The sequence below is a fragment of the Streptomyces sp. NPDC048248 genome (genome assembly GCF_043201875.1).
Classification (GTDB): domain Bacteria; phylum Actinomycetota; class Actinomycetes; order Streptomycetales; family Streptomycetaceae; genus Streptomyces.
Genome location: NZ_JBICZL010000003.1, coordinates 342,444 through 398,473, shown reverse-complemented (window position 1 = coordinate 398,473; position 56,030 = coordinate 342,444). Strand labels below are relative to the sequence as shown.

Sequence of the window (56,030 nt, the reverse complement as noted above, 5' to 3'; positions counted from 1 at the left end):
TCATGGTCAGCCGCACGGGAGCCGTGCCCACCTCGTCCGCCGGTGCGGTCACCGGGTCCACGGCCAGGGCCGTGAGGTCGGCCCGGTAGCCGGGGGCGATACGGCCGGCCTCGGCCTCCTCGCCCGCCGCCAGCGCCGCGTGCGAGGTGAGGCCCTCCAGGGCCATCAGGCCGGTGAGGGCCTGCTCCGGGGTGACCGGGGTGATGTCGTGCTCGCCCGCGGGGCGCCGCAGCCGGGCCGTGGCCAGGACCTGGCGCGGGTCGTGGTGCGCGATGGGCCAGTCCGACCCCAGGACGAGCACCGCGCCCGCTTCGCGCAGATCGCGGCAGCGCCAGGCCCGCCCGGCGCGTTCCGCACCGACCCGCAGCGACCAGGCGTCGGTGTGGTCGGCGCGGGTGTAGGCGGTGTGGGTGGGCTGCATCGAGGCCACCACGCCGAGCCGGGCGAACCTCGGCAGCTGCCCGTCCGGCACCGTCTCGATGTGCTCGATGCGGTGCCGGTGCGGGCCGGCCGCCGGTTCCCCGCCGAGCAGCTCGATGGTGTCCAGGACGTGCCGTACAGCGGCGTCGCCGATGGCGTGGGTGGCCGTGCGGATGCCGGCCCGCGCGAGATGGTGCACGGCGTGGGTGTAGGCGGCCGGGTCGGGCCAGAAAGCGGCGGTGCCCTGGCCGTGGCAGTCGGCGTGCTCCAGCCAGGCCGTGCCGCCCTCCACGGTGCCGTCCATGAAGAACTTCACTCCGCCGACCTGCCAGTGCCGGCCGCGCAGCCGCTGCAACTCGACGAGATGGCCGAGCTCCTCCTCGCCGACGCCCGGCATGCACCAGGGGGCGAGCCGCAGCCGCAGGGGGAGTTCGCCGTCCGCCTCGATGGCGGCCAGCAGCTCCGGGGCGTCGGCGTCCTCCAGATCCATGACATGGGCGCCGGTCAGGCCGTTGGCGGCCATCTCGCCCAGCAGCCCGAGCAGCCGGGCCCGGCGGTCGGCCGCCGAGGGGCGCGGTATGACGGGCAACAGCAGGTTCATGGCGGCGTGTTCGACCAGATGCCCGGTGGGACGTCCCGCCGCGTCGCAGACGATGCTGGCCCGTTGGGCGAACTCCCGCGGCCCCGTGACGCCCGCGGCCTCCAGCGCACGGCCGGAGGCCAGCGCCGAATGACCGTCGTAGAGGCGGATGAATCCGGGGGCGCCACCGAGCGATTCCTCGATCAGGTCCCGGTGGACGGGGCGGTCGCCGAAGACGTTGTGGTCCAGGCCCCAGCCGGTCACCCAGCCGCCGGGCGGCAGGGCGCGAGCCGCCGAGGCGAGTGCGGTGCGCAGGCCGTCGAGGTCGCGGCAGCCGGAGAGGTCGAGGCCGGTGGCCATCTCGACGCCCCAGACGGGGTGACTGTGCCCGTCGACCAGCCCGGGGGTCAGGGTGGCCCCGGCCAGGTCGACGATCTCGGTCGCCGCGCCCCGCCAGTCCCGTACGTCCCGCTCGTCGCCCACCGCGACGATCCGGCCGTCCTTGACGGCGACGGCCTCGGCCCGGGGCCGCTCCGGATCGAGGGTGCGTACCCGCGCCCCGGTCAGCACGGTGTCGGCGGCGGTGAGGGCTGTGGAGGCGGACGGCACGAGGGCTCCTTGAGGTGAGGTGGTGCTGGTGGGGCGCGGTGATTCGCGAGTCGGACAGCGACGGGTTGGGCGGCGCGGTGGGTCAGGGAGCGGGCCGCCCGGCGCCCGGACCGGCGGGGGCCTCGCCCACGAGCTCCGGCCGGGACGCCGCGTCCCGTGCTTCGTGCGGTGTGTCCCGCTCCTCCGCCGGTTCCGCGGCGAAGCCCGCGTAGACCTCGGGCCGGGTGCGGCGGACGCGGCGGGCGAGGAGGAGACCGAGGACGAAGGCGGCGGGAACGGTCAGCACCAGCGCGGTGTTGGTGGCGAAGGGTGCCCCCGTCATCAGGTCGATCTTGGCGATGACCAGCCACAGGGCGCCGAGCATCAGCACGGTGGCGGCGATCGGCGCGACCACGGTGCGCAGCGCGCCCTCGCGGTGGGCGAAGCGCATGAAATAGCAGGGCACGGCGACGGCCGTGACCGCCTGGAGCGCCAACAGGCCCAGCATTCCCGGGGTGTTCATCCACAACAGCAGCTGCTGGTAGGGGTCAGCGCCGACCGCCGCGAAGCCGATGACGATGACCAGCGCCACGGCGCTCTGCACCGCTCCGGCCAGGTACGGCGAGCGGTGGCGTGGGTGGATCCGGCCGAGCGCGGCGGGCAGCACGCCTTCCTGGGACAGCGCGAGGCCGTAGCGGTTGATCGCGTTGTGGAAGGCCAGTTGGGAGGCGAGGATGCTGGTGACGATGAAGACGTGCATCAGATCGGCGGCCCAGCTGCCGACGTACTCGGTGGTGGCGGTGAAGAACAGCCCGGCCGGGTCGGAGGTGGCGGCCCGGATGACGCCGTCGGCGCCGAACGCCTGGATGACGATCCAGACGGTGAAGGCGTAGAAGAGGCCGAGGAAGGCGACCGCGATGTAGGTGGCGCGCGGGATGGTGCGCGACGGATCGCGGGCCTCGCGGCGGTAGATGGCGGTGGATTCGAATCCGGTGAAGGCGGCGAAGGCGAAGGCCAGGACCGCGCCGGTGCCCGGCACCAGGACGTTGCCGGGGGTGAAGGAGTCGGGCGCGAGGCCCTCCGCCCCGCCGCGCAACAGCACTCCCCCGGCGAGCAGGACCAGGATGCCGGTCTCGGCGACCAGCAGTACGCCGAGCACCTTGGCCCCGAAGTCGATGCTGCGGTAGCCGAGGAACCAGATGACGAAGACGCCCGCCACGGCGATGGGCGGCCAGGGGACGTGGACACCCCAGAGCGCTTCGAGAGCGTCCTGGGTGCCGGTGGCGAGCAGCCCGTAGACGCCGATCTGCATGCCGTTGTAGGCGAGCAGGGCCACGGTGGCGGCGCCGAAGCCGGCCGGGCGGCCGAGGCCGCGGGTGATGTAGGCGTAGAAACCGCCGCCGTTGCACACGTGCCGCGTCATGGTCGTGAAGCCGACCGCGAAGAGGGCGAGGGTGGCGCCGGCGAGCAGGTAGCCGACGGGGGCGCCGAGACCGCCGATACCGATGGCGAGCGGGGCGACCCCGGCCATCACGGTGAGCGGGGCCGCGGCGGAGATGACGAAGAAGGCGATGTCCGCGACGCCGAGGGTGGCGCGGCGCAGCCCGGCGGGCTGCTGCGGCGTGGCCGGTGCGGTCGGGTCGGAGGGAGCGGGGCGGTCGGCGGGACCGGGTGGGCCGGACGGTCGCGTACGCGACCCGTCGCGGGTCTCGGGCTCTACGGCCATGGCGCTGGTGCCCTTCTGCGGCGGGGAGCGGGGACGCCGGGCGACGGCCGGCCCGGCGCGTGTACGGATGGCACGGCGGGGCGGCGGGGCCACGGCGGGAACCTGAAGCAGAAACCTAAAGCCTTTCGGTTTTTGCAATGTAACCCCCGCCCGTACGATTCGGGAAGACCTCACGGGTGGGAGTGACGACATGGGCAGGCCGCGCAAGCCGCTGCTCGACCGGGCGCGGATCGCCGCGACGGCGCTGCGACTCGTCGACGAGCAGGGCGAGTTCAGCGTCCCGCAGATCGCCAGGGCCCTCGGGGTGCAGACCGCCTCGGTGTACCACCATGTCGAGGGCCGGGCCGGGGTGATCGAGCTGCTGCGGGAGCGGGTGGCCGATGCCATCGACACCTCGTCGCTGGACGCCGCCCGCTGGGACACGGCGCTGGAGTCCTGGGCGCGCTCCTACCGCGCCGCCTTCGCCGCCCACCCGCGCGCCATCCCGCTGCTCACCACCTCACCGGTGCGCGCCCCGAAAGTGATCGCCCAGTACGAGCAGGCGGCCGGGCTGCTGCTGGACGCCGGCTTCGCCCCGTCCGACGTCATTGCGGTGATCGCGGCGCTGGAGAACGTGGTGCTGGGCTCCGCACTGGATCTGGCCGCCCCGGAGACCATGTGGGAGACCGAGGAGGCCGACGCACCCCGGCTGGCGCACGCACTGGCCGCCGCCGGCCCCGACCGCGCGGACCACGCCTTCGAGCTGTCGCTCGCCGGCGTCATGGAACGCGTACGGGCAGAGCTGGGCAAGCAGCGGGAGCCGGCGGACGGCGGGGGCGGCAATCGGGGCGAGGGCGGCCGGGGCGACCCGTCGGCGTGACCTGCGCCCCGGCGCTCACCCCTTGTAGAAGAGTTCCTCCACCACGCCGCGCGCCCGCCGGGTGATCCGGCGGTAGTCGTCGAGCATCTCCCCGACGTGGCCTTCCTCGTAGCCGAGGTAGCGGCCGACCGCCGCCAGCTCGCGGCCGTCCACCGGGAAGGTGTCGCCGGGGCGGCCGCGCACCAGCATCACGGCGTTGCGCACCCGCGCCGCCAGCACCCATGCCTCGTCCAGCGTCGCGGCGTCCTCGGTGCCGATCAGCTCGGCGGCGTGTGCGGCCGCCAGCGCCTCGCGGGTGCGGGTCGTGCGCAGCCCGGGGATCTCCCAGCCGTGCCGCATCTGGAGCAGCTGTACCGTCCATTCGACGTCGCTCAGACCGCCGCGCCCCAGCTTGGCGTGGGTGGTCGGGTCGGCACCGCGCGGCAGCCGCTCGGACTCCATACGGGCCTTGAGCCGGCGGATCTCGCGGACCGCGTCCTCACCGAGGCCCTCGGCCGGATAGCGCAGCGGGTCGATCAGCTCGATGAACCGCTGCCCCAACTCCATGTCCCCGGCGACCGGTTCGGCGCGCAGCAGCGCCTGCGACTCCCAGACCAGCGACCAGCGCCGGTAGTAGGCGCCGTAGGAGGCGAGGGTGCGCACCAGCGGACCCGACCTGCCCTCCGGGCGCAGATCGGCATCGATCGGCAACGGCGGGTCGGAGGAGGGGAGTTCGAGCAGCCGGCGCATCTCGTTGGCGACTGCCTGGGCGGCCTTGGCGGCCTCGTGCTCGTCGGCGCCCTCGCGGGGTTCGTGCACGAACAGCACATCGGCGTCCGAGCCGTAGCTCAGCTCGTGGCCGCCGAAGCGGCCCATGCCGATCACCGCGAAGCGGGTGGGCAGGGTGTCGCCCCACCGGTCGCGGACCGCGGCACGCAGGGCGCCGGCGAGCGTGGCGGCGTTGAGATCGGAGACGGCTGAGCCGACGACGTCGATGGCGTGGCCGTGGTCCTCCTCCGCCGGGGTGCCCTCGGTGCCGTACGCGCCGATGATGTCGGCGGCGGCGGTGCGGAACAGCTCACGCCTGCGCACCCCTCGGGCCACCGCGACGCCCGCCTCCGCGCCCTCCGCGCGGCCCACTGCCGCCAGCACCTCCTGCTCCAGCGCGGCCCTGCTCCGCGGCTGGAGCCCGTCGGACGCACCGAGCAGCGCCACCGCCTCGGGGGCGCGCAGCAGCAGGTCGGGGGCGAGTCGCCCGGCGGACAGTACCCGGGCGAGGTTCTCTGCGGCCGCGCCCTCGTCGCGGAGCAGCCGCAGATACCAGGGAGTCTTGCCCAGGGCGTCGGAGACCTTGCGGAAGTTGAGCAGTCCGGCGTCCGGGTCGGCGGAGTCGGCGAACCAGGACAGCAGTACCGGCAGCAGCGTCCGCTGGATGGCGGCCTTGCGCGTCACCCCGGACGACAGTGCCTCCAGGTGCCGCAGCGCGGCCACCGGGTCGGCGTAGCCGAGTGCTTCCAGCCGCTGTCCCGCGGCCTTCGCGGACAGCCGGGTCTCGCCGGGCTCCAGATGCGCGACGGCGTCCAGCAGCGGCCGGTAGAAGAGCTTCTCGTGCAGCCGGCGCACCTCACGGGCATGCCAGCGCCACTCCCGGCGCAGCGTCTCCACCGGTTCGGTGCGCAGGCCGAGCGAGCGCGCCAGGCGCCGCAGATCGGCCTCGGCCTCCGGCATCAGATGCGTCCGGCGCATCCGGAACAGCTGGATGCGGTGCTCCAGGGTGCGCAGGAAGCGGTAGGCGGCGTCCAGGGCGGCGGCGTCCTGGCGCCCGACGTAGCCGCCCGCCGCGAGCGCGCCCAGGGCGTCGAGCGTCGTCGCGCTGCGGAGCGTGGCATCGCTGCGGCCGTGCACCAACTGGAGCAGCTGGACGGCGAATTCGACATCGCGCAGACCGCCGGGTCCGAGCTTGAGCTCCCGGTCGACCTGGGCGGCGGGGATGTTCGCCACGACCCGGCGGCGCATCTGGCGCACGTCTACGACGAAGTTCTCGCGTTCGGAGACCTGCCACACCATGGGTGCGAGGGCGTCGACGTACTCCTGCCCCAGCTCCATGTCGCCGGCCATCGGGCGGGCCTTGAGCAGCGCCTGGAACTCCCAGGTCTTGGCCCATCGCTGGTAGTAGGCGAGGTGGCTGCTCAGCGTCCGCACCAGCGGGCCGTTGCGGCCCTCGGGACGCAGATTGGCGTCCACCGGCCAGATGGTGCCCTCGGCCGTGACGTCGGAGCACAGGCGCATCATCCGGGCGGCGAGCCGCGTCGCGGCCTGAACCGCCTTGGCCTCCTCGACGCCGTCCTTCGCCTCGGCGACGAAGATGACGTCCACGTCCGAGACGTAGTTCAGCTCGCGGCCACCGCACTTGCCCATGCCGATGACGGAGAGCCGGCAGCAGGCGACGTCCTCCGGCTGCTCCTCGTGGGCGATCTCCAGGGCCGCGCGCACCGTGGCGGTGGCGAGGTCCGCCAGCTCGGCGGCGGCCTCCGCGACATCGGTCGTCCCGCACACGTCGCGGGCGGCGATGCCCAGCAGCGCCCTGCGGTAGGCGACGCGCAGCGCGTCCGCACGCGAGCGGTCCGCGCCCTCGCCCCAGATCCCCTCGGCCAGCGCCTGTTCGAACTCGGGAGTGGTGGGGTGCAGATCGACCGACTCGTAGGTGATCAGCGACTGCCAGTCGTGCGGATGCCGGGCGAGATGGTCGCCGAGGGCCTCGGAGGCACCCAGCACTCCCAGCAGCCGGTCGCGCACCGGCTTCGCCGAAACGATCGTGCTCAGCAGCGCCTGCTGGTCGTCCGGGGCCTGGGCCTCCACCAGCCGGGCCAGGCCGAGCAGCGCGAGATCGGGGTCGGCGGTGGCCCCGAGCGCTTCGAGCAGGACCGAGTCGTCGCGTACCGCGGCGAACTCGGGGGCGTCGAGCAGCTGCCCTGCCGCCGAGGGGTCGGTGAAACCGTGCCTCAGCAGCCGGGTGAAGGCGCTGCTCCGCCGTCCCTGCGGAGCGGGTAGTGCCATGGTGCAGCCTCTCGGTGACGCCCCGCGGAGCGTGCACGCTCCGCGGGGTGCGTCGGACTCTCTACAGCACGGGCAGCATCTTGCGCAGCTCGAAGGCGGTGACCTCGGAGCGGTACTCCTCCCATTCCTGCTTCTTGTTGCGGAGGAAGAAGTCGAAGACGTGCTCGCCGAGGGTCTCGGCGACCAGCTCGCTGCGCTCCATCAGGTCGATGGCCTCGCCCAGGTTCTGCGGCAGCGGCTCGATGCCCATCGCGCGGCGCTCGGAGTCCGACAGTGCCCAGACGTCGTCGTCGGCGCCGGCCGGGAGCTCGTAGCCCTCCTCGATGCCCTTCAGGCCGGCGGCGAGCAGCACCGCGTACGTCAGGTACGGGTTGGCGCCGGAGTCGATCGACCGGACCTCGACCCGGGTGGAGCCCATCTTGCCGGGCTTGTACATCGGGACGCGGATCAGCGCGGAGCGGTTGTTGTGGCCCCAGCAGATGTAGGAGGGGGCCTCACCGCCGGCGCCGGCGGTGCGGTTGGCGCCGCCCCAGATGCGCTTGTAGGAGTTGACCCACTGGTTGGTGACGGCGGAGATCTCACCGGCGTGCCGCAGGAGGCCGGCGATGAAGGAGCGGCCCACCTTGGAGAGCTGGTACTCCGAGCCGGACTCGTGGAAGGCGTTGCGGTCGCCCTCGAAGAGCGAGAGGTGGGTGTGCATGCCGGAGCCGGGGAACTCCGAGAACGGCTTGGGCATGAACGTGGCCTGCACGCCCTGCTCCAGCGCGACCTGCTTCATGACGAGGCGGAAGGTCATGATGTTGTCGGCGGTGGAGAGCGCGTCGGCGTAGCGCAGGTCGATCTCCTGCTGGCCGGGCGCGCCCTCGTGGTGGCTGAACTCCACCGAGATGCCCATCGACTCCAGCATCGTGATGGCCTGCCGGCGGAAGTCCATGCCGACGTTCTGCGGGGTGTGGTCGAAGTAGCCCGAGGAGTCGCCGGGCGTCGGCCGCTGGCCGTCGACGGGCTTGTCCTTGAGCAGGAAGAACTCGATCTCGGGGTGGGTGTAGAAGGTGAACCCGAGGTCGGAGGTCTTGGCCAGGATGCGCTTGAGCACGTAGCGCGGGTCGGCGTACGAGGGGGAGCCGTCCGGCATCAGGATGTCGCAGAACATCCGGGCGGTGCCGGGTGCCTCGGCCCGCCACGGCAGGATCTGGAAGGTTCCGGGGTCCGGCTTCGCGATCATGTCGGACTCGTACACACGGGCGAAACCCTCGATGGCGGAGCCGTCGAAGCCGATGCCTTCGTCGAAGGCCTGCTCCAGCTCCGCCGGGGCGACGGCCACGGACTTGAGGAACCCGAGTACGTCGGTGAACCACAGCCGTACGAAGCGGATATCGCGCTCCTCGAGCGTTCGGAGCACAAACTCCTGCTGCTTGTCCATGGGTCACCAATCCTTGCAGGTCAATCGGCCTGTCCACGCTCGTGGGCAAACGCGGCGTGGCACACCAGTATCACGTGAGGGGGTTACCGTCACATTACGCACCCTTGGCCTGATGCAGAACCGTCGGGCCGTTACCCCCGACCCGATCCTTCCCGCCCGACGCGCGTTCAGCGCGACCGGGGGTGGCAATCGGGGGGCTTGGCGCACTCTTGAGCGATAACCGGCGCCTTGTTGACCCACTGTTGGACACCCCCTTTCCTCGCGCCCCCGGCCTCCGTGCGGCCGGCCCGCAACGCTTGACCCATACCCCACAGGGGTAGACCGCCGACCCCTCCGGCGGGCCGCCACCGGGCCGCCACGACACTCGCCGTTCACGACCAGGACCCCATTGCGTCAGAAAGACGATTAGACTGGCGAGGTGCCTCAACTTCGTCTCGCCCTCCAACAGATCGACTCCTGCGTCGGCGACCTCGCCGGGAACGCCGAGACGATCGTGCACCGGACCCGACAGGCCGCCGACCAGGGCGCGCACCTCGTCGCGTTCCCCGAGATGGCCCTGACCGGCTACCCCGTCGAGGACCTGGCGCTGCGCTCGTCGTTCGTCGAGGCCAGCCGCACCGCGCTGGGCGCGCTGGCCCGCCGGCTGGCCGACGAGGGCCTGGGCGATCTCCCGGTGATCGTCGGCTACCTCGACCGCTGCGCGCAGGACCGGCCGCGCTACGGGCTCCCAGCGGGCTCGCCGCAGAACGCCGCCGCCGTACTGCACCGCGGCGAGGTGGCACTGACCTTCGCCAAGCACCATCTGCCCAACTACGGCGTCTTCGACGAGTTCCGCTACTTCGTCCCAGGCGACACGCTGCCCGTCGTGCGGGTGCACGGCGTCGATGTCGCGCTCGCCATCTGCGAGGACCTGTGGCAGGAGGGCGGCCGGGTGCCGGCGACCCGCAGCGCGGGCGCCGGACTGCTGGTGTCCGTCAACGCCTCGCCCTACGAGCGCGACAAGGACGACACCCGCCTGGAACTGGTGCGCAGGCGGGCCCGGGAGGCGGGCTGCACCACTGCCTATCTGGCGATGACCGGCGGGCAGGACGAGCTGGTCTTCGACGGCGACTCGATCGTCGTCGACAAGGACGGCCGGGTGATCGCGCGGGCCCCGCAGTTCGCCGAGACCTGCGTGCTGGTCGACCTGGAGCTGCCGGCCGCGGCCGACGCGCCGTTGTCGGGTGTGCTGGACGACGGGCTCCGCGTCGAACACGTCGTGCTGTCCGCCGACCCGCTGCCGGACTACCCGCCCGAGGTGCCCGGCGGACCGGCGGAACGGCTGTCGGCGCTGGACGAGATCTACACGGCGCTGGTCGTGGGGCTGCGCGCCTACGTCGCCAAGAACGGCTTCCAGAGCGTGGTCCTGGGGCTGTCCGGAGGGATCGACTCCGCGCTGGTCGCCACGATCGCCTGTGACGCGCTGGGCGCGGAGCATGTGCACGCCGTCGCGATGCCCTCGCGCTACTCCTCGGAGCACTCGCTCACCGACGCGGCCGAACTGGCCCGCCGCACCGGCCTGTCGCTGCGCACCGTGCCCATCGCGCCCATGTTCGACGTCTACATGGACGCGCTGCGGCTGACCGGGCTCGCCGAGGAGAACCTGCAGTCGCGGCTGCGCGGGACGACACTGATGGCGATCTCCAACCAGGAGGGTCACCTGGTGCTCGCGCCGGGCAACAAGTCCGAGCTGGCGTGCGGCTATTCCACGCTCTACGGCGACTCGGTGGGCGCGTACGGACCGATCAAGGACGTCTACAAGACCGTGGTCTACCAGCTGGCCCACCGGCGCAACCAGGCCGCCGCCGAGCGCGGCGAGACGCCGCCGATCCCGGAGAACACCCTCACCAAGCCACCCAGCGCGGAGCTGCGCCCGGGCCAGGTCGACACCGATTCGCTGCCGGACTACGACGTTTTGGACCGCGTGCTGGAGCTGTATGTCGACCGCGACCGGGGCCACGACGAGATCGTGGCGCAGGGCTTCGACGAGGAGCTGGTGACCCGGGTGCTGCGGATGGTCGACCACGCCGAGTACAAGCGCCGGCAGTACCCGCCGGGCACCAAGATCTCCGCCAAGGGGTTCGGCAAGGACCGCCGCCTGCCGATCACCAATCGCTGGCGTGAGGGCTCCTGACGGGACCCCGCCCGGTACCCGGGTGCGGCAAGGGGCGCCGTGACCCCTCGGGCCACGGCGCCCCTGTGGTGTCCCCGCCGGCGCAGCGCCTGGGTTCAGCCGAGGCTCTTCGACGCCGCCGCGGTGTCGGTGTGCGCCCCGGCGTCCGTGGCGGCGTCCGCCTGCGCGCCGCGGGCCACGATCCGGGAGGAGTCCCGGGCGCCGCGGTCCAGGAGGCCGGCCGCGACGGCGACGATCAGGCCGACGGCCGCGAGCAGCGCGCCGACCAGCGTCGGGGAGGTCCAGCCCCAGCCCGCGGCCAGGGCCAGCCCGCCGACCCAGGCCCCGCCCGCGTTGGCGAGGTTGAAGGCGGACTGGTTGGAGGCGGCCGCCAGGGTCGGCGCCTGCTGGGCCTTGTTCATGACCAGCATCTGCAGCGGAGTGGTGGTCATGAAGCCGACGGCGCCGATCAGGACGACGGAGACCAGGGCCGCCCACTTCACCTCGGCGGTGAAGTGGAAGACGGCCAGGACGACGGTGAGCGCCGCCAACGACCCGTACAGGGTGGGCCGCAGCGCCCGGTCGGTCAGCGGGCCCGCGACGAGCGCACCGAGCGTCATCCCGATACCGAAGAGGGCGAGCACGACCGTCACCGAGGTCTCGGAGAAGCCGGTGACCTCGGTCATCATCGACGCGAGATAGCTGTAGACGGCGAAGATCCCGGCGAACCCGAAGACCGTGGTGAGCAGGCCGAGCAGCACCTGGCGGTTGCCCAGTGCGCGCAGCTCGCGGCCCAGGCCGGTGCGCTCGTCGGCCGGCAGCGGCGGGATCAACTTGGCCAGGGCGGCCATCGCGACGAGGCCGATGGCGGCCACGACGAGGAAGGTCGCGCGCCAGCCGAGGTGCTGGCCGAGCAGCGTCGCTGCGGGCACCCCGACGATGTTGGCGACGGTCAGACCGAGGAACATCGTGGCGACCGCGCGGGCCTGCCGGCCCTCGCGCACCAGCCGGGCGGCGACCACCGCACCGACGCCGAAGAACGCGCCGTGCGGGAGTCCGGCCAGCAGCCGGCCGGCGATCAGGGTGCCGAAGCCGGGGGCCAGCGAGGAGGCGAGGTTGCCGACCGTGAAGACCGCCATGAGCAGGACGAGCATCCGCTTGCGCGGGATGCGGGAGCCGAGGGCGGTCAGGAGCGGGGCGCCTATGACGACGCCGAGAGCATAGGCGGAGACGAGGTAGCCGGCGGTGGGCACGGAGGTGCCCAGATCCTCCGCGACGTTGGGCAGCAGGCCCATCATCACGAATTCCGTGGTGCCGATACCGAAGGCCGAGATCGCGAGAGCGAGCAGAGCCAAGGGCATGGAAAACCTTTCCAGGAACGAGGGGAAGCGCGCACGGTCGGGCATGCGGCCGCGAGGACAGTAAGTTCTCTAGCGGAACAAAGTCTCTCAGCCCAAGTATTCCATCCCGGGAACGGGACGTTACGAGCCGAAGTCGTACCGCCCCGCAACCGCTCCCCGGCCCCGCAGCGCACGCCGGATCCGGCCGCGGCACCTGCGGGGCACGCCGCCCCTCCCCCGGGTCAGACCTTGACCGACGCCGCGATCGGAAGGTGATCGCTGCCCGTGGCCGGCATCGTCCACGCCGCCACCGGATCCATCCCCTTCATCATGATCTGGTCGATCCTGGCCATCGCGAACCCGGCGGGCCAGCTGAAGCCGAACCCGTCGCCCGCCGCACCCTGCGCGGAGCGCATCTGCGAGGTGACCGGGGCCAGCGAGCGGTCGTTCATGGTGCCGTTCAGGTCACCGAGCAGCATCACCTTGCGCACCGGGTCGGCGGCGATCGCCTCGCCGAGCGCCCGGGCACTGCCGTCGCGCTGGTTGGCGGTGAAGCCCGCCTCGACCTTGACCCGCACCGACGGCAGATGCGCGACGTAGACGGCGAACTGTTGGCCGTCGGCCGCGGTGACGGTGGCGCGCAGCGCCCGGGTCCAGCCCATCTTGATGTCCACCGGCGCGGCATCGGCCAGCGGGCGCTTGCTCCAGATCCCGACCGTGCCCTCCACCGCGTGGTAGCGGAAGGTCTTGGCCAGCTCCCGCCGGTAGGTGGGCAGCGCGGCGGGAGTCAGCTCCTCCAGGGCCACCACGTCGGCGCCGGACGCCGCGACGTCCCGCGCGGTGGCGGCCGGATCGGAGTTGCCGGCGTCGACGTTGTGCGTGGCGACGGTGAGGTTGCCGCCGGTGGCCGACTTGTCGGTGAGGAGACCGCCGAAGAGATTGACCCAGGCGACGACCGGCAGCAGCAGGGCGACGAGCGCGGTCGCCGAGCGCCGCAGCACCGCGGCGATCAGCAGCAGCGGAACGCCGAGACCCAGCCACGGCAGGAAGGTCTCCAGCAGACTGCCCATGTTCCCCACGGCGTTGGGGATCTTGGCGTGCAGCACCATCAGCAGCCCGAGCAGCACGGCGAGCACCGCGAGCACGATGCCGCGCCGCCACATCCCTTCCGGACGCCACCAGTTCAGCAGGCGCCCGACGCGGGAACCGGTCCGATCGGGCCCCTGGCCCTGCCCCGGCTCCGTCATGTATGCCTGCGCCATTTCCGCTGTCCTCACTGCCTTGCTCCGGTGTGCCTCACCTGTGGTCTTCGACCCTAGGCGATGGTCCGTAACGCTTTTTCTTAGAAGTGAGGACGGTGGGGCGACGGGTAGGGGTTCCGGCCCGCGGGGCCCGGAGGGCGGCTGTGACAGAACGGGCACGGTCCCGTCATCTCCGGCCCGCCCGCGGGCGGCGCCACGCGGCCTTCGGCAGCGGGCGCCGGGTCTGCCCGGGCGTCAACACCGCACGCCCGGGCGGCCGTCAGCCGGCCGGCTCGGGACGTACGCCCTCCAGCACCATGTCGACGATCTCCTCGGCGAGACCGTCGGGAAGCTCCTTCCACTCGTGCAGGATGGCGCGGGCCAGCATCGGGCCGACGAAGAGGTCGGCGACCGTCTCGATGTCGTGGTCGGTGCGGATCTCGCCGTTCGCCATACCCCGCCGGAGCACGGCGAGCAGCGCCTCGTGGCGGGCCCGCACGACCGTCTCGTGGTATTCGGCCCACAGCTCCGGCTGGGCCTGCACATGGCTGACGACGGTGCGCAGCAGCGCGGAGTTGCGCTTGGCCAGGCCGCGCCGGCGCAGGAACTCCAGCAGGAGGATCAGGTCCTCGCGTACGGATAGACCGGCGGGCGGCGGGCTCGGCGTGTCCAGCGACCGCATGACGTCGAGCATCAGGGCGCTCTTGCCCGGCCAGCGGCGGTAGACGGTGGCCTTGCCCACACCGGCCTCGCGGGCGATGCCCTCCATCGACAACTCGCCGATGGAGGCGCCGTTCTCGATCAGGCGGAGCACGGCCTCGATGATGGCGGTGTCGGCCGCGGCGCTGCGCGGTCTGCCGCGGCGCTCGGGGGCCACCGGCCCCGTTCGCGCGTCCGGCGCCGCCGCCTCGGAGTCTCCCGCCGCCCGGCTCATCGTCGTGCGCCCGCCTTTCGCTCTTCCTGCGGCTCCGCCGCACGCGGCGCCGGTGCCATTTTGCCGGGCAGGAACGCCGCCACCACCACGGCGCCCACCAGCGCGGTCCCGGCGGAGCCGAGGGCGGTGACATGCATGGCGTGCACGAAGGCGTCCCGGGCGGCGCCGACCAGTTCCCGCCCGGCGGGGCCCATGCGGTCGGCGAGGCCGAGGGTCGCCTCGATGGACTCGCCGGCCGCGTGCCGGGCGGCGGCGGGGACGCCGGGCAGGTCGTCGAGCGTGCCCTGGATGCCGTTCCGGTAGGTGGTGGACAGCAGCGAGCCGAGGACGGCGACGCCGAGGGTGCCGCCGACCTGCCGGAAGGTGTTGTTCAGGGCGGAGCCGGAGCCGGCCTTCTCCCGGGGCAGGGACTGCATGATCGAGACGGTGACCGGCGGCATGATGTGCGCCATGCCGGTGCCCTGGATGAAGAACAGCACCTCCAGCACCCAAATGGGGGTGTCGGTGTCGAGCAGCAGCATGCCGGTCATGGTGACGGCGACCAGCAGCATGCCGACGGTGCACACGGCGCGGGCGCCGAAGCGGTCCACGACGTGCCGGGCCCGCGGCGAGAAGATCATCTGGGCGGCCGCCAGCGGCAGGATCAGCAGCCCGGCCTGGAGCGGGGTGTAGCCCCGCACGCTCTGGACGTAGAAGACGATGAAGAACGTGACGCCCATCAGCGCGAAGAAGACCAGGGCTATGGCGGCGACGGCCGCCGAGAACGCGGGCTTGCGGAAGTAGCCGATGTCGATGGACGGGTGATCGCTGTGCTTCTGGTGCAGCACGAAGCCGGTCAGCACGGCGAGGCCGCCCAGGGACGCCGCGAGCACCTGCGGGTCGGTGAAGTCGGCGAGCTGGCCGCCCCGGATGATCCCGTAGACCAGCAGCACCAGCCCGACGACGGACAGCAGGACGCCGACCGGGTCCAGTCGGCCCGGGCTCGGGTCCTTGGAGTCGGGCACCAGGAAGACCATCGCGACCAGCGCGATCAGCACGATCGGGACGTTGACGAGGAAGACCGAGCCCCACCAGAAGTGGTCGAGCAGCAGCCCGCCCGCTATCGGGCCGATGGCGATGGCCAGACCCACGCCGCCGGCCCAGATCCCGATCGCCCTGGGCTGCTCGTCCCGCTCGAAGACGTTCATCAAGATGGCGAGGGTGGCGGGCATGACGAAGGCGCCGCCCAGGCCCATCACGGCGCGGAAGGCCACCAGCTCGGCGGGCGAGCCGGCGACCGCGGCGAGGACCGAACCCGCGCCGAAGACCGCCAGGCCGAACAGCAGCACCTTCTTGCGCCCCAGTCGGTCGCCGAGGAGCCCGGCGGTGAAGAGCAGCCCCGCGAAGACGAGCGTGTAGGAGTTGATCGCCCACTCCAGCTCGCTCTGGGTGGCGCCCAGGCCGGTGGGGGCCGGGGTCGCGATCGTCTTCATGGCGACGTTGAGGATGGAGTTGTCCAGCACCACGATCAGCAGGCTGAGCATGAGGACGGAGAGGATCGCCCAGCGGCGACGGTGGACGTGTTCGGGGACGCGGCGTGAGGCGGTTTCGCCCGGCGTGGTGGTGGCCATGACACCACCATACGCCTTTACGATACGGGCCCGTCTCGTATCGGTGAAGACCGGTTCACGGCCCCCTTTCCCTCGCGCGCATCGCGTGCCAGCATGGAAGCGGTCCGGGGACGCCGTCAGGGCGCCTCGAGATGACGAACAGGAGCCGTCACCATGACGCAGCTTTCGCCTGCCCAGAAGCCGGCCGAGGGGTCCCCGTCCGCGCCGAAGCCCCCCACGGACAGCAGCAAGTCGCTGTACGGCGGTACGAGCTCGCGCCGCATCACGGTCCGTGACATCGCCGCGGCCAAGCAGCGCGGCGAGAAGTGGCCGATGCTCACCGCCTATGACGCCATGACCGCATCCGTCTTCGACGAGGCCGGGATCCCCGTCCTCCTCGTCGGTGACTCGATGGGCAACTGCCACCTCGGCTACGAATCCACCGTGCCGGTCACGATGGACGAGATCACCCTGCTTTCGGCCGCCGTCGTACGGGGCACCAAGCGCGCCCTGATCGTCGGCGACCTGCCCTTCGGCTCGTACCAGGAAGGCCCGGTCCAGGCCCTGCGCAACGCCACCCGGCTGGTCAAGGAAGCCGGCGTGGGCGCCGTCAAGCTGGAGGGCGGTGAACGCTCCGCGGAGCAGGTGGAGCTGCTGGTGTCGTCCGGCATCCCGGTGATGGCGCATGTCGGCCTGACCCCGCAGTCCGTCAACGCCTACGGCGGCTACCCGGTGCAGGGTCGCGGCGAGGAGGCCGCCCAGCAGCTGCTGCGGGACGCCAAGGCGGTCCAGGACGCCGGGGCGTTCGCCGTCGTCCTGGAAGCCGTACCGGCCGAGCTGGCCGCCGAGGTGACCCGCTCGCTGTACATCCCGACCGTCGGCATCGGCGCGGGCCTGGACTGCGACGCTCAGGTGCTCGTGTGGACCGACATGGCCGGTATCACCGCGGGCCGCGTGCCGCGCTTCGTCAAGCAGTACCTCCAGCTGCGGGAGCTGCTGGGCGGCGCGGCCAAGGCGTTCGCGGAGGACGTCGTCGGCGGCGCCTTCCCGGCCGAGGAGCACACCTTCCACTAGGCGGGAGCGGAGCCTCCGCCCACTGACGCCTGGGCCCTGTCCCCCCGGGGTCCAGGCCACGAACGGCGGCCGGAACGCAATCGTTCCGGCCGCCGTTCGCGTCGTCCGACCGTTCCGTGGGGGGCGTTCGGGGCGGGCGTCGGGCGCGGCGGCGGAGGCCCTGTCGGCGGCCTGTCGGTGGCTTGTCGGTGCGTTGTCAGTGGCGGCTGACATCTTTGGCGGCATGACGCGAAAGACGACGATAACCACCAAGGGCGGCAACGCCGTGGAGGTGCGCGGCCTGGTCAAGCACTTCGGCGACGTCAAGGCCGTCGACGGGGTGGACCTGGACGTGCGGGAAGGCACCGTACTCGGTGTGCTGGGCCCCAACGGCGCCGGCAAGACGACGCTCGTACGCTGCCTTTCCACCCTGCTCGTCCCGGACGCCGGCAGCGCCTTCGTGGCCGGCTACGACGTGGTGCGCCAGCCCCGCGCGCTGCGCCGCACGATCGGCCTGACCGGGCAGTACGCCTCGGTCGACGAGAAGCTCTCCGGCTGGGAGAACCTCTACATGATCGGGCGGCTGCTCGATCTGTCCCGCAAGGACGCCCGCCGGCGCGCGGACGAGATGCTGGAGCGGTTCTCGCTGACCGAAGCCGCCAAGCGGCCCGCCGCCAAGTACAGCGGTGGCATGCGCCGCCGTCTGGACCTCGCCGCCTCGATGATCGGGCAGCCGTCGGTGCTGTATCTGGACGAGCCCACCACCGGTCTGGACCCCCGCACCCGCAACGAGGTGTGGGAGGAGGTCCAGCGGATGGTCCGCGAGGGCGCGACCGTGCTGCTCACCACCCAGTACATGGAAGAGGCCGAGCAGTTGGCGAACGAGCTGACGGTCATCGACCGCGGCCGGGTGATCGCCGAGGGCAAGGTCGACGAGCTCAAGGCCAAGGTCGGCGGCCGCACCCTGCAGATCCGGCCGACGGACTCCGGCGAGCTGGACCGGATGGTCGGTGCCCTCGCGCAGTCCGGCCTGGACGGCATCGCCGGCGCCACCGCCGACCACGACGGGGGTGTGGTCAACGTACCGATCATCAGCGACGAGCAGCTGACCGCCGTGGTCAACCTGCTCGGGCAACGGGACTTCCGGCTCGCCGGGATCAGCACCCATCTGCCCAGCCTGGACGAGGTGTTCCTGGCCATCACCGGCCAGAAGACCTCCGAGTCCGAGGCCGAGGCCGGCACCGACGCCGGCGACACCCACGACCAGCAGTACGCGGAGGTATCGGCATGAGTGCCGCGACGATGACGGCGCCACGCATCAAGCCGGGCGCCGACGAGGGCCGGATCGGCGTCCGCGCCAACCTGCGGCACATCGGCGCGCTGGTGCGGCGCAACGCCCTGCAGATCAAGCAGGACCCGGAGTCGATGTTCGACGCCCTGCTGATGCCGGTCATCTTCATCCTGCTGTTCGTCTATGTCTTCGGCGGCGCCATCGCGGGCAAGGGCAACCAGCAGGACTACGTGCAGTATCTGGTGCCCGGCATGATGGCGATGATGGGCATGAACATCGCCATGGCGGTGGGCACGGGCGTCAACGAGGACTTCCGCAAGGGCGTCATGGACCGCTTCCGGACCATGCCCATCGCCCGGTCCTCGGTGCTGATAGCCAAGATCGTCGTCGAGGTCGGCCGGATGCTGATCGCCACCGCGATCCTGCTGGGCATGGGCTTCCTGCTGGGCCTGGAGATCAAGGGCGGCATCCTCGAATTCCTGGGCGCGATCGTGCTGTCCACGGCCTTCGGCGCCGCGCTGATGTGGATCTTCATCCTGCTGGGGCTCGCGATGAAGACCCCGCAGGCGGTGCAGGGCGTGGCGATGCTGGTGCTGATGCCGCTCCAGTTCGGCTCGTCGATCTTCGCGCCGACGAAGTCGATGCCCGGCTGGCTGGAGGGGTTCACCCAGGTCAACCCGCTCTCCAACCTGGCCGACGCGGCGCGTGCCCTGATCAACGGACAGGGAGCCGTCGCCCACCCCACCCTGGTCACCCTCGGCTGGGCGGTCGCCATCACGGCGGTGACCATGCCGCTGGCGGTCGCGAAGTTCCGCAACAAGACCTGAGCCCGCCCGCCCAGGCCGTGCCGTTCGGATCAACCCGGACCCCCGGGTGGTCCGAGAGGCGCGGCCCGGGCCCCGGGTGCTGCCGGCACCCGATCGGGCCGACTGCCCGGCGTGCTTCGCGCTCCTCCGCGCCGCCCTGGGCACCGCCCCAGGAGGCACCCGATGACCGCCCGTACGGCTGCCTAGATGAGGGCGGTGGCCTCTTCCAAGGAGAGACCACCGCCTTCGGCGTACGCACGGTCGTACTCCGCGTCGCCCAGCAGCGCCCGCGCGGTGACCTCGGTACGGACCCGGTCCGCGCGCACGCTCCTCGTCTGGGCGTGCGAGCGCCCCCGCAGAGCGTCGTACGCACCCAGCAGCCGGGCCGCGTCAGCCCCTCCGCCCTCCCCCCGGGCCGCCATCAACACGCGTGCCGCGGTGAGGAGTTGGATGACCGGGAGTTCCGGCGCGACGATCTTCGTCAGCATGTCCTGCACCAGGTCCATGGCCGCCCGGAACTCCGGCAGCAGTGCCTCGTCGGTCCGCCCCTCGTCGATGTCCAGCGAGAGCAGCGAGGATTCGATGATCCCGACGAACAGATCGGGGGCCCTCGGCCCCAGCAGATCGCGCACCGCGCGCAGTTCGCCGCGGGCCTCCGCGATACGCCCCGAGACACCCAGCCACATGGCGAGCGCCATCCGCGCGAAGGGGACGGTGTCACGCCCGCTGTGCCGGCCCTCGGCCAGCGCCAGTACGTCGCGCAGCATCCGCTCGCCGGCCTCGTCCTGGCCGTCCTCGATCAGCACGCCGCCCAGCCGGGTGCGCAGCATCAGGGTCTGGCCGTGCGCCCCCAGCTCCTCGGCGTGGACCATCGCGGCGCGGTAGTCCCGCGCGGCGAGCACGTACTCCCCCCGCTTCTCACGGGCCTCGCCACGGCCCGAGAGCGCCTCGGCCGCGCCCCACGCATCGCCGATCCGCAGGAAGATCCGCAGGGCCTCGTCGGCGTCCGCGGTCGCCATCTCCAGCCCGCCGGGGTGGTCGTTGAGAACCTTGGAGCGCAGCTGCAGGACGAACGCGAGCTCCCAGTCGTGGCCGAGGTCGCGGCAGGCTTCGATGGTGGTGTCGATCAGATGCGCCAACTGCTCGTAGTCCCCGTTGATCAGCACCGCGTAGTGCCACATGACGCCCGGCACCTTGCAGGTCTGCGGCATCCCGCTGCGGTAGGCGGCGAGGATACCCGTCAGCTCCTCCTGCATCTTGGGCTCCCGCAGCGCCTCGATGTCACTGTCGACGCTGGCGAGGGCGACCAGCCGGACCTCGCGGCGGGCCTCCTGGAGCTGTTCGGGGTCCATCGGCGGCGGTTTGTCGATGGGCCGCTCGGACAGATCGGGAGCGGGGGTGACGGGCGGCGCGAAGGGATTGGGGCCCAGCGCGGCGGCCGCCGCCGACCAGGAGTGGGCGTCGCTGCGATGGTCGCGCAGGAACCAGAACCACTGCAGGGACAGCACCAGGCACAGCGCCTCGTGCTCCTCGCCGGCGACGACGGCACGGCGCAGCGCCGTCCGCAGATTGTCGTGCTCCAGCTCCAGCCGCTCCATGCAGGGGCCCTGGCGTGGTCCGCGCAGCAACGGGTCGGTGGTGCGGGCCAGTTCGCGGTAGGAGACGAGGTGGCGCCGTTCCGCGTCGGCCCGCTCCGCCGCCTCGTCGAGCCGCTCGCCGGCGTACTCCCCGACGGTCTCCAGCAGCCGGTAGCGCATCTGTCCCCCGGGCGCGGGCGCCGCCACCACCAGCGACTTGTCGATCAGCGAACCGAGCAGCGACGCCACATCGCGGGCGTCGACGCCGTCGCCGGCGCAGACCTCTTCCGCGGCGGTCAGATCGCAGCCACCGGCGAAGACGGACAGCCGGCGCAGCACGGCGCGCTCGGACTCGTCGGTCAGGTCCCAGGACCAGTCGACCACCGCGCGCAGGGTCTGCTGCCGGGGCAGCAGGGTGCGGCTGCCGCTCGTCAGCAGCCGGAAACGGTCGTCGAGCCGGTCGGCCAGTTGCCGCGGGGAGAGCATCCGGAGGCGGGCCGCGGCGAGTTCGACGGCGAGCGGCAGGCCGTCCAGCCGCCGGCAGATCTCGGCGCACGCCGCCGGGTCGTCGTCGACGCGGAAACCGGGGCGGGCGGCGGCCCCGCGGTCGGCGAGCAGGCGCAGGGCGACCGGGTCGGGCAGCGGTCCGACGGGCCGCAGCACCTCGCCCGGTACGGCCAGCGGCTCGCGGCTCGTGGCCAGCACCGTCACGCCGGGGCATTCGGCGAGCAGCCGCTCGGCGAGGGCCGCTGCGGCCCCGATCACATGCTCGCAGTTGTCGAGCACCAGCAGCATCCGGCGGCCCGCGCAGTGCTCGGCGAGGCGGGCCAGCGGATCCAGGGCGGTCGGGTCGGTGGCGGCCCGTAGGCCCTCCGCTGTGGTGCCGCGGACGACGGTCTCCCGGGCACCGAGTGCGGTGAGCACCGCCTCGGCCACGGTCTGCGGATCGTCCACCGGCGCGAGCTCGGCGAGCCAGACGCCGTGCGGCCATGCGTCGGGGGCGACGGCCGCGGCGGCTTCCGCGCCCTCCTGCGACAGCCTGGTCTTCCCCGCGCCGCCGGGACCCAGCAGGGTCACCAGCCGGTGTGCGGCGAGGTCCGCGCGGATCGCGGCGAGGTCCGCTTCGCGGCCGACGAAGGAGGTCTGCCGGGCCCGGAGGTTGCCGGGACGGAACGGGGCACGGGGGTCCAGGGCGGGAGCCGGGCGGGATGCGCCGTGGTCGGCCGGGTCCGGGCCTGCCGGGTCCGCGACCGGGTCGTAGGCGGTGGGGCCGTGCGCGGACTCGTACGCGGCCGGGGCGAAGGCAGAGGGACCGTACGGGGGCCGGTGAGCGGCAGTGCCCGCCCCCGGCGCTTCGGCGTCCGGCCCTGCGCCGTTACCCGGGCCGGCGGCCGCGGCCTGCCCCGGAGCGTGCCGTCGGCCCGGCGGCGGGCCCAGCAGCTCGGCGTGCAGGGCGCGGAGCTCCGGGCCGGGATCGGCGCCCAGGCGCCCGGCGAGGTCGCTGCGTATGTCCTCGTAGGCGGCGAGCGCCTCGGCCGTGCGGCCGGCGTCGCGCAGCGCGCGCAGCCGCAGGGCCTGGAGCGGCTCGTCCAGCGGATGGTCCTGGCACAGGGCGGCGAGGGTGGGCAGGGCGTGGCCGGCCCGGCCGAGGGCCAGGTCGGCGGCGAGCCGGGTGCGGCGGGCGTCCAGCCGGCGGCTCTCGACGCGAGCTGCCTCCACGCTCGCGTCGGGGAGGTCGGCCAGGGCGGGGCCGCGCCAGAGTGCCAGCGCCTCGTCGAGGAGGGCGGCGGCACGGGCCGGATCGGCGGCCAGCGCCAGGCCGCCCTCCGCCGCGAGCCGTTCGAAACGGTGCAGGTCCACGGCCTCGGGCTCGGCGCACAGGCGGTAGCCGCCGTCGACCGAGGCGACCGCGGTGTGACCGAGGGCTCGACGGAGCCTGCCGACCAGGGCCTGCAGCGCGCCGGCCGCGTCCGCGGGCGGGTCCATGCCCCAGACGTCGGCGATCAGGACGCTCGTGGTCAGCGCCCGCCCCGGCCGCAGCGCGAGGGCGGCGAGCAGGGCGCGCAGACGTGCGCCGCCGAGGGCGACGGGGGTGCCGTCGGCCCGGCCGGCCTGGGTGGTGCCGAGAATTCCGTAGCGCACCGTGCCATTGTCGTTCACCGCCGCGCCGCTCACGCTGCGCTCACACCCCTCGCGTCCCTGGGAAAACCGTGAATGAGCGATTCCGAGGCCGCGCCTGCCGGTAAGGGCCGACTGCGGACCCGCTCATCCACAGGGCGGCGACCGCCCCCGGAAATCGGCCCGGGGTCCACCTTGCCCGGAACCCGTCGGGCCCCGCGCTTCGTTTTCCGCAGGAGTTGACCGAAGAGGAACCGTGCGCCGGTCGCCACCGCGCGGTTACGGTCATGGCTGTCCACCCCGAGACCTCCAGGAGCTTTCGCACCATGACCACAGCAATCGCGCGCGCCGACCGCCGCGTCAGCCCGGTCTTTCTGGCGCTCGTCGCCGTGATGGCGGTGTCGGGGTGGGCCGTCTGGAGCGAGCAGCTCGCGGGCAGCACCGGCTTCGCCGTCTTCCTGTTCGTGGTGTCGGGCTGGGTGGTGTCCCTCTGCCTGCACGAATACGCCCACGCCCGCACCGCGCTGCACAGCGGCGACATCTCGGTCGGCGCCAAGGGCTATCTGACGCTGAACCCCGTGAAGTACACCCACGCTCTGCTCAGCATCGTGCTGCCGGTGATCTTCGTGATCATGGGCGGGATCGGCCTGCCGGGCGGCGCCGTGTTCATCGAGCACGGCCGGATCCGGGGGCGCTGGCGGCACAGCCTGATCTCGGCGGCCGGCCCGCTGACGAACATCCTCTTCGCGGCAGTGGTCTCCGCCCCGTTCTGGCTGGATCAGCTCGACGGCGTCCCGGACCCGTTCCGCTACGCACTCGCCTTCCTCGCCCTGCTCCAGGTGACCGCGGCGATCTTGAACTTCGTGCCGGTCCCGGGCCTGGACGGCTACGGCGTGATCGAGCCCTGGCTCTCCCACAACCTGCGGCGCCAGGTGGAGCCCTTCGCGCCGTTCGGGCTCCTCGCGGTCTTCGGGCTCCTGTGGGTACCGGAGATCAACGACGTCTTCTTCGACCTGGTCCACGCCGTCCTGCGCGCACTGGGCGTGACCGACTGGGACAGCTACTGGGGCCTGGAGTTCTTCCGGTTCTGGCAGGGCGAGCCGCAGATCCCGCCGGTCAGCGGCATCGGCTGAGCGGGGGCGCACGGCCCGGCCCGCGTCCCGGGCCCGCGTCTCCTCAGGCGGAGGGCGCGGGCTCTTCCGCGCGGACCGCGCGCTCCAGCTTGGCCTTGCGGAAGTAGAACCACGCCATGTTGCTGGAGATGCCGGCCATCAGGATCCAGACGACGCCGAGCCAGCTGCCCTGGGCGAAGGAGACAACGGCCGCGGCGACGGCGAGGACGCACAGCGCGACGGCCCAGAGGGCGAGTCGCGGGACCGGGCGGGTCGAGGGCGCGGAGGGCATGGAGGTCGGCTCCTGTCGGGAGTGGTGCGGTCCTCCCCAGTGTCCCCCATGCCCGTACGTGCCCCGCGCGGGGCACGTACGGCGACGGCTGCCGCCCGGTGCGCCCCGGCTCAGACGTCCGTGACGCGCAGCCCCGCGTGCGCCTTGTAGCGGCGGTTGACCGAGATCAGGTTGGCGACCAGCGACTCGACCTGGTGGGCGTTGCGCAGCCGGCCGGCGAAGACGCCGCGCATCCCGGGGATGCGCGCGGCCAGCGCCTGCACGAGGTCGGTGTCCGCGCGGGCCTCGCCCAGCACCATCACGTCGGTGTCGATCTCCGCGATCTCCGGGTCCTGCAGCAGCACCGCGGACAGGTGGTGGAAGGCGGCGGTCACCCGCGACTCGGGGAGCAGAGCCGCGGCCTGCTCGGCGGCGCTGCCCTCCTCCGGCTTGATCGCGAAGGCGCCCTTGCGGTCGAAGCCGAGCGGGTTGACGCAGTCGACGACGAGCTTGCCGGTCAGCTCCTCGCGCAGGGCTTCCAGGGTCTTGGCGTGGCCGTCCCAGGGCACGGCCACGATCACGACATCGCTGCGCCGGGCGCATTCGGCGTTGTCCGCGCCCTCGACACCCAGGCTGCTCAGCTGGGGGTCCGCCGCCGCGGCCTGCGCGCGCTCGGCGGCCCGGGAGCCGATGATCACCTTCTGGCCTGCCTTGGCGAACCGGTAGGCCAGGCCGCGGCCCTGGTCGCCGGTGCCGCCGAGGACGCCGACCACGAGGCCGGAGACGTCCGGGAGGTCCCACGGGTCGCGCTTGAGGGCGGCCTTCGCGCGGGTGGCGGCGTTCGGGGACTGCGCATCGTCAGGAGTAGTCATGACAGCGATACTGTCACGCCTTCACACCGCCGTCGGTGAGCCCCGTACGCCAGTAGCGCTGGAGCACGGTCATCAGCACCATCAGCGGCACGACGGACAGGAAAGCGCCGCCCACCGTGTACTGGTAGAGCACCGGTTGGCGGTCGGCGTAGCCGGTCCAGGACGTCAGGCCCAGCTGGATCGGGTAGAGGCGGGAGTCGGAGAGCATCACCAGCGGCAGGAAGAAGTTGTTCCAGATGTGCACGAACTGGAACAGGAAGACGGTCACCAGCGCCGGCGTCATCAGCCGCAGACCCAGACCGGCGAAGATCCGTGCCTCGCCCGCGCCGTCGAGCCTGGCCGCTTCCAGGAGCGCGTCCGGCACCGCCGCGGTCGCGTAGATCCGGCACAGGTAGACGCCGAACGGGCTGACCACGCTCGGGATCAGCACCGCCCAGTAGGTGTTGGACAGGCCCATGGAGCTGAACAGGAAGTACAGCGGCAGGGCCAGTGCGGTGCCGGGAATGAGGACGCCGGCGAGCACCGCGTTGAAGATCGCCTCCCGGCCGCGGAAGGGGAATTTGGCCAGCGCGTAGCCGGCCGCGGCGGACAGCAGGGTCGCGCAGACCGCGCCGATCCCGGCGTACAGCAGGGAGTTGGCGAACCAGCGGGTGTAGATGGCGTCGTCGTAGGTCAGGACGTCAAGGAGGTGGTCGACGGGGTGCGGGTCGGCGAACCAGAAGCCGAAGGTGCCGAAGAGGTCGGCGCTGTTCTTGGTGGCCGAGACGGTCAGCCAGTACACCGGCATCAGGAAGTAGAGCGCGGCGACGGTCAGCAGCGAGGTGGTGAGGATCCGGTGGCGGAGTGGGGTGCGCGTCATCGCCGCCCCTCGGCGCGCCCGCCGGCCAGCCGCAGGAAGCCGAAGGAGAGTGCGCACGCCACGAGCGCGAGCAGCACCGCCTCGGCCGCCGCCACATGCTGGTTGTTGCCGACGAACGCCTCGCTGTAGGCGTGCAGGTTGGGCGTGAACCCGGAGTCGATGGCCGAGGCGAGGGGCCGCAGCACCATCGGCTCTGCGAACAGCTGGAGCGTGCCGATGATGCTGAAGACACCGGTCAGGACGAGCGCGGGCCGGATCAGCGGGATCTTGATGTGCCGGGCGACCTGCCAGGCGTTGGCGCCGTCGATCCGCGCGGCCTCGTACAGCTCCGCGGGCACGGACTTGAGCTGGGCGATCAGCACCAGCATGTTGTAGCCGGTGAACTGCCAGGTGACGATGTTGGCGATGGACCACAGGACGGTGCCGGAGGAGAGGAAGTCGACGTCCCAGCCGACGGATCGGGCGATCTCGACCAGCGGGCTGATGCCGGGGACGTAGAGGAAGCCCCACAGGATCGAGGCGATCACTCCGGGGACGCCGTACGGCAGGAAGAACGCGCTGCGGAAGAAGGTGACGCCGCGGGCGCCGGCGCTCTCCAGGAGCAGCGCCAGCACGGTGGCGAGGACGATCATCAACGGGATCTGCACGGCGCCGAAGAGCAGCACCCGGCCGAAGCCGGCGAGGAAGCGGTCGTCGGCGAGGGCGTGGGCGTAGTGATCGAGGCCGGTGAACACCTCGCGTTCGCGGCCCAGGCCGAGCGGTCCGGTCCGCTCGGTGCGGTACAGGCTCTGGTGGACGGCGTAGACGATGGGCGCGACGAAGCAGAGGGCGAAGAGGGCCAGGAAGGGCAGCACGAACCCGGCGGCCACACGGGCGTTGCGGGCTTCGCTACGGCCGCGGCGGCGCCGGCGGGCGGACCGGCGTGGCGGCCGGGCGCCGGCCTCGCGCGGGGCCGGCGGGCCGGTGTCCGCCCGGCTCAGGGTGTCCCGGTCGGACCCGCTCATCCGCCGCTCTCCACCTTCAGGCCCTTGCCCTTGAGGTCGGAGACGGTCTGGGCCTGGACCTTCTTCAGTACGGCGCGGAAGGAGCCGCCGTCGGCGAGCGCGTCGGTGAAGGCGTCGCCGAGCCGCTGGTAGAGGGTGTCCACGCCGGGCCCCCACCGCCAGCTGGTGTCGACGTGCGCGCCCGCGTCCGCGAAGACCCTGCTGTAGGTCTGGCCGCCGAAGAACTCCTTGTGGACGTCGAGATCGGCGGTGGTGTAGCCCTTCTTGGCGCTGGGGAAGCCGTAGCCGCCGTCGATCAGCAGCGCGATGGATTCCGGGTCGGTGTTGAGCCAGACGGCGAAGTCGAGGGCGTCCTCGGGGTACCGCGACTTCTTGAAGACGGCCGTCGTGGAGCCGCCCCAGTTGGCCTGCGCGTCCGCGCCGGCCCGCCACTGCGGCATCGGCGCAGCCCGCCAGGCGCCCTTGGTGCCCGGTGCGTTGCCGGCCAGCAGCGCGTCGCCCCAACTCGCCCCGATCCAGGCGGGGACGGCCCCGGTCTGCACGTCCTTGTACCAGGCGTTCTGGCGGTCCGGGATGGTCTTGACGAGCTTCCGCCTGACCAGCGCCTCCCAGTAGTCGGCGACCTTCCGGGTGGGTTCGTCGTCGAGGTGCACGATCCAGGTGTCGCCGTCGGTGGCGTACCACTTGGCGCCCGCCTGCCAGGCCAGGCCGGCGAAGCGGTTGCCGTTGGTGGGGGCGAAGGTCTCGATCCAGGCGCCCTTCGCGCGGATCGCCCTGGCGGCACTCTCGTAGTCGTCCCAGGTCTTCGGGACCGGCACGCCCCACTTGTCGAAGAGGTCCTGGCGGACGAACAGGCCCATCGGTCCGGATGCCTGGGGGATGGCGTAGACGCCCTTGCCGAAGACGGACTGCTGCCACTGCCAGCCGGAGAACCGGCCCTTGTGGCGGGCGGCGCCGAGCGGGCCGAGGTCCAGCAGGCCGTCGTCGAGCAGGAAGCCGGGGACCACGGGGTATTCGATCTGCCCCAGGTCCGGCGGGTTGCCCGCCTTGATGGCGGCGTGCATCTTCGCGTACTGCTGGCCGTTGACGGCGGAGACCTTCTCGACCGCGACCTGCACCTCGGGGTTCTCGCGGTTCCACAGGTCCACGGGCTTGTCGATGCCCGGTACCCAGGACCAGAAGGTCAGGGTGATCTTCTGGCCCTTCTTGCGCTCACGGGGCACGTCGCCCTCGCCGCCGCCGCAGCCGGCGAGCGCGAACCCGGCGGCGGCAGCGGCAGCCCCGCCCAGGACCGTTCTGCGGTGCATGTCGTTGCTGGTCATGCGGGCTCCTCCACGGGGATGCGGCGGAAGGTGATCGTCGAGTAGGCGCTGAAGTCGCCGGTCTCGTAGAGCAGCCCGACGGTCGCGTGGTCGAGGGTGACGAGGTCGCAGTAGGCGGCGGGGAGGCCGGAGACGGTGTGCCGTGCCCGCCAGGTCAGACCGCGGTCCCGGCTGGCGCGGACGGTCATCAGGGCGCGGGCGTCCGGTTCGGCGGGCCCGCAGAAGAGCAGCTCGTCGCGCTCGGCGAGGTACAGCACGCTGCCGTGGACCACCGGCCCGGTGAGACCCGCCTGCGGCCGGAACGGCGTGCGCAGATGCTCGCCGCCGTCGGTGGACACGGCGTCGGCGCGGTGCCAGGCCGCGCCGGACTGGTTGCGGGTGTTCAGGTAGAGGCAGCCGTCGGGGAGTTCGGCCGCGGTGGTCTCGTTGGGGGCGACGGAGGGATGGCTGTCGCTGTCGGTGTAGCCGATCCGCCAGGTGACGCCGTCGTCGTCGCTGAGCAGCGCGTGGCCGCCGTTGTAGCGGGGTTCGACGCCGGTGTGAGCGGGGTCCTCGGGCGGGGTGGAGTGGTTGGCGGGAACCACCAGCCGGCCGGCGTACGTGCCCCGGCGCAGCCGCACCGCATGGCCGGGCCCGGTGGCGTACCACCGCCAGTCCGGCCGCTTGGCCATGTCGGTGAGGTCGCGCGGCGCGCTCCAGGTCGTGCCTTCGTCGTCGCTGTGCTGGAGCCACACCCTGCGGCCGTCGGCCGCGGAGACCTGCCCGCGCCGGATGCGGTCCTCGGTGGCGTCGGCGGCGTTGTGGACCTGGAGCAGCAGCACCCGCCCACCGGCCAGGACCAGCGGCGCCGGATTGCCCGCGGTGCCGCTGCCGTTGCGGGCGACGACCTGGAGCGGGCCCCAGGTACGACCGCCGTCGGCGGAGCGTTTGAGGACGATGTCGATGTCGCCGGAGTCGGCGGCCGAGGAGACCCGCCCCTCCGCGAAGGCGAGGACGGCCCCGGAGCGGGACCGGACGACGGCCGGGATGCGAAAGCTCGCATATCCCTCGGTCCCGGCCCGGTACGGCACTGAACTCTCGTACGCCACGGGTCACCCCCAACGGCCGGACGTAGGACGTCCCTTGTCCTGTTTCGTGACCTTAGAGAGCGCCCAACTGACCGTCAAGACACCCGACATGGCCCCTTTTCCGACCGGTGAACGGCGGCCGGCATCGCGATGAAGACCCGGTTCCGGCGGGACTCGCGCCAGGGACGCGGCGTACGGGCAGGCCGATGCCGTGCGCCCGCCCGTTGACGTCGGGCAGGAGCGGTGACGTGCCCCCGGACCGGTGACGTACCGCCGCCGTACCGGCGCACCGTTGACCGGCGGACCGCGCCCGCGTCTATTGTGGCGTCGACACCGGACATCCCATGTCCCACGTCTCGCGGTGGCTTCCCGCCCGGCCGCCGCACGGCCGCTGGAGCGCCCATGCCACTGCCCGCACCGCTGCACGGCGTCATCCCGCCGGTCTGCACCCCGCTCGACGCGCGCGGCGAGGTGGACACCGCCTCCCTGACACGCCTGGTGCACCACCTCCTGGACGGCGGGGTGCACGGGCTGTTCGCGCTCGGCTCCACCAGCGAGGTCGCCTACCTCACCGACGCCCGGCGCGCCCTCGCCCTGGAGACCGTGGTGAAAGCCGCCGCGGGCCGGGTGCCGGTGCTCGCCGGCGCCATCGACACCACCACCTCGCGGGCCGTGGCCCAGGCCGGTACCGCCGCCGCCCTGGGCGCCGACGCCCTGGTGGTCACCGCGCCGTTCTACACCCGCACCCACCCGCGGGAGATCGCCGCGCACTTCCGCCACATCCGCGCGACGGTGGACCTGCCGCTGTTCGCCTACGACATTCCCGTCGCTGTGCACAGCAAGCTGTCCACAGAGCTGGTGCACGAACTGGCCGCGGACGGCACGCTCGCCGGGGTCAAGGACAGCAGCGGCGACGAGGGCGCGCTGCGCCGCCTGATCGTCGCCCTCGGTGGCCGCACCGGCCGCCGCACCGGCCGGGCGCCGGGCTTCGCCGTCCTCACCGGTTCCGAACTGACCGTGGACGCGGCCCTGTTGGCGGGCGCCGACGGCGTCGTCCCGGGGATCGGCAATGTCGACCCGGCGGGCTACGTACGCCTCTACGACGCCGCGCGGGCCGGGGACTGGGAGCGTGCCGCCGCGGAACAGGAGCGGCTGGTGGCCCTGTTCGCCATGGTCGAGGCCGGTCCTGATTCGGAGATGGGCCGCAGCTCCTCGGCGCTCGGCGCCTTCAAGGCCGCCCTTCGGCTCCTCGGCGTGATCGAGCGGGGAGACACCGCCTTCCCACAGCTCCCGCTGAGCGAGGGGCCTGTCGCCGAGGTCGCGCGCCTGCTCACCGCCGCGGGACTGCCGCCGGTCCGGTGACCCGGGCGGACCCGTAGCTCGCCCCCGCTCACCGCTCAACTGCCGCCGGAGCCAGGTCCCGTACGGGTGACAGCAAGGGAACCACCTCCCGCGAGGCGGCGCGCTGCGGCAGGATGCCGGGCCATGGATGCCGTACGGGTCGCCCTGCTGCGTGAGGTCCTCGCCGGAACCGAGTGGGTCCAGGCCACCCGCCACTTCGCGGGATCGCTGCGTGCCTCCGTCGCGCCGCACGGCGGTGGGTTGCTGCTGGTCGGCAGCGCCGCCTACGAGCCCTGGCACCTGGCCGCACATCTGGACGACGAGGCCGCCTGGTCCGGCCTTCCGGAGCTTTCGCCGACACTCGTGCGGCACCGCGTCCCCAGCGGCCGGCCGGCCCACCTGTCGGTCGGGCTGGGCAGGCTGGAGGCGGCGGGACGCGGCGAGACCCTGCTGGTGGTCACCCCGGAGCAGCCGGGGGCCGAGCTGCTGGAGCGGGTGCACGACGCCCGGCGCAACGGCGCGACGGTCCTCGCCCTGGACGCCGGCGACCGCGATCTGCGCGCCCTGGCCCACGACGCCCTCGCCGCGCCGCCGGCAGCGTCCGGTGACGTCAACGACGCCGAGGTGGCCCAGGACCTCGACCTCGACACCCTCCAGCATCTGGTGAGCGCGGCCGCCGGGGAGAACGGCGTGCCCGCGCCGCGCCGGCACCGCCGCTTCCGCGACCGGCTCACCCGGCTCGCCGAGGAGCTGACCTCGCCCCCGCCACCACGCTGGTGACGGCCCTGGCCGATCTCCCCCGGCCACCCACGGCCCGGCCACCGCAAAATGCTTTGCGCCGCCCGGCACCCGCGCGGACGATGGTGCGTCGTGACCTCCGCCCCTCCCCCACCGTCCCGCCGTCGCGCGGCCGCTCTGCTGCCGGACCTGGCGCCCTGGCGCTCCTCCCGCGACTTCCGGCTGATGTGGTGGGCGGGCGCGATCACCGTCTTCGGCAGCTTCCTGACCTTCGTCGCGGTGCCGTTGCAGCTCAAGGAGCTGACCGACTCCACTCTCGCGGTCGGGTCGCTGGGCGCCGTCGAGATCGTGCCGCTCATCGTCTGCGGCCTCTACGGCGGCGCGCTCGCCGACGCCGTGGACCGGCGCCGGCTCATCGTCAGGACCGAGGCCGCGCTCGGCGCGCTGGCGGTCCTGCTGCTGCTCAACAGCCTGCTGCCGGACCCGATGGTGTGGCCGCTGTACGTGATCACCGCGGCATCCAGCGCGCTGACCGGTCTGCAGCGCCCCGCACTGGACGCGATCGTCCCCCGCATCGTCGCGCGCGAGCAGCTCGCCGCGGCCGCAGCGCTGAACGCACTGCGCTGGCAGGTCGGCGCCATCGCGGGACCGGCGCTGGCGGGCGGGCTGGTCGCCTACGCCGGGGTGCGCTGGGCGTACGGGATCGATGTCGTGACGTACGCCGCGTCGGTGCTGCTCGGACTGAAGCTGCGCCCGTCGCCCGCCTCGCACGACGCCAGGAAGCCGTCGCTGCGCGGTATCGCCGAGGGCGCGCGCTACGCCTGGAGCCGTAAGGAGCTGCTGGGCACCTACGCCGTCGATCTCACGGCGATGGTGTTCGCCTTCCCGCTCGCGATCTTCCCCTTCCTCGCGGACGACCTGGACGCCCCCTGGGCACTCGGGCTGATGTATGCGGCGTTGCCCGCGGGGTCCTTCCTGGTGAGCCTGACCAGCGGCTGGACGTCGCGCGTCCAGCGGCAGGGCCGTGCGGTCGTGCTGGCGGCCGCCGGGTGGGGGCTGGCGATCACCGCCGCCGGGCAGATGCACGACGTCCGGCTGGTGCTGCTGTTCCTGACGCTGGCCGGCTCCTGCGACATGATCAGCGGCATCTTCCGCTCGGCGATGTGGAATCAGACGATCCCCGACGAGCTGCGGGGCCGGCTGGCCGGCATCGAGCTGCTGTCGTACTCCGTGGGCCCGCAGCTGGGCCAGGTCCGGGTCGGCGGGATGGCGGCCCTGACGACCGTACGGACGTCGGTCTGGGCGGGCGGGGTGCTGTGCTTCGTGGCCGTCGGGCTGCTGGCGCTGGCCCTGCCGAAGCTGATGGCGTACGACGCCAGGACCGACGAGCACGCGCGGCGGATGCGAGAGCGTCGGGCGGCCGAGGACGGCGCCCCCGGGCGGACCGGCGCGCCGGAGCCCGACCCGGACCCGGCGCCGTCCTGACGCCGGACGGCCAGGGGCCGTAGGGCGGGCGCCCAGCGAATGCCGCCCCTTGGCCCCGGGGGGCCTAGGTCGCGTCCCCCTCGTCCCCCTTGGCCTTGTCATGCCACTTGGGGTCGTTCTCCCACTCCAGGTTGCGCTCGCGGGCCGTCTCCATGGCGTGCGCGGCCTCCTCGCGGCTGTCGTAGGGGCCGAAGCGGTCGGCTGCCCGGCATTCGGGGCCCTCCTCGACCGTTCCGTGCTTGAGGCAGTAGTACCACTCGCCGGTTTTGCCGACCGTACGCCTCTTGAACAGCGCCATTACCGCCTCCTCTGGGTAACTCCCGTGCCGCCATCCTGCCCGAAGCCCCGCGGATACACTCGTTGTCATGTCTGGCCAGTCGCTTCTTGTCCCGGGGACCATCTCCCCCACCCGCCCCGTGCCCTCCTCGATCCCCCGCCCCGAGTACGTCGGGAAGGCCGCGCCGACCCCTTACAAGGGGCCCGAGGTGCAGGACGCCGAGACGATCGAGCGGATGCGGATCGCCGGCCGGATCGCCGCGCAGGCGATGGAGGAGGCCGCCAAGCTCATCGAGCCGGGCGTGACGACCGATGAACTGGACCGGGTGGCCCATGAGTTCATGTGCGACCACGGCGCCTACCCCTCGACGCTCGGCTACCGCGGCTTCCCCAAGTCCCTGTGTTCCTCGCTCAACGAGGTCATCTGCCACGGCATCCCGGACTCGACCGTCCTCCAGGACGGCGACATCGTGAACCTCGACGTCACCGCCTACATCAACGGTGTGCACGGCGACAACAACGCCACCTACCTGTGCGGCAACGTGGACGAGGAGTCCAAGCTGCTGGTCGAGCGCACCCGCGAGGCGCTCCACCGCGCGATCAAGGCCGTCAAGCCGGGCCGGCAGATCAACATCATCGGCCGGGTCATCGAGTCCTACGCCAAGCGGTTCGGCTACGGCGTGGTCCGTGACTTCACCGGCCACGGCATCAACTCGTCGTTCCACTCCGGCCTGATCGTTCCGCACTACGACAGCCCGCACCACACCACCGACATCCAGCCCGGCATGACCTTCACGATCGAGCCGATGCTGACGCTGGGGTCCTACGACTACGACATGTGGGACGACGGCTGGACGGTCGTGACCAAGGACCGCAAGCGCACCGCGCAGTTCGAGCACACCCTGGTGGTGACGGAGACCGGGGCGGAAATTCTCACGCTTCCCTGATCCCCGGCGGGGGTAGGGTTTTACCGACAGGGCGTCGGGAACCGGTTGACTTAGGTAAGCCTAAGTAGTTTGCTGGGTCCCAGCGGCGATGAACCGTTCCCGTCCGCCCCCCTCGGTTCCCGGAGGTCCGCCTTGGAAGCCCCCAGCCCGACCCCGTCCGCTCCGTTCTCGACGGTCATCCGCACCGCCTCGCACGCGCAGCACACCGAGGCCGAGAACTCCTCCTTCATGAGCGACCTCCTCGGCGGCAAACTCGGCGTCAGCGCCTACCGCCGCTACACCGAACAGCTGTGGTTCGTCTACCGCGCGCTGGAGGACGCCTCCGACGCGCTCACCGACGACCCCGTCGCGGGTCCCTTCATCCGCCCGGAGCTGGCCCGCACCGCCCAGCTGGAGCGCGACCTCGCCCACCTGGGCGGGCCGTCCTGGCGCGCGGGCCTGGAGCCGCTGCCGGCCACCGCCGCGTATGCCGAGCGGGTGTCGCGCTGCGCCCGCGACTGGCCGGCCGGCTATGTCGCCCACCACTACACCCGCTACCTCGGCGACCTCTCCGGCGGCCAGATCATCCGCGGCACTGCCGAGAAGACCTGGGGCTTCGCGCGCAAGGGCGACGGGGTGCGGTTCTACGTCTTCGAGGACATCGCCAACCCGGCCGCCTTCAAGCGTCACTACCGCGAGCTGCTGGACGCCCTGCCGGTCGACGACCTGGAGAAGCAGCGCGTGGTCGACGAGTGCAAGCGGGCCTTCACGCTGAACGGCGAGGTCTTCCGCGAGCTGGGCGAAGAGTTCCCGCTGACTGCCTGACGGACGGGTCACGGGCGGGTGCCCGCAGCCGGCGCACTACGGCGTATCGGCGCGCACCCGCCCACCGACCGCGATCGCGCCGTCCGGATGAGGGCGGGTGAGGATCTGCGATCCGATGCCCTGGCGCACGTCCAGCGCGCGCCCCAGCTCATGCGTCAGCAGCAGCGCGGCCGCGCCGGTGGCCTCGTCCTCGACGATGCCGTCGCCGCGGCGCGGGAAGGCCCGCGCACGGACCACTCCCGCCGCCTCGTCCTGCCAGGCCCAGGCGTAGAGCCAGCCCTCCCCCGGCGGCGGCGCCGGCAGCGCGTCGACCTCGGCCACCGACGCGTACTGCTCGGTCCTGCGGCCGGGCACCCACTCCGCGCGGCCGCACACCCAGGTGAACTCCTCGTCGAAGGTCACCGGGACGTCGCCGGCCGGGGGCCGCAGCATGCGAGGCGGCCGGCCGAGGCTGCGCAGCAGCCAGGCCAGCCCGACGAGCGGATGGCCGGCGAAGGGGAGGCGGACGCTCGGCGTGTGGATGTCGACGGTGCCGCGCGTCTCGTCGTCCAGGAAGACGGTTTCACTGAAGCCGAGTTCGGCGGCCAGCGCGGCACGCGCCGCACGGTCGGGGACGGCCGCGCCGTCGCGCACCACTCCCAGTGGGTTGCCGCCCGTCCCGCCCGGCCCGCAGAACACGCGCAGCACATCCAGTTCGAGCTTCCGGCCATCGCATCCGATCACCCGTCCATTCAACAGCACGTCCCCGTAAGGGAATCCGGGACGCGGCACCGCCCGGCGGAGCCCGTTCACCGGAGCCGTGGACGCCACGGAGGCGCGGGACGGCACGGCTGCCGGGCGGAACCTGTTCGCCTCGGAACGGCTGATCGCCTCGTACGGGCGCCGTACGTACCGGCCGCCGCGCGCGGGCCCCCTCCCCCGCCCGCCTTGACCAGTCCTTGAAGGTCCCTTGACAGACCCCCTGTCGGACCGTGACCGAGTCGTAGCTCATGAGAGCCGAATCACTGGACACGGGGGGAAGCATTCAGGTAAGCCTCGGATAAGTTAGGGCCGCCTTAGTGGCGTAGTCCCCCGTTCCCGCACCGACAGACCCGCCTGGAGCCCCACATGCGAGCCCTCCGCTCCTCCGCCGTTGCCGCGATCGCCGTGGCCACGACCCTCACCGCCGTCGCCGGCTGCGCCGAGAAGAGCGACGCCAAGGGCGGCGGCAAGGGTGCGATCGAGGTGACGGCCACCGACACCGGCTGCGAGGTCTCCGCGAAGGAGTTCCCCGCAGGTCACGTCCGGTTCGCGGTGCAGAACAAGGGCTCCAAGGTCACCGAGGTCTACGTCTACGCCCCGGGCGACCGGATCGTCACCGAGCGGGAGAACATCGGCCCCGGCACCCGGGCCGAGATCACCGCCGAGATCAAGGCCGGCTCGTACCAGATCGCCTGCAAGCCCGGCATGAAGGGCGACGGCATCCGTCAGAAGGTCACGGCGAGCGGCAAGGGCGCGACCGCGAAGCGCGACCCCCGGCTGGACGCCGCGGTCGCCGCCTACCGGCGTTACGTCCAGGAGCAGGCGGACGAGACGCTGCCCAAGGCCGAGAAGTTCGCCGACGCCGTGAAGGCGGGCGACATCGCAGCCGCGAAGAAGGCGTACGCCGTCTCCCGCATCGGCTGGGAGCGCACCGAACCGGTCGCCGAGTCCTTCGGCGACATCGACCCCAAGGTCGACGTCCGCGAGGACGGCCTGGAGGACGGCCAGAAGTGGACCGGCTGGCACAAGCTGGAGCAGTCGCTGTGGGAGACCGAGAAGCTCTCCGCCGCCGACACCGAGCTCGCCGACCGGCTGATCAGCGACCTCAAGGACTGGCAGAAGCGGGTCGGCAAGGCCGAGATCACCCCGACCAGCATGGCCAACGGCGCCAAGGAGCTGCTCGACGAGGTCTACACCGGCAAGGTCACCGGTGAGGAGGAGCGCTACAGCCACACCGACCTGGTCGACTTCCAGGCCAACGTGGACGGCGCGCGCAAGGCGTACGAGCTGCTCAAGCCGGTCGCGGCGAAGAACGACGCGGCGCTGGCCAAGGAACTGGACAAGCAGTTCACGGCGATCGACAAGCAGTTGGACGCCTACCGCGAGGGTGACGGCTTCGTCTCGTACGACACCGTCGACAAGGGCGAGAAGAAGGAACTCTCCGACGGCGTCAGCGCGCTGGCCGAGCCGCTGTCGAAGCTGGCCGCCGCCGTGGCGACCGACAAGTAGTCCATCGCGGAGCAGGGAGTCACGATGACGACGGACGGTCAGCGACAGGAGACGGCGGACGCCCCGGCGACGGGCACCGCAGGCGCCGGCGCGAAGGACGACCCGGCGGCCGCCCCCGGCGGCCGCACGCCGTCCCGGCGCGCGCTGCTGGGATGGGGCGGCGCGGGGCTGGCGCTCGGCGCGGTCGCGGCCGGCGGCACGGCAGCGGCGCTGCGCACCGGCAGCGACGCCCAGCCGGCCGCGGCGGACGCGACCGCGGGCGCCGCGGTGCCCTTCCACGGCCGGCACCAGGCCGGGATCGCCACCGCCGTCCAGGACCGGCTGCACTTCGCCGCGTTCGATGTCACCACCGACGACCGCGAGGAGCTGATCGCGCTGCTCAAGGAGTGGACGAAGGCCGCGGCGCGGATGACGGCGGGGGACGCGGTCGGTGACGGGGCGGTCGGCGGGCTCGCCGAGGCGCCGCCGGACGACACCGGTGAGGCGCTCGGTCTGCCGCCGTCCCGGCTCACCCTGACGTTCGGGATCGGCCCCTCCCTCTTCGAGAAGGACGGCAAGGAGCGGTTCGGGCTCGCCGCCCGGCGGCCCGAAGCGCTGATCGAGCTCCCGAAGTTCCCCGGCGACAACCTCGACCGGACCCGCAGCGACGGTGATCTGTGTGTGCAGGCATGCGCGGACGACCCGCAGGTCGCGGTGCACGCGATCCGCAACCTGGCCCGCATCGGCTTCGGCAAGGTCGCGATCCGCTGGTCGCAGCTCGGCTTCGGCAAGACCTCATCGACCACCCCCGACGCGCACACGCCGCGCAACATGTTCGGCTTCAAGGACGGCACCCGCAACATCGCGGGGACCGACGACGCGGCCCTCGCCGAGCACGTGTGGGTGGGCGAGAAACCCGACGCGGGCTGGATGGCCGGCGGTTCGTACCTGGTTGCCCGCCGGATCCGGATGCGCATCGAGACCTGGGACCGCACTCCGCTCAAGGAGCAGGAGGAGATCTTCGGCCGGGACAAGGGCGAGGGCGCTGCGGTCGGCAGGAAGCACGAGCGGGACGAGCCGCATCTGAAGTCGATGCTGCCGACCGCGCACGTGCGGCTCGCGCACCCGGACTCCAACGGCGGGGCGCGCATCCTGCGGCGCGGCTACTCCTTCACCGACGGCACCGACGGTCTGGGACGGCTGGACGCCGGACTGTTCTTCCTCGCCTACCAGCGCGACGTCCGTGACGGCTTCGTACCGTTGCAGCGGAATCTGGCGCGTAACGACGCGCTCAACGAGTACATCCAGCACGTGGGTTCAGCGGTCTTCGCGGTACCGCCGGGCGTCCGGAACGCGGACGACTGGTGGGGCCGGGCACTGTTCGCCTGAGGTTGCCGACACCGTGGAAGACGCCATGAAGGAAGGAAAGGGACCGACGTGTTCGGCAACTACCTGATCGGACTGCGCGAGGGGCTGGAAGCCAGTCTCGTCGTGTGCATCCTCATCGCCTATCTGGTCAAGACCGGCCGGCGGGAGGCGCTGCGGCCGGTCTGGATCGGCATCACGCTGGCCGTTGTGCTGTCGTTCGCCTTCGGCGCGGCGCTCCAGTTCGGCTCGCAGACGCTGACGTTCACGGCGCAGGAGGCCCTCGGCGGCTCCCTGTCGATCATCGCGGTGTGCCTGGTGACGTGGATGGTCTTCTGGATGCGGCGCACCGCGCGGCATCTGAAGCAGGAGCTGCACGGCAAGCTGGACGCGGCGCTGTCCCTGGGCACCACGGCGCTGGTGATCACCGCGTTCCTGTCGGTGGGCCGCGAGGGGCTGGAGACTGCCCTGTTCGTGTGGACCGCCGCGCAGTCCGCGCAGGACGGCGTACGTCCGCTGATCGGCGCGCTGCTGGGCCTGCTGACGGCGGTCGTGCTGGGCTGGCTGTTCTACCGCGGTGCGGTGCGGATCAACCTGGCGAAGTTCTTCACCTGGACCGGCGGGATGCTGGTGGTCGTGGCGGCGGGCGTGCTGGCGTACGGCTTCCACGATCTGCAGGAGGCGGAGTTCCTGCCGGGCCTGCACCAGCGGGCGTTCGACATCAGCGAGCAGCTCCCCGCCGACAGCTGGTACGGCACGCTCCTGAAGGGCATCTTCAACTTCCAGCCGGATCCGACCGTCCTTCAGGTCACGGTGTGGGCTCTGTATCTGATCCCCACTCTCGCCCTCTTCCTCGCCCCCGGTAGGGTTGCGCCGAATCGTGCCACCCCGGCGGCCTCCCCGTCCGCCCCGGTCGCCCCGAAGGAGCCCGAGCCCCATGACACGCAGGTCGCCGTTCCGGGTGCCCGCAACACTGACGTCGGCAGCGGCGGCGCTGGTGATACTGAGCGGGTGCATGACGGTGCACGGCGAAAGGGTGAAGCTGCCGGCGGTGACGGAGGCTGAGGGCGCCAAGGCGCTCCAGCGCTTCGCCGAGGGCTTCAACAAGGCCAACAGCCGGCTCGATCCCTCGGTGAACCCCTCGTACGAGTCGGGGGCGCTGCTGGCCATCGACCAGGCGGGCATCAAGGCCGCGCACGCCGTCCGGCCGCAGGGCAACCCGAACTTCACCCCGCTGACGTTCAAGGACGCGCACTTCACGGTGCCCAAGCAGGCGGGCTGGCCGAAGTACTTCGTCGCGGACGCCGTCAGCAACCGCAAGAACAGCCGCTGGTACCTGGTGTTCAGCCGGGACGGCATCGACGCCAAGTGGCGTGCGGTGTATCTGGCGACGTTCGCCGGCAATGCGGCACCGCAGTTCAAGACGGACAAGGACGGCTACGCCGAGGCGGTGCCGGCCGGTTCCCCGTCCGGTCTGGCGGTGGCGCCCGGCAAGCTGAGCCAGCGGTACGCCGACTACCTCAACACCGGCAAGGGCGAGCTGTTCGCGCCCGGCCGGAACACCGACGGCTGGCGCGCGACCCGGGCCAGGGACGCCGACCAGCTGGGCGCCCACATCCAGTGGCAGGACCGGCCCGCGGCCTTCCCGCCGGTGGCGCTGCGGCTGAAGGACGGCGGGGCGCTGGTGTTCTTCTCGACCTACTACCACCAGCAGAAGACGGTCGCCGAGGGCTTGACGATCAAGGTGCCGCCGAGCCTCCAGGGCATCGTGCAGGGCCCCGCGAAGAAGACCAACAAGATGACCTTCACCACCGTGTCGGGCCAGACCGTCGAGGTGCCGGCCAAGGACTCCGGGGGCAAGGTCGTCGTGCTGAACCGCATCGAGGCGAAGACGTCGGCGAAGGCGCTGTAACGGGTGTGACGGACGGCCGCGGAGGGTGCGCCGCCGTGTCGGGGGTCGCCGGGTGTCCGGCGGCCCCTTCGGCGTCTTCCGTGAGGTCCGTGACGCGGTGCGTACGGATGCGTGCGGGACCGGACCGTTCGTACGGCCCGCAGGCTTCCGGGGGCGTCAGCGGCCGATCGGCCAGGCCGCCGACTCGTGGTGGGGTTCGCGGTCGAGGAACTCGGCGCAGGCGTCGGTGAGCGACTCCAGCAGCGTCAGCGGGTCGGGCAGCGGCAGTTCGGGGCCGCGCAGCCAGCTCACGGCCGGCTGGTCACCGGGCAGCTCGGAGGGCGGCAGCAGCACATAGCTGCCGCGGCAGTGCCAGCGCAGGCCCGGGTGTTCGTCCAGCGTCTCGGGGTGGCAGTCCAGCTCGCAGGGCCACCACTCGTCCTCGTCGTCCGGGGTGCCGCGGGTGGCGGTGAAGAACAGCATCCGGCCGTCGCGGGTACCGCTGCCGCTGAGGGTGATCGGTCCGACGTCGATGCCTGCCGCGTCCAGCCGGCCCAGGGCGCTGCGGCCCGCTTCGACGGGGACGTCGAGCACGTCGTGGATGATGCCGGTGGCGGTGATGAAGTTGGCGTGCGGGAGGGTGCGCAGCCAGGTGGCGACCTTGTCGCGGTCGGTGGTGGCGACGGTCTGCCAGCCGAAAGAGATCGGATGCCGGCCAGGGGTGGGACACCCGATGCGTTCACAGGAACAGCCGTAGCCGGAGGGGTGCGCTGCCGGGGCGATGGGGAAACCCGCGTCGGCGGCCGCCAGCAGCAGGTCCTCACGGCCGCGCGCGGCCGTCGATCCCGTGTCCGTATCGCCGCCGTCCGATCCGCTCTTCGGCCGGCGCAGCCACTGGGAGAACCTGCTCTTGCGTTCCATCTATCCCCTCACTTCGAGCGGTGGTCTGGGATCAATGCTGCCACCATCCTGCGCCTCGGGTGACCGGTGTGCGGATCCGGGGTGAACGAAGAACCGACGAATGGGGGCATTTGCCCACATCATCATCAGGTCGGCGTGAACTTTCAGGGGCGCGCCCGCAGGCCACGCAGCGCCAGGTCCACCAGGGTGTCGACGAACTCGTGGGTCAGCTCACCGGTGCGCATCAGCCATCGCTGTGAGAAGGGACTCAGGACCATTTCCGCTGCGATGCGGGGATCGACGTCGGGGGCCAGCTCGCCCGCCTCCTGGGCCGCCCGCACCCGGTCGGTGTAGGCACTGATACCGGGCTCCAGGAGCCGGGAGACGAAGGTGCGGGACAGCTCCTCGTCGTTCGCGCCGGCCACCGCGAGGGCGCGGTAGGGGGCCTGGAACGCCGGGTCGTTGAACTCGTCCGCCGTGGCACGCAGTACGGACTTCAGGTCGGCCGCCAGGTCGCCGGTGTTCGGCATGGCCTCCCCGTAGCCGTCCACGTCGACGGTGAAGGCGTCCAGCAGGACGGCGGCCTTCGAGGGCCACCAGCGGTAGATCGTCTGCTTGCCCACCCCCGCCCGGGAGGCGATTCCTTCGATCGTGAGCTTGTCGTAGCCGACCTCGCCGACGAGCGCGAGGGCGGCGTCGAAGATCGCGCGACGCGAGCGCTCACTGCGGCGCGAGGCATCGGGGGGTGTCTTGTTGGCCATGGGTGAAGTCTAGCCACGTGAGGCGAGACGTATCGTCTTGACAAGACGCAGCGTCTCGCCTCATTCTGAACCAGAAGCGAGACGGTGCGTCTCGTTCGACCGGTGAAGGGATCACCTCATGAGCAAGGGAAAAGCGGGCGGCATGCTCGGCGTCGGCGGCACCCGCAGCAAGCTCTCCCGCGGCGCGCTGCGCGGCGGTGCGAGCGGCGGCACGCACGGCGGCCGGCCCGATCCGCAGGCACAGCGCCGCGAACTGCTGCGCAAGCTCCAGGAAGCGCGGACGGAAAGGTCCGAGCCGTCGAAGGACGGCGACGCGTGAGCACTGCCGGCCGCGGGCCGAGGCCGTCGCCCCGGCCCGCGGCGGAGGGGTACAGAGGTCAGGAACGCGGCCAGTCGTCGCCCCAGGCGGCGTCCCGGGCCGCGCGGTAGAGGTCGCCGTGCCGCTTGGTGACCGTGGCGCGCTGCAGCCCCTCCTCCGCGGTGCACAGGTCCAACAACACCTGGCCCTTGCGGAGTTGGGGCTTGCGGACGATACGGGAGGGGGCCGGGGAGGCGTCCGCCCTGGTGGCGGCGACGTAGCTGTACTTCTCGTCCTCGTACGGGAGGGAGCCGCCCTTGACCTGGCGGTGGAGGGAGGAACGGCTGACCCGGGCCGCGAAGTGGCACCAGTCCCCGGCGGCTCCTGCAGGCGGGGGGTTCCCCGCGCCGGAGATGATCGGGCAGGTGTCGCTGTGCGGGCAGGGCGCGACGATCCGCAGCCCGGCCTCGACGAGCTGCTCGCGGGCCGCGATGATGCGGCGATAGCCCTCGGGGGTGCCCGGTTCGATCAGCACCACGGTATGTGCGGTCGACGCGGCGGCCACCACGGCCCGCCGGGCCTCCGGCCGCAGCTCGCCCAGGACGTAGGACACGGTCACCAGGTCCGTATCCGCCGGGACCGCCAGCGATTCGTCGATGACCTGCCGCTGCCACCGGACATCCGGCAGCACCCCGTCCGCCAGCTCACGGCCGAGGTCGAGTGCGGGCTGCGCCCAGTCGAGGACGGTGCTCTGATGCCCCTTCCAGGTGGCCGCGGCGGCCCAGGTGGCGGCGCCGGTGCCGCCACCGATGTCCACATGGGTGGCCGGCGACCACTGCGGCAGCCGCTCGGCGAAGGCGCCCAGCGCGGCCCGTACCGCCTCGAAGGTCGCCGGCATCCGGTAGGCGGCGTACGCGGCGACATCGGCGCGGTCCCTGAGCACCGGTGCGTCGGTGGGCGTACGGCCCCGGTAGTTGACGATCAGCCGCTCGACGGCCTGCACGGCCTGCTTGGGCGGCAGGCCGTCGAGCAGGACGGCCAGTGCGGCCCGCAGTTCCTCGTGCATTCGGAAAAGTCTACGGGGCCCTGAAGGCGCTCCTTCCGCGCGGCGGGAGGAGCTGGAGGGGCCGGTGCGGGCGAGCTGCCGGGGGCGGGCGGGGCCGGATGATGCCGGCGGCGCCCGGTGGTCAGCCGGCGCGGGCGACCGCCCGGGCCAGGCAGTCGGCGGCGGCCGCACGGGGAGCGCTGCCACCGTTGCGGCGGCACGGGTGGACGGTGTTGGCGAGGAGCACCAAAAAGGTGTCCGTGGCCCGGTCCAGGACGAGGCTGGTACCGGTGAAGCCGGTGTGGCCGGCCGCGCCGTGCCCCGCCAACTCGCCCATGAAGTACGGCTGGTCGACGCCGAAGCCGAGGCCGGGCGGGTCGAGCAGGGCGGCCACGGCGTCCGGCCCCAGGATGCGGGCGGTGCCGTAGGCGCCGCCGTTGAGCAGCGTCCGGCAGAGCACGGCCAGATCCTGGGCGGTGGAGAAGAGACCGGCGTGCCCGGCCACGCCGCCCAGTGCCCAGGCGTTCTCGTCGTGGACCTCACCCCGCACCATCCCGCGGTCGGCCTTCGCCCACGGGCGCCGCTGGTCCTCCGTCGCCGCCACGCCTTGGGGCGCCAACGGCCCGTAGGAGGTGCTGAGCATGCCCAGCGGCGCCGTGATGCCCTCCCGGACGAGGGCGTCCAGGCGCAGCCCGGTGAGCTGCTCCAGGACCAGCTGGAGGGCGATGAGGTTGAGATCGGAGTAGAGGTGCGCGCCGGCCGGGCCGCCGGCGGGGGCCGCCGCCTCCCGCCACAGCAGCGCGAGCTGGGCGGCTCTCCCCGGATGGTCGTGGAACGGCAGCTCCGGGCGGAGGCCGGACGTGTGGTCGAGCAGTTGCCGCACGGTGATGCCGCGGGCGAAGGCGGGCAGGTGGCCGCGTACCTCTTCGTCGAGGGCCAGGAAGCCGCGCTCGACCTGCTGGAGCGCGGCGACGGCGGTGAAGAGCTTGGTGAGCGAGGCGAGGTCGAAGACGGTACCGACCCGCATCGGCTCCCAGCGGTCCCGCGGCAGGTCCACGCCCCGCTGCCGCTCCGGGTCGTAGGAGCGGTAGCGCACCGCCCAGCCGGTGGCGTCCTCGACGGCGACGACCGGGCCGCGGCCGGCGAGGACGACGGCTCCCGCGCACCAGGCGGGCCGCCCGCCTGGCAGCGCCCGCACGCCCTGGACCAGTCGTTCCATCCACGTCGGGTCGAGGCCGGCCCGGGCCGGGGTGCCGTATCGGAGTCTCGGTGCGTTCAGAGCCTGGTCCCCTCGCCGGCGGTGCTCCCGGTGGTCTCCCCCCTACGCTGCCACGGGCGGCACATCCCCAGGAAGCTCACGAGCGCCAAAACGGCGCAGGAAAGCTGTACGACGGCCATCGGCACGGCGGTCCGCTCCCCCGCGATGCCCACCAGCGGGGAGGCCACCGAGCCGAGGAGGAAGGTCGAGGTGCCCAGCAGCGCGGAGGCGGAGCCGGCCGCGTGCGGGGTGCGCAGCAGCGCCTGGGTGTTGGTGCTGGGCATGACCAGGCCCATGGACGCCATCAGGACGAAGAGCCCCGCCGCCATCGGCACCAGGCCGACCGCGCCGAACACCCCGGAGGACATCAGCAGCAGGCCGGTCGCGGCGACCGCGATCAGCACCAGGCCGGTGCCGAGCACCTTGTCCAGGCTGACCCGGCCGACAAGCACCTTGCCGTTGATCTGGCCGACCAGCACCAGACCGACGGAGTTGACGCCGAAGAGCAGGCTGAAGGTCTGCGGGGAGGCGCCGTAGATCTCCTGGACGACGAACGGCGAGGCGGAGATGTAGGCGAAGAGGGCGGCGAAGGCGAAGGCGCCGACGAGGAGGTAGCCGGAGAAGGCCCGATCGGCCAGCAGGTCGCGCATGGTGCGCAGGGTCTGGCCGAGGCCGCCGGGGTGCCGGCGTGCGGGCGGCAGGGTCTCGTCGAGCTTGCGCCAGACCAGCAGGGTCAGCAGGATCCCGACGACGGTCAGCACGACGAAGACCCCGCGCCAGTCGGTGACCTGCAGGATCTGGCCGCCGATGACCGGTGCGACGACCGGTGCGACCCCGGAGATGAGCATCAGGGTGGAGAAGAACCGGGCCATCGCCACGCCGTCGTAGAGGTCACGCACCACCGCCCGCGCGATGACGATGCCGGCCGCACCGGCCAGGCCCTGCAACAGGCGGAAGGCGATGAGGAGTTCGGCGTTGGTGGCGACCGCGCACAGGGCGGTGGCGAGGATGTAGATCACCATGCCGGCGAGCAGCGGGCGGCGGCGCCCCCACTTGTCGCTCATCGGGCCGACGATCATCTGGCCGAGGGCCATGCCCGCCAGACAGGTCGTGAGGGTCAGCTGGACGGTGGCGGCCGGGCTGTGCAGTGCTGCGGTGACCTGCGGCAGAGCCGGGAGGTACATGTCCATGGAGAGCGGCGGGACCGCCGTGAGGCCGCCGAGGACGAAGGTCACGAGGAGGCTGGTGCGGCGGGACGCGGCCGGTGCTGCTGCCGCGCCCCGCTCGGCTATCGGGGGAAGGTCCTTGGTCTCGGCCGTGCTGGGGCCGGGGTCCGTCATGAGCGTCTCCATGGTTTATTGATGGCCGCACCATGGTGTCATGCACGGACCTGCCGCCGGGCCGGTTGCGGCTGGACCGTCGGACCTGGGCCGGGGCGTGGGGGCGTGCCCCGGTGCCCGGTTCCCGAGTCCCGGGAACCGGCGGGATGCGGGCCGCCGCGTACTCCGCCGACCGGGTGAAGCGGCCCGCGCACCGGGCGGTGCAGAGGGCCGCGATCCCGGGGTCAGGCCGGCTTCAGTCCCGGGTCGCCCGCCTCCGAGACGAAGGACGCCGCGGTGGCGATCGGTGCCCCTTGCGTGGTGACGGCGGACACCGTCCGGTAGTCGCCGCGGGCGGTGTCCTGGTCCAGGGTGACCGTCACATAGCCGCGCCGGCCGTTGTAGAACTTCATGTGCGGATTGGCCGCCATGTAGGTGTCCCAGTTGGCCGGCTTGTCCGCGCCGTCCTTGCCGCTGGCGATCGAGGTCGTCACGAACTCCACGCCCGCATTGCGCGACCCCGGGTCCTTGACGTCCCGCTTGATGTCGAGGGCGTAGTGGACGTGCACATCGCCGGTGAGCACGACGAGGTTGTCCACACCCGCCGACTCCGCGCCGGCCAGGACCCGCTCGCGGGACGCCGGGTAGCCGTCCCAGGCGTCCATGCTCACCCGGTAGGCGTCGCCCGTGGCGTCGCGCCGCTCGGAGAAGGTGACCTGCTGCGGCAGCACGTTCCACCGCGCCGTGGACTCGCGCCAGCCGTCGATCAGCCAGCGCTCCTGGGTGGCGCCGGTCAGGGTGCGGCGGGGGTCCGCGGACTCCGGGCCCGGCGCGTGCCAGCCGTCGCCGTAAGCCTGGTCCGAGCGGTACTGGCGGGTGTCGAGGATGTCGAACTGCGCGAGCCGGCCGTACTGGACACGGCGGTAGAGGCGGGCGTCGGAGCCCTGCGGCCGCTGCGGGCTCCGCAACGGCTGGTTCTCCCAGTACGCGCGGTAGGCGGCGGCCCGGCGGACGAGGAACTCGGCGGGCGGGAGGTTGCCCTCACTGATCTCCGCGGCGTAGTTGTTCTCCACCTCGTGGTCGTCCCACGTCACGATGAAGGGGTGCGCGGCGTGCGCGGCCTGCAGGTCCGGGTCGGACTTGTACAGGGCGTAGCGCAGCCGGTAGTCCTCCAGGGTGACCGTCTCGCGGTTGAAGAGCGAGGGCAGGGTCCGGTCGGTGTAGGCGCGGGCGCCGCCCGCCGCCGTCACCGGGTACTCGTACAGATAGTCACCGAGGTGGAAGACGACGTCGAGGTCTTCCTGCGCGAGATGGCGGTAGGCCGTGAAGTAGCCGTCGTGGTACGCCTGGCAGGAGACGGCGCCGAGCTTGAGGTCGTTGATCCGCGCGCTGCGGGAGGGCGCGGTGCGGGTGCGGCCGACGGGGCTGATCCAGTCGCCGGCGCGGAAGCGGTAGTAGTAGACGCGGTCGGGCGCCAGGCCGGTGGGCTCGATGTGCACGGAGTGGTTGAACTCCGGGTGGGCGTCCGCGCGGCCCTGGCCCGCGAGCCTCTTGAAGTGCTCGTCGTAGGCGACTTCCCAGCGGACGGTGACCCTGGCGTCCGGCATGCCGTTGCCCGGCTCGTAGGGGCGCGGGGCGAGCCGCGTCCACAGCACCACGGAGCCGGGCAGCGGGTCACCGGAGGCGACGCCGAGGGTGAAAGGGTTGTCGCTGATCTTCCGCGCGTCGGCCTCGGTCGCGTACGCGACGCCGCCGCCCGGCAGATTGGTGGCGAAAGCGAGTGCGGCGGCGGCGCCGGTGACGGTGAGAAAGCGACGGCGGCCGACGTGCGCGGCGGCGGCCCGGATCTCCTGATCGTGCGCTGCGTGCTGGGTCATCTGCCCCTCCCCTGACGGTGGTTGTCACCGGTGATTGGACGGGCGGAGGACGGCGCGGCGCTGTCCCGTGTACGACGCATGCATGGCCGCTGGATGAGGAGTGGCCCCGCAACGGGCGCTGCCGGACAATCGCGGCACGTTCGCCCCACCGGTGGCGGCGCCTTCGCGGCCGGGCGGCACCGGCGTAGGCCCGGCCCGCCGCTCGCGCGTACGCCCCTTACGCAGCCGCCGTGGCCACGCCCCTTACGCTGCCGCCATGGCACAGAACACTCTGGTGGCACGGGCAACGCCGACGGCACGCGCGGGACGGGTAGCGGGAACGGCACCGGCGGCCCGGCCCACCCCTTCGGCGCCGGGCGCGCCGAGCGGGCAGGAAGCGGACACCGCGCCCGCGGCACGGGGCGCGCGGCAGGACGGGGCGGCGGGGCCGCGGAAGGTGGCCGTGGTCACCGGCGCCGGCTCCGGTATCGGCCGGGCGGTCGCCCAGGCGCTGGCCGCCGCCGAATGGACCGTGGTGCTGGCCGGCCGGCGTGCGACGGCCCTGGAGGAAACGGCCCGGCAGCTGGGCCGCGGCGACGCCGACAGCCCCGCGGTCGTGGCGGTGCCGACCGACGTCACGCGCCCCGACGAGGTCGACGCCCTCTTCGCCGCCGTCCGCGACCGCTTCGGCAGGCTGGACCTGCTCTTCAACAACGCGGGCACCTTCGGCCGGGCCGCGCCCCTGGACGAACTGACCTACGACGACTGGCGGTCGGTCGTCGACGTCAACCTCACCGGATCCTTCCTCTGCGCGCAGGCCGCGTTCCGCGCGATGAAGGAGCAGGAGCCCCAGGGCGGCCGGATCATCAACAACGGTTCGATCTCCGCCCATGTGCCGCGGCCGCACTCCGTCGCCTACACCGCCACCAAGCACGCGATGACCGGCCTGACCAAGTCCCTCTCCCTCGACGGCCGGCCGTACCGGATCGCCTGCGGCCAGATCGACATCGGCAACGCGGCGACCGAGATGACCGGCCGGATGCAGACCGGCATCCTGCAGGCCGACGGCAGCACGGCGGTCGAACCGGTGATGGACGCGGCCGACGTCGCCCGCACGGTCGTCCACATGGCGGCGCTGCCGCTGGAGGCGAATGTGCAGTTCGCGACGGTGATGGCGACCAACATGCCGTACGTCGGGCGGGGGTGAGGCCCGGCCGGCCGGTGAGCGGCCGCCGCACCGGCCGGGTGCGACGCGCCGCCGGGGAATAACCCGGCACGACGGCCCGGTTCCCCCGCCATGACACACGACGCCCCCGCACCGGCAGCCCCTCGCGCCACCCCCGAGGTACTGCGCTACACCGCCTTCTCGGACGACCCGCAGGGTGGCAACCCGGCCGGCGTCGTCCTGGACGCGGCGGGCCTGACGGACGCCGAGCAGCTGGCCATCGCGGCCGAACTGGGCTACTCCGAGACGGCGTTCCTCACCCCGCCGCCCGCGGGCCTGGGCGAACCGGGCCGGGCGTTCACCATCCGCTTCTTCAGCCCGCTGGCCGAGGTCGCCTTCTCCGGGCACGCGACGGTCGCCACCGCGATCGCACTCGCCGAGCGGACCGGCCCCGGCGACCTGGTCTTCGCCACCCAGGCGGGCCCGGTCCCGGTCACCGTCACCCGGCGGGGCGGCGCCCTGCACGCCACCTTGACCAGCGTCGAGCCGCGCATCACCGCCGCCGCGCCGGCCGACCTGGCCGAGGCGCTTGCCGCCCTCGGCTGGGCCGCCGCCGACCTCGACCCTGCGCTGCCGCCCCGTATCGCCTACGCGGGCAACCAGCACCTCGTGCTGGCCGCCGCCACCCGCGAGCGGCTGGCGATGCTGGACTACGACTTCGAGCGGCTGGCCGCCCTGATGCGCCGCCTGGATCTGACGACCCTTCAACTGGTCTGGCGGGAGAGCCCCACCGTCTTCCACGTCCGCGACCCCTTCCCGGTCGGCGGCGTCGTCGAGGACCCGGCGACCGGCGCCGCGGCGGCCGCCTTCGGTGCCTACGCCCGCACCCTCGGCCTGGTCACCGCCCCCGTCACCCTCACCCTCCACCAGGGCCACGACCTCGGCCGTCCCGGACTGCTGACCGTCGAACTGCGCGACGGCGACCCCCGCTCCCACGTCGGCGGCACCGCCACGGACATCGCGGGAGGCGCGGGCAGCACGGGCAGCGAGGGCTGAACGGCGGCCGGACCGGGGACGTCAAGGCCGGCGGTCGGCCGTCGCGAAGAGCACCGGTGGCCGGGCTGAGCACCCGGCCACCGCCCGCCCCGCCCACCGGCAGATTTGAGCCGATCTCACAACGGCCGAACCAACTCGCCTCCCAGGCAACCCCCTTGGCGGGCACCACCGCCGCGCTGCTCACAGGGCGGAGGCGCCCGCCCACCTCCGTGCGACGGGCCGTTCACCGGGCGGCCGCACTCCGATCCTGCACGGCAAAGTCACACCCCGCCCCCTGCCCACTTCTCGCTTCCGGTGGCACTCTTCTCCTCGCACACCTCTGCCGTGCGCCACCGACCCGCGCCACCACGAAGCCCCCACCCGCGCCTGTGCACCTCGCAACCGCGCCACCTTCCACCGCACAGCTCGCTCATCTGCCGGGCCGCCCCACGCGGCCCCGTCCCGTCGGCCGCACGCCCGCCGCGCGGCCCCCGCAGAAGGAGTTACGCGTGAGACGAACCGTTCGTGGCCAGATAGCCGTCAGCAGCACCGGGGCCGACGCCCGCACACCGGACCCCCACACCTCCCGGCCGCGCAGGTCGCGCGCCGCCCTCGGAGTCCTGGCGGCAGCCGGGGCGTTGCTCGCGGTCACCCTCCCCGCCGGCCCGGCCGGCGCCGCCACCCCGGCCGGGACCGCTGACCGCTCCCCCGCCGCGCAGTCCTCCCTCTCCGCCTTCTGGACCGCGGACCGGATGCGCTCCGCCACGCCCCTCGATCTCACCTCCGTTGCCGCCAAGTCCCGTACGGAGAAGCTCCGTTCGCAGACACAGGTCCCCCGTGGCGCTCCCCACAAGGTCCTGCCCACGCTCCCCCAGCTCCCGAAGGTGCCGTCCGCCGCCTCGCTGCTGCCCGGCATCCTGCCGCAGGCGGGCGGGCCGTGGACCGGCGGCGGCGCGGTCGTCAAGACCACCGGCCGGGTGTTCTTCACCTATCAGGGACGCTCGGCCTCCTGCTCCGGCGACGCCGTGACCAGCACCAACAAGAGCACGGTGATCACCGCCGGGCACTGCGTGAAGCTGGAGGGCGCCTGGCACACCAACTGGGTCTTCGTGCCCGGCTACCACGACGGCGAGGCCCCGTACGGCAAGTGGGCAGCCTCCAAGACCCTCTCCACCCCCCAGTGGACGGCGAGCGAGGACATCAACTACGACGTGGGCGCGGCGGTCGTCGCACCGCTCGACGGCAAGAAGCTCACCGACGTCGTGGGCGGCCAGGGCCTGGCCTTCAACCCCGGCTACAACAAGCAGATGTACGCCTTCGGCTACCCCGCCGCGGCCCCGTACGACGGCAGCAAGCTCATCTACTGCAGCGGCAACTCCTTCAAGGACCCGCTGCTCTCCGACGACCACGGACTGTCGTGCAACATGACGGGCGGCTCCAGCGGCGGCCCGTGGTTCACCTCGTTCGACGAGTCCACCGGCACCGGCCTGCAGTCCTCGGTGAACAGCTTCGGCTATCAGTTCCTGCCGGACACCATGTTCGGCCCGTACTTCGGCGACGACGCCAAGAACCTCTACAACGAGGCCCAGGCGTCCTGACCCACCGACTCCCACCCCACGCACCGAGGGCCGCACGGACACCATCCGTGCGGCCCTCGCCGTGCGACGAAACGGCCCACGCCTGAGAGAGCCACAGGTGGCGGCGGGGCGTCCGGGCGGAGCCCGGAGAGGCGGCGGACGAGTCGGCCTGTACGCCGGGTTCTGTCTCCCCCGGTCCTTGCGGGCCGAGGGGAGGCGGCCATCCATCTAGGGCTGCCGTTGCCGACAGCCTCGTGCGGTCTACCCGCGGACTCGGGCGGGCAGCCCTCGATCGTCCGCGCAGGGCCGTCATCCCAACCGGGATGGCAGCCCCTCTTGACCTTGCTCCGGGTGGGGTTTACCTAGCCCTCCGAGTCACCTCGGAGGCTGGTGGTCTCTTACACCACCGTTTCACCCTTACCGGGACCTCGCGGCCCCGGCGGTTTGCTTTCTGTGGCACTGTCCCGCGGGTCACCCCGGGTGGGCGTTACCCACCACCCTGCCGTGTGGAGCCCGGACGTTCCTCGGGAGGATCTCTCGATCCTCACGCGGCCGCCCGGCCGGCTCGTCCGCCGTGCCGACCATGCTACCCGCAGGGAGGGAACGGCACGGACCGGCGGCTCTCCCCCGTGCCTCCCCGGGCGCCGGGCCGGGCCGATGCTTGACCTTGTCGCGACGTCAACGTTTCTACTGATCGCATGAGGAAGAGCGCATGAGGATCGGAGAACTCGCCGCGCTGGCCGGCGTCAGCACGCGTGCGGTGCGGCACTACCACCAGGTGGGCCTGTTGCCGGAGCCGGTCAGGCGGGCGAACGGCTACCGCGACTACGGGCTGCGCGACGCGGTGGCGCTGGCGCGGGTGCGGCGGCTGACGGAGCTGGGGCTGGGTCTTGAGGAGGTCAGGGACGTGCTGGCCGACGACGCCGGGCGGGAGCTGCGGGACGTGCTCGTCGAGCTGGACGCGGACCTGGCGCGCCAGGAGGAGGCGATCCGGACCCGCCGCAGCCGGCTCGCGGCGCTGTTGCGGCGGGCGGAGGAGCACGGCGGGCTGCCGGACGAGGGGCCGGTTTCGGAGCAACTCGCCGAGCTGTTCGCGGAGATGGCGCGTGCCTCCGCCGCGATGCCCGGGCCCGAGCCGGTGATGGCCGCCAAGGACCGGGAGGTGCTGGCCCTGCTGGAGACCGCCGGCGGCTCCGGCGGTCAGCAGGAGCTGATGTCGGCGTTGCGGGAGACGTTCACCGCGCCGGGTGGGATGGAGCGGGCGTACGAGGTCTACGGGCTGTTCGACGGGCTGGCCGCGGCGGAGCCCGGCGCTCCTGAGGTGGCGGACGTGGCGAGGGCGCTGGCGGACTGTCTGCCGCAGCGGGTGGTGGCGAGAAGCGTCCTCGATGCCGGGTGGCCGGCCGGGTCAGGGGCGGACGCCGGGAGCGACGGGGGCGGGGCGGGCGGCGTCGGTGACGGCGCGGGCTTCGCCGAGGCGGTGTTCGCGGATCTCGCCCCCGCCCAGGCGGAGGCGGTGCGGCGGGCGATCCGGCTGGTCGTGGAGCGGGAGCGCAGCGCGGAGCGGGAGCAAAACGCAGGGCGGGAGGGGGAGCGGTGAGCGGCGTGACCATATGGGAGCGGGTGCGGCGGGTGGCCGGGCACGAGGGGCGGTGGCTGGTCAGCCTGGGGCGGTGGGTGACGCGCCGGCGGGCCGGGGTAGGGGCCGGCGACCGGCCGTTCGGGTACGGGTCGGCGCAGGCCGCGATCGTCTACGGGCTGACGTTCGTCTGCGCGGTGGAGACCACCGCCCTCGCGGTGCTGCTCGCCGACCACCCGGTGGCGCACCTGGTGATGCTGGTCATCGATGTCTACACGGTGCTGACGATGCTGGGGCTCCAGGCCGCGGCCGTCACCCGGCCGCACGTCCTGGCAGCGGAATCGTTGCGGCTGCGTGACGGCGCGCGGATGGAGGTGGACATCCCGCTGGAGCGGATCGCCTCGGTCCGCTACGACCTGCGGTTCACCAAGGCGGAGAAGCAGCGGAAAGGCGCGGGGCGGGACGATCTGCTGGAGCTGGCGGTGGCCGGGCAGACCTCGGTGACGGTCGCCTTGCGGGAACCGGTCACGGCAGAGCGGCTGTTGGGGCGGCGGATCGAGGTGCGTACGGTGCGCTTCCACGCCGACGACGCACGGGGAGCCGTGGCGGCCGTGCGGGCGGCGGTGGAGGCGGCGGCTGCGACCGCATCGGAGTCCGGTGGGGCGGCCGCGGGACCCGGCGCCCCACCGTCGGTGAAGGGGTCCTCGGTCGCATGAGGCGCACGCCCCGTTCGGCAACGCCCGTCCCCTCCCCCGGCACTCACGCCGGCTCGAAGCGCACCGGGGCCGTGCCCGGTTCGGCCTCGGTGAGGCGGACGCGGAGGGGTTCGCCCAGGGGCAGGGACGCGGTGTCCTCGGTGGTCTCGACGCGGCCGACGACGGCCGGTGCGATGAGGTGGACGGTGCCCTGGGTGGGGTTCTTCTCCTCGACGTCGACGACGACCGCGTCGAAGGTCTCGCCGACGCGGCCCCGCAGCAGGGCCGCCTCCACGAGATCGACGCAGGCACGCTCGACCTCGTTGGCGCGCCGGGTGCCGGCCGCCATCGTGCGGGGCAGGGCGTCCAGTTCGCGGCGGACCCAGTCGGGCGGTGCGACACCGGCGGAGGCGGCCAGGCACAGCTCGGAGGTGTAGCGGTCGACGAGCCTCCGCAGCGGCGCCGTGGCATGGGCGTAGGGGGCGGCGACAGCGGCGTGCTGGGCGTGCGAGGCGTCCGGCGCGGTGCCGTCGAAGGCGGTGTAGCCGGCGCCGCGCAGGAGGGTGGTGCACTCCTGGAGGAACGCCGCGTGGTGGGGGCTGCGCGGGTCGAGGGTGCGTACGAGCGCGGCGTAGGACGTGTGGTGGGGCCAGTCGACGCCGAGAGCACGGGCGGTGCGGCGCAGCCGGGCGACCGAGCCGTCGGGAGCGGTCGGCAGTGTGCGCAGGATGCCGACGCCGGCGGTGAGCATCAGCTCGGCCGCGGCCATCCCGGTGAGCAGGGAGATCTGGGCGTTCCAGCCCTCGGCGGGCAGCGGCGCTCGGTAGCCGAGGCGGTAGCGGCCGTTCCGCTCGACGATCTGCTGCTCGGGGACGTGGAGGGAGATCGCGCCCCGCTGGACTTCCTGTTCCTCCCTGAGCAGTCCGATCTCTCGGAGCAGGGCGAGCGGCTCCTCGGCCGTGCCGTCGTCGATGACCCGCTGGACGCCCACGTAGTCGAGCTTGGCGCGGGAGCGCACCAGGGCGCGCCGTACCGAGGCCGCGGTCAGTGCGCCCTGCCGGTCGAGGTCGAGCTGCCACAGGACAGCGGGGCGGTCCTTGTCGGGCAGCAGGCTGGCGGCGCCCTCGCTCAGCACGGGCGGATGCAGCGGGACCCGTTCGTCGGGGAAGTACAGCGTCGTCACGCGGTGGTGCGCCTCGGCGTCCAGGGCGCCGCCCGGCGTCACGAAGGAGGCGGCGTCGGCGATGGCGTAGTGCACGCGGTACCCGCCGCCGTCCCGCCGGGACAGGAACATCGCCTGGTCCAGGTCGAGCGAGCCGGGCGGGTCGATGGTGAAGAGGGGGAGATCGGTGGCGTCGGCGAGGGTGTGCTCGGTCGCCACGCTGCCGCAGGCGGTGGGGATGCGCGGGGCGAGTGCGGCACTGTCCGCCTCTGCCTGGGCGGTGGCCGTGAAGTGGTCCGGGATCTCCATCTCCGCGCGCAGCTCACGCAGCGCATGGCGCAGCGGGGCCTCGGCGGCCTCGGTCACGTGCATATGGCGACGGGGCATGAAACCGAGCGTATGGCGGGCGGAGCCTCCCGGCGCGGCATGCGGGCCGGTGGGCGGTGCGCGTCGCGGGGCGGTCCGGTGAGCGGGTTCCCGGCTCCCCCGCCGCAGGCCATACGCTTTCCCGGGGCCGCACCCCCACCCGTACCGCCGTGAAGGAGAACACCGTGCTCGTGCTGTTGCCGCCGTCCGAAGGGAAGGCCGCCGGAGGCGCCGGGGCACCGCTGGACCCGGCCGCACTGTCCCTGCCGGGGCTGACCGCCGCGCGGGCGGCCGTGCTGGAGGAGCTCGTCGAGCTGTGCGCGGCGGACGAGACCAAGGCGCAGGAGGTGCTCGGGCTCAGCGAGGGCCTCAAGGGCGAGGTCGGCAAGAACGCGGGGCTGCGCACCGCGGGCACGCGCCCGGCCGGGGAGATCTACACCGGGGTGCTCTACGACGCCCTGGGGCTCGCGTCCTTGGACGCGGCGGCCCGGGAGCGCGCCGAGCGGTCGCTGCTGGTGTTCTCGGGGCTGTGGGGCGCCGTGCGGATCGGTGACCGGATCCCGTCCTACCGCTGCTCGATGGGCGTGAAGCTGCCGGGGCTGGGTGCGCTGGGCGCGTTCTGGCGGGCGCCGATGGCGGAGGTGATGCCGGCGGCGGCCGGGGACGGGCTGGTGCTCGATCTGCGGTCGGCGGCGTAC

Annotated in this window: 46 protein-coding genes and 1 other RNA gene (2 of these 47 cut by a window edge); 22 read left to right on the top strand and 25 right to left on the bottom strand. The window is 72.7% G+C overall.

What is annotated here, in order from left to right:
• On the bottom strand, positions 1-1,609 hold the 5' portion of the coding sequence (locus tag ACGFZW_RS07835; protein WP_393892150.1) for an amidohydrolase. The gene continues 32 nt to the left of window position 1, outside the view; only the first 1,609 of its 1,641 coding nucleotides appear in the window; it begins with the start codon at positions 1,607-1,609; its stop codon lies off the left edge, out of view.
• A gap of 82 nt (positions 1,610-1,691) precedes the next feature.
• Entirely contained in the window at positions 1,692-3,314 is a 1,623-nt protein-coding gene (locus ACGFZW_RS07830) for an APC family permease (RefSeq protein ID WP_393892149.1), read from the bottom strand.
• A 190-nt stretch (positions 3,315-3,504) separates the two neighbouring features.
• Here ACGFZW_RS07830 and ACGFZW_RS07825 point away from each other — a divergent pair, with 190 nt between their 5' ends.
• Entirely contained in the window at positions 3,505-4,173 is a 669-nt protein-coding gene (locus ACGFZW_RS07825) for a TetR/AcrR family transcriptional regulator C-terminal domain-containing protein (protein WP_393892148.1), read from the top strand.
• A gap of 15 nt (positions 4,174-4,188) precedes the next feature.
• Here ACGFZW_RS07825 and ACGFZW_RS07820 read toward each other — a convergent pair whose 3' ends face one another.
• Together ACGFZW_RS07820 and ACGFZW_RS07815 are read right to left on the bottom strand one after the other, a co-directional pair.
• The gene (locus tag ACGFZW_RS07820) at positions 4,189-7,209 is read right to left on the bottom strand and encodes a bifunctional [glutamine synthetase] adenylyltransferase/[glutamine synthetase]-adenylyl-L-tyrosine phosphorylase (RefSeq protein WP_393892147.1); all 3,021 of its coding nucleotides are present in this window, start codon (positions 7,207-7,209) and stop codon (positions 4,189-4,191) included.
• A gap of 61 nt (positions 7,210-7,270) precedes the next feature.
• Positions 7,271-8,632 (bottom strand): glutamine synthetase family protein, encoded by a 1,362-nt coding sequence (locus ACGFZW_RS07815; protein WP_393892146.1) that lies wholly within the window; start codon positions 8,630-8,632, stop codon positions 7,271-7,273.
• A 418-nt stretch (positions 8,633-9,050) separates the two neighbouring features.
• Between ACGFZW_RS07815 and ACGFZW_RS07810 the strand changes: the two genes are divergently transcribed.
• Positions 9,051-10,805, top strand: coding sequence for an NAD+ synthase (locus ACGFZW_RS07810; RefSeq protein WP_393892145.1), 1,755 nt, complete (start codon positions 9,051-9,053; stop codon positions 10,803-10,805).
• A 95-nt stretch (positions 10,806-10,900) separates the two neighbouring features.
• On the opposite strand, the gene ACGFZW_RS07805 is transcribed toward ACGFZW_RS07810, so the two are convergent.
• From ACGFZW_RS07805 to ACGFZW_RS07790, 4 genes are all read right to left on the bottom strand, one after another.
• Positions 10,901-12,145 (bottom strand): MFS transporter, encoded by a 1,245-nt coding sequence (locus ACGFZW_RS07805; RefSeq protein ID WP_393892144.1) that lies wholly within the window; start codon positions 12,143-12,145, stop codon positions 10,901-10,903.
• Positions 12,146-12,366: 221 nt separating this feature from the next.
• On the bottom strand, positions 12,367-13,287 hold the full coding sequence (locus ACGFZW_RS07800) for an endonuclease/exonuclease/phosphatase family protein (RefSeq protein ID WP_393892371.1): 921 nt from the start codon (positions 13,285-13,287) through the stop codon (positions 12,367-12,369).
• A gap of 358 nt (positions 13,288-13,645) precedes the next feature.
• A complete protein-coding gene (locus ACGFZW_RS07795; RefSeq protein ID WP_393892143.1) occupies positions 13,646-14,299 on the bottom strand; it encodes a TetR/AcrR family transcriptional regulator in 654 nt (217 codons plus the stop codon).
• A complete protein-coding gene (locus tag ACGFZW_RS07790) occupies positions 14,296-15,909 on the bottom strand; it encodes an MFS transporter (RefSeq protein WP_393892142.1) in 1,614 nt (537 codons plus the stop codon). Before ACGFZW_RS07790 ends, ACGFZW_RS07795 begins: the two co-directional genes overlap by 4 nt.
• Positions 15,910-16,062: 153 nt before the next feature.
• On the opposite strand from ACGFZW_RS07790, the gene panB reads away from it, so the two are divergent.
• From panB to ACGFZW_RS07775, 3 genes are all read left to right on the top strand, one after another.
• Positions 16,063-16,962 carry a 3-methyl-2-oxobutanoate hydroxymethyltransferase gene (gene panB, locus ACGFZW_RS07785; protein WP_393892141.1) on the top strand — a complete coding sequence of 300 codons (900 nt, stop codon included), beginning with the start codon at positions 16,063-16,065 and terminating at the stop codon, positions 16,960-16,962.
• A gap of 223 nt (positions 16,963-17,185) precedes the next feature.
• Complete coding sequence (locus tag ACGFZW_RS07780) at positions 17,186-18,232, top strand: ATP-binding cassette domain-containing protein (protein ID WP_393892140.1); 1,047 nt, start codon at positions 17,186-17,188, stop codon at positions 18,230-18,232.
• On the top strand, positions 18,229-19,059 hold the full coding sequence (locus tag ACGFZW_RS07775; RefSeq protein WP_393892139.1) for an ABC transporter permease: 831 nt from the start codon (positions 18,229-18,231) through the stop codon (positions 19,057-19,059). Before ACGFZW_RS07780 ends, ACGFZW_RS07775 begins: the two co-directional genes overlap by 4 nt.
• 182 nt (positions 19,060-19,241) lie before the next feature.
• On the opposite strand, the gene ACGFZW_RS07770 is transcribed toward ACGFZW_RS07775, so the two are convergent.
• Positions 19,242-22,790, bottom strand: coding sequence for a BTAD domain-containing putative transcriptional regulator (locus ACGFZW_RS07770; protein ID WP_393892138.1), 3,549 nt, complete (start codon positions 22,788-22,790; stop codon positions 19,242-19,244).
• Positions 22,791-23,059: 269 nt separating this feature from the next.
• Between ACGFZW_RS07770 and ACGFZW_RS07765 the strand changes: the two genes are divergently transcribed.
• The gene (locus ACGFZW_RS07765; RefSeq protein ID WP_393892137.1) at positions 23,060-23,866 is read left to right on the top strand and encodes a site-2 protease family protein; all 807 of its coding nucleotides are present in this window, start codon (positions 23,060-23,062) and stop codon (positions 23,864-23,866) included.
• A 43-nt stretch (positions 23,867-23,909) separates the two neighbouring features.
• Here the strand turns inward: ACGFZW_RS07765 and ACGFZW_RS07760 are convergent, their stop codons facing one another.
• The 6 genes from ACGFZW_RS07760 to ACGFZW_RS07735 all read right to left on the bottom strand — a co-directional run bounded on the left by ACGFZW_RS07760 (position 23,910) and on the right by ACGFZW_RS07735 (position 29,261).
• Positions 23,910-24,137 carry a hypothetical protein gene (locus ACGFZW_RS07760; RefSeq protein ID WP_393892136.1) on the bottom strand — a complete coding sequence of 76 codons (228 nt, stop codon included), beginning with the start codon at positions 24,135-24,137 and terminating at the stop codon, positions 23,910-23,912.
• A gap of 110 nt (positions 24,138-24,247) precedes the next feature.
• The gene (npdG, locus tag ACGFZW_RS07755; RefSeq protein WP_393892135.1) at positions 24,248-24,988 is read right to left on the bottom strand and encodes an NADPH-dependent F420 reductase; all 741 of its coding nucleotides are present in this window, start codon (positions 24,986-24,988) and stop codon (positions 24,248-24,250) included.
• A gap of 13 nt (positions 24,989-25,001) precedes the next feature.
• Positions 25,002-25,847, bottom strand: coding sequence for a carbohydrate ABC transporter permease (locus tag ACGFZW_RS07750; RefSeq protein ID WP_393892134.1), 846 nt, complete (start codon positions 25,845-25,847; stop codon positions 25,002-25,004).
• On the bottom strand, positions 25,844-26,851 hold the full coding sequence (locus ACGFZW_RS07745; RefSeq protein WP_393892133.1) for a carbohydrate ABC transporter permease: 1,008 nt from the start codon (positions 26,849-26,851) through the stop codon (positions 25,844-25,846). Before ACGFZW_RS07745 ends, ACGFZW_RS07750 begins: the two co-directional genes overlap by 4 nt.
• Entirely contained in the window at positions 26,848-28,173 is a 1,326-nt protein-coding gene (locus ACGFZW_RS07740; protein ID WP_393892132.1) for an ABC transporter substrate-binding protein, read from the bottom strand. Before ACGFZW_RS07740 ends, ACGFZW_RS07745 begins: the two co-directional genes overlap by 4 nt.
• Complete coding sequence (locus tag ACGFZW_RS07735; RefSeq protein ID WP_393892131.1) at positions 28,170-29,261, bottom strand: exo-alpha-sialidase; 1,092 nt, start codon at positions 29,259-29,261, stop codon at positions 28,170-28,172. Before ACGFZW_RS07735 ends, ACGFZW_RS07740 begins: the two co-directional genes overlap by 4 nt.
• Before the next feature lie 381 nt (positions 29,262-29,642).
• On the opposite strand from ACGFZW_RS07735, the gene ACGFZW_RS07730 reads away from it, so the two are divergent.
• From ACGFZW_RS07730 to ACGFZW_RS07720, 3 genes are all read left to right on the top strand, one after another.
• Complete coding sequence (locus tag ACGFZW_RS07730; protein ID WP_393892130.1) at positions 29,643-30,602, top strand: dihydrodipicolinate synthase family protein; 960 nt, start codon at positions 29,643-29,645, stop codon at positions 30,600-30,602.
• A gap of 123 nt (positions 30,603-30,725) precedes the next feature.
• Complete coding sequence (locus ACGFZW_RS07725; RefSeq protein WP_393892129.1) at positions 30,726-31,361, top strand: hypothetical protein; 636 nt, start codon at positions 30,726-30,728, stop codon at positions 31,359-31,361.
• A gap of 90 nt (positions 31,362-31,451) precedes the next feature.
• Positions 31,452-32,804, top strand: coding sequence for an MFS transporter (locus ACGFZW_RS07720; protein WP_393892128.1), 1,353 nt, complete (start codon positions 31,452-31,454; stop codon positions 32,802-32,804).
• Positions 32,805-32,868: 64 nt separating this feature from the next.
• Here the strand turns inward: ACGFZW_RS07720 and ACGFZW_RS07715 are convergent, their stop codons facing one another.
• Positions 32,869-33,102 carry a hypothetical protein gene (locus ACGFZW_RS07715; protein ID WP_393892127.1) on the bottom strand — a complete coding sequence of 78 codons (234 nt, stop codon included), beginning with the start codon at positions 33,100-33,102 and terminating at the stop codon, positions 32,869-32,871.
• A 67-nt stretch (positions 33,103-33,169) separates the two neighbouring features.
• Here ACGFZW_RS07715 and map point away from each other — a divergent pair, with 67 nt between their 5' ends.
• Together map and ACGFZW_RS07705 are read left to right on the top strand one after the other, a co-directional pair.
• Positions 33,170-34,027 (top strand): type I methionyl aminopeptidase, encoded by an 858-nt coding sequence (gene map, locus ACGFZW_RS07710; protein ID WP_393892126.1) that lies wholly within the window; start codon positions 33,170-33,172, stop codon positions 34,025-34,027.
• A gap of 132 nt (positions 34,028-34,159) precedes the next feature.
• Entirely contained in the window at positions 34,160-34,831 is a 672-nt protein-coding gene (locus tag ACGFZW_RS07705) for a heme oxygenase (biliverdin-producing) (RefSeq protein ID WP_393892125.1), read from the top strand.
• Positions 34,832-34,867: 36 nt separating this feature from the next.
• Here the strand turns inward: ACGFZW_RS07705 and ACGFZW_RS07700 are convergent, their stop codons facing one another.
• Complete coding sequence (locus tag ACGFZW_RS07700; protein ID WP_393892370.1) at positions 34,868-35,551, bottom strand: PhzF family phenazine biosynthesis protein; 684 nt, start codon at positions 35,549-35,551, stop codon at positions 34,868-34,870.
• A 387-nt stretch (positions 35,552-35,938) separates the two neighbouring features.
• Between ACGFZW_RS07700 and efeO the strand changes: the two genes are divergently transcribed.
• Genes efeO through ACGFZW_RS07680 form a run of 4 tightly spaced genes read left to right on the top strand, consistent with a single transcriptional unit; the run spans position 35,939 to position 40,337 of the window.
• Positions 35,939-37,081, top strand: coding sequence for an iron uptake system protein EfeO (gene efeO / locus ACGFZW_RS07695; protein WP_393892124.1), 1,143 nt, complete (start codon positions 35,939-35,941; stop codon positions 37,079-37,081).
• 24 nt (positions 37,082-37,105) lie between these two features.
• Positions 37,106-38,449, top strand: coding sequence for an iron uptake transporter deferrochelatase/peroxidase subunit (efeB, locus tag ACGFZW_RS07690; protein WP_393892123.1), 1,344 nt, complete (start codon positions 37,106-37,108; stop codon positions 38,447-38,449).
• A 48-nt stretch (positions 38,450-38,497) separates the two neighbouring features.
• On the top strand, positions 38,498-39,490 hold the full coding sequence (efeU, locus tag ACGFZW_RS07685; protein ID WP_393892122.1) for an iron uptake transporter permease EfeU: 993 nt from the start codon (positions 38,498-38,500) through the stop codon (positions 39,488-39,490).
• Positions 39,477-40,337 (top strand): hypothetical protein, encoded by an 861-nt coding sequence (locus ACGFZW_RS07680; protein ID WP_393892121.1) that lies wholly within the window; start codon positions 39,477-39,479, stop codon positions 40,335-40,337. The genes efeU and ACGFZW_RS07680 overlap by 14 nt, the downstream gene beginning before the upstream one ends.
• 156 nt (positions 40,338-40,493) lie before the next feature.
• Here ACGFZW_RS07680 and ACGFZW_RS07675 read toward each other — a convergent pair whose 3' ends face one another.
• Entirely contained in the window at positions 40,494-41,237 is a 744-nt protein-coding gene (locus tag ACGFZW_RS07675; RefSeq protein ID WP_393892120.1) for a bifunctional DNA primase/polymerase, read from the bottom strand.
• A 143-nt stretch (positions 41,238-41,380) separates the two neighbouring features.
• Positions 41,381-41,977 carry a TetR/AcrR family transcriptional regulator gene (locus ACGFZW_RS07670; protein WP_393892119.1) on the bottom strand — a complete coding sequence of 199 codons (597 nt, stop codon included), beginning with the start codon at positions 41,975-41,977 and terminating at the stop codon, positions 41,381-41,383.
• 118 nt (positions 41,978-42,095) lie between these two features.
• Between ACGFZW_RS07670 and ACGFZW_RS07665 the strand changes: the two genes are divergently transcribed.
• A complete protein-coding gene (locus tag ACGFZW_RS07665) occupies positions 42,096-42,296 on the top strand; it encodes a DUF6243 family protein (protein WP_393892118.1) in 201 nt (66 codons plus the stop codon).
• 58 nt (positions 42,297-42,354) lie between these two features.
• Here the strand turns inward: ACGFZW_RS07665 and ACGFZW_RS07660 are convergent, their stop codons facing one another.
• The 4 genes from ACGFZW_RS07660 to ACGFZW_RS07645 all read right to left on the bottom strand — a co-directional run bounded on the left by ACGFZW_RS07660 (position 42,355) and on the right by ACGFZW_RS07645 (position 47,774).
• Positions 42,355-43,341 carry a small ribosomal subunit Rsm22 family protein gene (locus ACGFZW_RS07660; RefSeq protein ID WP_393892117.1) on the bottom strand — a complete coding sequence of 329 codons (987 nt, stop codon included), beginning with the start codon at positions 43,339-43,341 and terminating at the stop codon, positions 42,355-42,357.
• 121 nt (positions 43,342-43,462) lie between these two features.
• Positions 43,463-44,539 (bottom strand): serine hydrolase domain-containing protein, encoded by a 1,077-nt coding sequence (locus ACGFZW_RS07655; RefSeq protein ID WP_393892116.1) that lies wholly within the window; start codon positions 44,537-44,539, stop codon positions 43,463-43,465.
• A gap of 56 nt (positions 44,540-44,595) precedes the next feature.
• Complete coding sequence (locus ACGFZW_RS07650) at positions 44,596-45,918, bottom strand: multidrug effflux MFS transporter (protein ID WP_393892115.1); 1,323 nt, start codon at positions 45,916-45,918, stop codon at positions 44,596-44,598.
• Between the two features lie 224 nt (positions 45,919-46,142).
• Complete coding sequence (locus tag ACGFZW_RS07645; protein ID WP_393892114.1) at positions 46,143-47,774, bottom strand: alkaline phosphatase D family protein; 1,632 nt, start codon at positions 47,772-47,774, stop codon at positions 46,143-46,145.
• Between the two features lie 256 nt (positions 47,775-48,030).
• Between ACGFZW_RS07645 and ACGFZW_RS07640 the strand changes: the two genes are divergently transcribed.
• From ACGFZW_RS07640 to ACGFZW_RS07630, 3 genes are all read left to right on the top strand, one after another.
• Positions 48,031-48,960 (top strand): SDR family oxidoreductase, encoded by a 930-nt coding sequence (locus tag ACGFZW_RS07640; RefSeq protein ID WP_393892113.1) that lies wholly within the window; start codon positions 48,031-48,033, stop codon positions 48,958-48,960.
• A 90-nt stretch (positions 48,961-49,050) separates the two neighbouring features.
• Positions 49,051-49,974: a PhzF family phenazine biosynthesis protein gene (locus ACGFZW_RS07635; protein ID WP_393892112.1), complete on the top strand. Its 924-nt coding sequence runs from the start codon at positions 49,051-49,053 to the stop codon at positions 49,972-49,974.
• 599 nt (positions 49,975-50,573) lie between these two features.
• A complete protein-coding gene (locus tag ACGFZW_RS07630) occupies positions 50,574-51,551 on the top strand; it encodes a trypsin-like serine peptidase (RefSeq protein ID WP_393892369.1) in 978 nt (325 codons plus the stop codon).
• 135 nt (positions 51,552-51,686) lie between these two features.
• Here ACGFZW_RS07630 and rnpB read toward each other — a convergent pair.
• Positions 51,687-52,098: RNase P RNA component class A (rnpB, locus tag ACGFZW_RS07625), an RNA gene on the bottom strand.
• A 144-nt stretch (positions 52,099-52,242) separates the two neighbouring features.
• Here rnpB and ACGFZW_RS07620 point away from each other — a divergent pair.
• Positions 52,243-53,130, top strand: a complete 888-nt coding sequence (locus ACGFZW_RS07620) for a MerR family transcriptional regulator (protein ID WP_393892111.1) — start codon at positions 52,243-52,245, stop codon at positions 53,128-53,130.
• Complete coding sequence (locus tag ACGFZW_RS07615) at positions 53,127-53,825, top strand: hypothetical protein (protein ID WP_393892110.1); 699 nt, start codon at positions 53,127-53,129, stop codon at positions 53,823-53,825. Before ACGFZW_RS07620 ends, ACGFZW_RS07615 begins: the two co-directional genes overlap by 4 nt.
• A gap of 43 nt (positions 53,826-53,868) precedes the next feature.
• On the opposite strand, the gene ACGFZW_RS07610 is transcribed toward ACGFZW_RS07615, so the two are convergent.
• Positions 53,869-55,353: an RNB domain-containing ribonuclease gene (locus ACGFZW_RS07610; RefSeq protein WP_393892109.1), complete on the bottom strand. Its 1,485-nt coding sequence runs from the start codon at positions 55,351-55,353 to the stop codon at positions 53,869-53,871.
• Positions 55,354-55,517: 164 nt separating this feature from the next.
• Between ACGFZW_RS07610 and yaaA the strand changes: the two genes are divergently transcribed.
• Positions 55,518-56,030 carry the 5' portion of a peroxide stress protein YaaA gene (gene yaaA / locus ACGFZW_RS07605; RefSeq protein WP_393892368.1) on the top strand. It continues 285 nt past the right edge of the window, so only the first 513 of its 798 coding nucleotides appear in the window; its start codon is at positions 55,518-55,520; the stop codon falls past the right edge of the window.

Excerpts from the sequence above, each read along its gene's own strand:
- efeB (WP_393892123.1), top strand. The coding sequence starts at position 37,106 with ATGACGACGGACGGTCAGCGACAGGAGACGGCGGACGCCCCGGCGACG.
- ACGFZW_RS07745 (WP_393892133.1), bottom strand. The coding sequence starts at position 26,851 with ATGAGCGGGTCCGACCGGGACACCCTGAGCCGGGCGGACACCGGCCCG.
- ACGFZW_RS07665 (WP_393892118.1), top strand. The coding sequence starts at position 42,096 with ATGAGCAAGGGAAAAGCGGGCGGCATGCTCGGCGTCGGCGGCACCCGC.
- ACGFZW_RS07790 (WP_393892142.1), bottom strand. The coding sequence starts at position 15,909 with ATGGCCACCACCACGCCGGGCGAAACCGCCTCACGCCGCGTCCCCGAA.
- ACGFZW_RS07800 (WP_393892371.1), bottom strand. The coding sequence starts at position 13,287 with ATGTGGCGGCGCGGCATCGTGCTCGCGGTGCTCGCCGTGCTGCTCGGG.
- map (WP_393892126.1), top strand. The coding sequence starts at position 33,170 with ATGTCTGGCCAGTCGCTTCTTGTCCCGGGGACCATCTCCCCCACCCGC.
- ACGFZW_RS07660 (WP_393892117.1), bottom strand. The coding sequence starts at position 43,341 with ATGCACGAGGAACTGCGGGCCGCACTGGCCGTCCTGCTCGACGGCCTG.
- ACGFZW_RS07760 (WP_393892136.1), bottom strand. The coding sequence starts at position 24,137 with ATGCCCTCCGCGCCCTCGACCCGCCCGGTCCCGCGACTCGCCCTCTGG.
- ACGFZW_RS07805 (WP_393892144.1), bottom strand. The coding sequence starts at position 12,145 with ATGCCCTTGGCTCTGCTCGCTCTCGCGATCTCGGCCTTCGGTATCGGC.
- ACGFZW_RS07820 (WP_393892147.1), bottom strand. The coding sequence starts at position 7,209 with ATGGCACTACCCGCTCCGCAGGGACGGCGGAGCAGCGCCTTCACCCGG.
- ACGFZW_RS07765 (WP_393892137.1), top strand. The coding sequence starts at position 23,060 with ATGACCACAGCAATCGCGCGCGCCGACCGCCGCGTCAGCCCGGTCTTT.
- ACGFZW_RS07635 (WP_393892112.1), top strand. The coding sequence starts at position 49,051 with ATGACACACGACGCCCCCGCACCGGCAGCCCCTCGCGCCACCCCCGAG.
- ACGFZW_RS07740 (WP_393892132.1), bottom strand. The coding sequence starts at position 28,173 with ATGACCAGCAACGACATGCACCGCAGAACGGTCCTGGGCGGGGCTGCC.
- ACGFZW_RS07645 (WP_393892114.1), bottom strand. The coding sequence starts at position 47,774 with ATGACCCAGCACGCAGCGCACGATCAGGAGATCCGGGCCGCCGCCGCG.
- ACGFZW_RS07640 (WP_393892113.1), top strand. The coding sequence starts at position 48,031 with ATGGCACAGAACACTCTGGTGGCACGGGCAACGCCGACGGCACGCGCG.
- ACGFZW_RS07730 (WP_393892130.1), top strand. The coding sequence starts at position 29,643 with ATGCCACTGCCCGCACCGCTGCACGGCGTCATCCCGCCGGTCTGCACC.
- ACGFZW_RS07830 (WP_393892149.1), bottom strand. The coding sequence starts at position 3,314 with ATGGCCGTAGAGCCCGAGACCCGCGACGGGTCGCGTACGCGACCGTCC.
- ACGFZW_RS07620 (WP_393892111.1), top strand. The coding sequence starts at position 52,243 with ATGAGGATCGGAGAACTCGCCGCGCTGGCCGGCGTCAGCACGCGTGCG.
- ACGFZW_RS07715 (WP_393892127.1), bottom strand. The coding sequence starts at position 33,102 with ATGGCGCTGTTCAAGAGGCGTACGGTCGGCAAAACCGGCGAGTGGTAC.
- ACGFZW_RS07655 (WP_393892116.1), bottom strand. The coding sequence starts at position 44,539 with ATGGAACGACTGGTCCAGGGCGTGCGGGCGCTGCCAGGCGGGCGGCCC.
- ACGFZW_RS07825 (WP_393892148.1), top strand. The coding sequence starts at position 3,505 with ATGGGCAGGCCGCGCAAGCCGCTGCTCGACCGGGCGCGGATCGCCGCG.
- efeO (WP_393892124.1), top strand. The coding sequence starts at position 35,939 with ATGCGAGCCCTCCGCTCCTCCGCCGTTGCCGCGATCGCCGTGGCCACG.
- ACGFZW_RS07725 (WP_393892129.1), top strand. The coding sequence starts at position 30,726 with ATGGATGCCGTACGGGTCGCCCTGCTGCGTGAGGTCCTCGCCGGAACC.
- ACGFZW_RS07775 (WP_393892139.1), top strand. The coding sequence starts at position 18,229 with ATGAGTGCCGCGACGATGACGGCGCCACGCATCAAGCCGGGCGCCGAC.
- ACGFZW_RS07650 (WP_393892115.1), bottom strand. The coding sequence starts at position 45,918 with ATGACGGACCCCGGCCCCAGCACGGCCGAGACCAAGGACCTTCCCCCG.
- ACGFZW_RS07750 (WP_393892134.1), bottom strand. The coding sequence starts at position 25,847 with ATGACGCGCACCCCACTCCGCCACCGGATCCTCACCACCTCGCTGCTG.
- panB (WP_393892141.1), top strand. The coding sequence starts at position 16,063 with ATGACGCAGCTTTCGCCTGCCCAGAAGCCGGCCGAGGGGTCCCCGTCC.
- ACGFZW_RS07610 (WP_393892109.1), bottom strand. The coding sequence starts at position 55,353 with ATGCCCCGTCGCCATATGCACGTGACCGAGGCCGCCGAGGCCCCGCTG.
- ACGFZW_RS07795 (WP_393892143.1), bottom strand. The coding sequence starts at position 14,299 with ATGAGCCGGGCGGCGGGAGACTCCGAGGCGGCGGCGCCGGACGCGCGA.
- ACGFZW_RS07780 (WP_393892140.1), top strand. The coding sequence starts at position 17,186 with ATGACGCGAAAGACGACGATAACCACCAAGGGCGGCAACGCCGTGGAG.
- npdG (WP_393892135.1), bottom strand. The coding sequence starts at position 24,988 with ATGACTACTCCTGACGATGCGCAGTCCCCGAACGCCGCCACCCGCGCG.
- ACGFZW_RS07670 (WP_393892119.1), bottom strand. The coding sequence starts at position 41,977 with ATGGCCAACAAGACACCCCCCGATGCCTCGCGCCGCAGTGAGCGCTCG.
- ACGFZW_RS07675 (WP_393892120.1), bottom strand. The coding sequence starts at position 41,237 with ATGGAACGCAAGAGCAGGTTCTCCCAGTGGCTGCGCCGGCCGAAGAGC.
- ACGFZW_RS07815 (WP_393892146.1), bottom strand. The coding sequence starts at position 8,632 with ATGGACAAGCAGCAGGAGTTTGTGCTCCGAACGCTCGAGGAGCGCGAT.